The following is a 56,591-nucleotide window of genomic DNA, read 5'->3' as shown; positions in this document are numbered from 1 at the left end:
GCTCTGCGCCGACCCGGACCACCCCCAGCTGCCGTACCTGCGCGAGGCGGGCGTGCGCGTCGAACAGGCCGCGCCCACCGCGTCGGAGCTGGTGGACGCCTGCGCCGGCGGCCGCACGGTCCTGGTCGTCGCCACCGCCGAGGGCGACCGTCCCCTCACCGACGGCCTGGCCCGCCTCGCAGGCTCGGGCCGCGTCGCCATGCCGGAGCTCGAACTCCTGCCCGCCTCGTACGACCTGCCGGGCGCGCGCCTGCTCGACCTGGTCCAGGTGATGGACCGGATCCGCGCCGAGTGCCCGTGGTCCTCCCGGCAGACCCACGAGGGACTGGTGAAGTACGCGCTGGAGGAGGCGTACGAACTGGTGGAGGCGATCGAGGAGGGCGACCGGCAGGAGCTGCGCGAGGAGCTCGGCGACGTCCTGCTCCAGGTCGTCTTCCACGCGCGCATCGCCGAGGAGGCCTCCGGCGAGCCCGGCGACGAGCCCTTCTCCATCGACGATGTGGCGGGCGGCATCGTCGAGAAGCTCATCCACCGCCACCCGCACGTCTTCGGCGACGCGTCGGCGCGGACCCCGGAGGACGTCAAGGCGCACTGGCAGCGCACGAAGGCGGTCGAGAAGCAGCAGCGCACGTCGATCACCGAGGGCATCCCGCTGGGCCAGCCCGCCCTGGCCCTCGCCGCGAAACTGGCCTCCCGCGCACGCACGGCCGGCCTCGACGTGCCGGTGCCGGCGGGGGAGGGCGTGGGGTACGAACTCCTCGCGCTGGCCCTGCGGGCGGAGTCCCGGGGCGTGGACCCGGAGTCGGCCCTCCGCGCCGCGGCCCGCGCCTACCGCGACGCGATCCGCGCGGCGGAGGGGGCGGGGGCGGCTTAGGCCTGTCCGGTGGACGGGGGGCGGTCCTGAACTCCTCGCGCCGGCCCTGAGGGCGGAGTCCCGGGACGGTTTAGGCCCGTCCGGTGGACCGGGGAGCGGGCCGGCGGGGTCCGGCTCGCCCGCACCAGAAGCCCTCCGCCGCCCCTCTCATGCGCTCTGATCCGCCGGGCAGGCCCGGCGGGGCCGGCGGTGTGCGGGGTGGGGCGCGGCGGGGGATACCGTCGACGGCATGCACGACCAGCCGTCGGCCGCCGCGCCCCGCCCCGCCGAAGACGTCCCCGCGCCCCCGGCGTCCCCGCAGCCCGAGCTCTTCAGCTGGGAGTTCGCCACCGACCCCTACCCGGCGTACGCCTGGCTGCGCGAGAACTCTCCCGTGCACCGGACCACGCTGCCGAGCGGCGTGGACGCCTGGCTGGTCACCCGGTACGCGGACGCCCGGCAGGCCCTCGCCGACCAGCGGCTCAGCAAGAACCCGGCCCACCACGACGAGCCCGCCCACGCCAAGGGCAAGACCGGTATCCCCGGCGAGCGCAAGGCCGAGCTGATGACGCATCTGCTCAACATCGACCCGCCGGACCACACGCGGCTGCGCCGGCTCGTCTCCAAGGCGTTCACCCCGCGCCGGGTCGCCGAATTCGCGCCACGCGTCCAGGAGCTGACCGACCGGCTCATCGACGCGATCGTCGAGGGGCGGAGCGGCGACGGGGAGGGCGGCGCCGACCTCATCCACGAGTTCGCCTTCCCCCTGCCCATCTACGCCATCTGCGACCTGCTCGGCGTCCCCCGCGAGGACCAGGACGACTTCCGCGACTGGGCGGGCATGATGATCCGGCACGGGGGCGGGCCCCGGGGCGGTGTCGCCCGGTCGGTGAAGAAGATGCGCGGCTACCTCGCCGAACTCATCCACCGCAAGCGCCTCGACCCGGGCGACGACCTCATCTCCGGTCTCATCAAGGCCTCCGACCACGGCGAGCACCTCACCGAGAACGAGGCCGCCGCGATGGCGTTCATCCTTCTCTTCGCCGGCTTCGAGACCACCGTCAACCTCATCGGCAACGGCGTGTACGCCCTGCTCACCCACCCCGAGCAGCGCGAGCGGCTGCAACGGGCGCTGGCGGCGGGCGACACCGCGCTCCTGGAGACGGGGATCGAGGAACTCCTGCGCTTCGACGGGCCGGTCGAGCTCGCCACCTGGCGGTTCGCCACCGAGGCGCTCAGCATCGGCGGCCAGGACATCGCCGCGGGCGACCCCGTCCTCGTCGTGCTCGCCGCCGCCGACCGCGACCCGGCCCGCTTCGAGGCCCCCGACACCCTCGACCTTTCCCGCAGTGACAATCCGCACCTCGGATATGGGCACGGGATCCACTACTGCCTCGGCGCCCCGCTCGCCCGCCTGGAGGGCCGCACCGCCCTCGCGACGCTGCTCAGACGCCTTCCCGACCTGCAACTCGCGGTGGATCCCGCCGATTTGCGGTGGCGTGGCGGACTGATCATGCGGGGACTGCGCACGCTGCCGGTGAAGTTCACAGACGCACAGGAAACGGCGCGCGGCTGACGGACCATCACGACTGTGATGTTCACGTGATCTCCGCTGCATCGACTTGTGACAAGCGTTCGACTGCGGCTACGTTCACGTCGACTTGGGCACCCCGGTGCCCGGTCGTCGCCGCAGTCTCCTGAAAGGCAACCGCATGCTCTCCGGTCAAGGTCGTCACCGACGCCCCCGCCAGGCCCCGGCTCTCATCGTCGCGGCAGGCGTCACCGGATCAGCCATCGCCATCCCCCTGCTCGCCGCCACCAGCGCGAGCGCCGCCTCCACCACCACCTGGGACAAGCTCGCCCAGTGCGAGAGCGGTGGCGCGTGGAGCGCCGACCCGGGCAACGGTTATTACGGAGGACTCCAGCTCTCCCAGGAGACATGGGAGAGCTACGGCGGCCTCGACTACGCGCCCAGCGCCGACCAGGCCTCCAAGTCCCAGCAGATAGCCGTCGCCGAGAAGGTCCTCGACGCCAAGGGCACCGCCGCCTGGCCGAGCTGCGCCCCGATCGCCGGTCTCACCGACGGCGGCGCGGCGGCCGACGTGGACCCGGGCGCCCCCATCACCCCGGAACCCTCCGATCCGTCCGGTTCGACCGGCGCCGAGGGCTCCAAGGACTCGAAGGAATCCAAGGACTCCGGGGACGCCAAGGGGTCGAAGGACGGCGCGGAGAAGGGTGACGCGTCCGGCGAACCCGCGGACTCCGCCGAGCCGTCCGACGACGCGTCGACGGACCCGGCGGACGCCTCGGGCGACACGCCCGGGAAGGGCGCCGGCTCGCGAGAGAAGAATCACGACGAGTCCGGCGAAAAGGACGGCAAGAAGGACGGCAGGGGCGGGAAGGGCGACGCCGACGGCAAGGGCGGCACGGACGGCTCCGGCAAGTCCGGGACCGGGGACGGCACTTCGCCCGACCCTGAGGACGCCACCGCCCCCTCCGAGGGCTCCGACGGCTCCTCCGGCCGCCACCGCGGCGACCGCGCCGACGAGAGCGGGGGTGCAGGCGGGCGTCCCGGACGGCACGCCTCGCGCGGCGACGAGCGCACCGGCGCGGTCGCCGACGGGACGTACACGGTGCGCTCCGGGGACAACCTCTCGCTCATCGCGGACGACCTCGACGTCGACGGCGGCTGGCACGAGCTCTACGCCGAGAACAAGAAGACCGTCGGCGCCGACCCGGACCTCATTCTCCCCGGTCAGAGCCTCGATCTGGGCGAAAAGTAACGGTAGTTGACGATGCGTCTGCCGGGGCCTTCGCGGCGTATGTCCGCTTTGGCGCGAGTGAGACATGGGTCTCAGAAGCCCTGATCGTCTTTGAAATTGTGTGGAAGACGTGATTACCGTCGTCACCGCTCGCCACTGGTGAGCCCCGCCGGTCGGTACGCCGAATCCTGCCAACGGCCGGACGGGAACAGTCGTCGCTCAAGAGCGCCGTGGGCAGGAGCGGGGGACCCAAGGTTTGTGCCGGGTCCGTCCGTTGAGGGGGTGGGCAGCCGAGAGGCTGGGCGCCGCGCAACGGACGGGAACGGCTAGGGGTGAAGTCGCGCTCAAGGAGTGCGACCGGGCAACCACATCGGCCCGAACCCGACAGCTCACCTCGCAGGCGTCGGTGTAGGGGATCAACTCATGCTGCTTTCCAGCAAGGGCAAGCACCGCCGTCCGTCCAAGGCCACCCGCGTCGCCACGCTCGTCGGCGTGACCGGCGCCGCCGTCGCCGCCCCGCTGATGGCGGCCGGCTCGGCCTCCGCCGCCACCACCTCCGAGTGGGACGCCGTCGCCCAGTGCGAGTCCGGCGGCAACTGGTCCATCAACACCGGCAACGGCTACCAGGGCGGCCTGCAGTTCTCGCCGTCCACCTGGGCCGCGTACGGCGGCACCAAGTACGCGCCGACCGCCGACAAGGCCTCCAAGGCCCAGCAGATCGAGATCGGCGAGAAGGTCCTGGCGGGCCAGGGCAAGGGCGCCTGGCCGTCCTGCGGCGTCGGCCTCTCGGGCGCCTCGCCCAGCAGCGGCGGCGGCTCGCAGCAGCAGGCCCCGCAGCAGCAGGCTCCGCAGGAGAAGCCGCAGCCGCAGCGGACGCAGCAGCAGGCCGCTCCGCAGCACCAGCAGCAGGCCGCGCCGAAGCCGCAGCCCGCGCCGCAGACCGAGTCCAAGAAGACCGTCGAGACCCCGACCGGCAAGACGGTCAAGAAGGGCGACGGCGAGTACAAGGTCGAGACGGGCGACACCCTCTCCAAGATCGCCCAGGCGCACCACGTCAAGGGCGGCTGGCAGAAGGTCTACAAGCTGAACGGCGACATCATCGACGACGCCGACTTCATCTACCCGGGCCAGCAGCTCCACCTCGGCTGAGGCTGCTCCCCACCCGGCCGTGCCTCGGCGGACGCACGGCCGGCCCCCGTCCCCACGGGCTCCCCGCCCCGGTGCGCGTATCCCCCGTACGCACCGGGGCGGGGCCATGTCCGCCGCCGGAACCCCGCCATCCGGCCCTGCCGAGGCCGCCCCGCCTGTTCGCTACCAGCGAGTAGAAACGCGGCCCATCGTCCTGATTCCAGGGGATTTGGCCTCTTGTTCGTCCCACGGGACGGGCGGTCGGCTGGCTGAAGCCCCGGAGCCGGTTAGGCTCAGGAGACGCAGGGCCGAAACGGCCCGCGTCACTGTGTATACGCGTCACACTCCCAGAAGGAGATGCTCGTGCCGTCCATCGACGTCGTCGTAGCCCGGGAAATCCTGGACTCCCGAGGCAACCCCACGGTCGAGGTCGAGGTCGGCCTCGACGACGGCAGCACCGGTCGTGCCGCCGTTCCGTCCGGTGCCTCCACCGGTGCCTTCGAGGCCATCGAACTCCGCGACGGTGACCCCAACCGTTACCAGGGCAAGGGTGTCGAGAAGGCCGTCCTCGCCGTCATCGAGCAGATCGGCCCGGAGCTCGTCGGCTACGACGCCACCGAGCAGCGCCTGATCGACCAGGCCATGTTCGACCTGGACGCCACCGACAACAAGGGCTCGCTCGGCGCCAACGCCATCCTCGGCGTCTCGCTCGCCGTCGCCCACGCCGCCTCCGAGGCCAGCGACCTGCCGCTCTTCCGCTACCTCGGCGGACCCAACGCGCACCTGCTGCCCGTCCCGATGATGAACATCCTGAACGGCGGGTCGCACGCCGACTCGAACGTCGACATCCAGGAATTCATGATCGCCCCGATCGGCGCGGAGTCCTTCTCCGAGGCGCTGCGCTGGGGCACCGAGGTCTACCACACCCTCAAGAAGGTGCTGAAGGAGAAGGGCCTCTCCACCGGCCTCGGCGACGAGGGCGGCTTCGCCCCGAACCTGGACTCCAACCGCGCCGCGCTCGACCTCATCCTCGAGGCCATCAAGCAGGCCGGTTACGTCCCCGGCGAGCAGATCGCGCTCGCCCTGGACGTCGCCGCGTCCGAGTTCTACAAGGACGGCAGCTACGAGTTCGAGGGCAAGACCCGCTCGGCCGCCGAGATGACCGAGTACTACGAGGAGCTCGTCGCCTCGTACCCGCTCGTCTCCATCGAGGACCCGCTGTTCGAGGACGACTGGGCCGGCTGGAACGCCATCACCGAGAAGCTCGGCGACAAGGTGCAGCTCGTCGGCGACGACCTGTTCGTCACCAACCCCGAGCGCCTGGCCCGCGGCATCGAGGAGAACTCGGCCAACGCCCTGCTCGTCAAGGTCAACCAGATCGGCTCGCTGACCGAGACCCTGGACGCCGTCGAGATGGCCCAGCGCAGCGGCTTCAAGTGCATGATGTCGCACCGCTCCGGCGAGACCGAGGACGTCACCATCGCCGACCTCGCCGTCGCCACCAACTGCGGCCAGATCAAGACCGGCGCCCCGGCCCGCTCCGAGCGCGTCGCCAAGTACAACCAGCTGCTGCGCATCGAGGAGATCCTCGACGACGCCGCCGTCTACGCCGGCCGCAGCGCGTTCCCCCGCTTCCGCACCGCCGAGTGACGCCTCCCGGCACAGGCAGAGCGGCTCCCGCAGCCACGTAGTTACCTACGTCCCCGCACCCGGTCCCGTACCGTGTGCGGGGACGTACGTACGTATACGCGCTGCTCTGGGGAGACGGAACCATGGCCAAGGCCGGGACCAAGGACCGGTTCTCCACCGCGACCCGCCTGCGGCTGCTCGGCGAGCAGACCGCCGAGCGCGTCTACCGCTCCCAGACCAAGCGCCAGGCCCGCCGCTCCCGGCTCACCGGCCGCGCCGCCCTCCTCGCCCTCGTGCTCTGCTCGCTGGTCGTCGCGCTCGCGTACCCCATGCGGCAGTACGTCTCCCAGCGCGCGGAGATCGACGACCTGCGCCGCCAGAAGGCCGCGCACCGGGCGGACGTCGAGAAGCTGCGCGACGAGAAGGCGCGCTGGCAGGACGACGCGTACGCGGAGCAGCGCATCCGGGACCGCCTGCACTACGTGATGCCCGGCGAGACCGGCTTCACCGTGATCGACCCCGCGGCGGCGAAGAGCCGGCGCACGGACCAGGGGGCGGCCTCGCGCCCCTGGTACTCGAACGTCTGGGACGGCGTCGACAAGGCCGACCGACCCGACGACTGACCTCAGACGACTGACCTCAGCACGCCCCTCCGTAGCGAACCGATCGAAAGACAGGCATGGAAACCCCCCCGCCGACCACCGAACGCACCGAGCCGACCGACGCCGACGTCGAGGCCTTCAAGCAGCAGCTGGGCCGCCCGCCGCGCGGCCTGCGGGCCATCGCGCACCGCTGCCCCTGCGGGCAGCCGGACGTCGTCGAGACGGCGCCGCGCCTCCCGGACGGGACGCCCTTCCCGACGACGTACTACCTGACCTGCCCGCGCGCCGCGTCCGCCATCGGCACGCTGGAGGCCAACGGCGTGATGAAGGAGATGTCGGAGCGGCTCCGGACCGACCCGGAGCTGGCCGCCGCGTACCGCAAGGCGCACGAGGACTACCTCGCCCGCCGCGACGCCATCGAGGTCCTCGAGGGCTTTCCGAGCGCGGGCGGCATGCCGGACCGCGTGAAGTGTCTGCACGTCCTGGTCGGCCACTCGCTGGCCGCCGGGCCGGGCGTGAACCCGCTGGGCGACGAGGCCCTCGCGATGCTGCCCGAGTGGTGGGCCAAGGGCCCGTGCGTCACGCCGTGCGCCGCTTCCGGGGAGGCCGGGTGACCCGCGTCGCCGCCATCGACTGCGGCACCAACTCGATCCGCCTGCTCATCGCGGACGTCGACCCGGCCACCGGCGAACTGGTCGACCTGGACCGCCGGATGACGATCGTCCGGCTCGGCCAGGGCGTGGACAGGACGGGCCGCCTCGCCCCCGAGGCGCTGCGGCGGACCTTCGCGGCCTGCCACGAGTACGCCGCCCTCATCAAGGAGCACGGCGCCGAGCGGCTGCGCTTCGTCGCCACCTCCGCCTCCCGCGACGCGGAGAACCGCGACGAGTTCGTCCGGGGCGTCCTGGACATCCTGGGCGTCGAGCCGGAGGTCATCAGCGGCGACCAGGAGGCCGAGTTCTCCTTCACCGGCGCGACCAGGGAGCTGTCCGGCCGGGACGACGTCGCCGGCCCCTACCTGGTCGTGGACATCGGCGGCGGCTCCACGGAGTTCGTGGTCGGCACCGACGAGGTGCAGGCCGCCCGCTCGGTCGACGTGGGCTGCGTCCGCATGACCGAGCGGCATCTCGTGCGCGACGGCGTGATCACGGACCCGCCCGCGCCGGAGCAGCTGGACGCGATCCGCGCCGACATCGAGGCGGCGCTCGACCTCGCCGAGCGGACGGTGCCGCTCAAGGAGGCCCGCACCCTCGTGGGCCTGGCGGGTTCGGTGACGACCATCGCCGCCATCGCGCTCGGCCTCGACGCGTACGACTCGGCGGCCATCCACCACTCCCGGATCCCGTACGAGCAGGTCAGCGCGATCGTGGAGCGGCTGACGCACGCCACGCACGAGGAGCGCGCCGCGATTCCCGCGATGCACGAGGGCCGGGTCGACGTCATCGCGTCGGGCGCCCTCGTCCTGCTGGCGATCATGGACAGGGTCGGCGCGCGCGAGGTCGTGGTGAGCGAACACGACATCCTCGACGGCATCGCCTGGTCCATCGCCTGAGCGGGTCCGGTGGCGTCTGAGCGGTCGCCAGGGGGGTCCTTGGGCTCCCCGGCGACACTCCGTCGGGAAAGTTCGTGAAGTTCTTCACAAGGAAAACGGCCCTGATGGGCGAGGTTCGCGGGTGTTGTGCCCCCGTGCGGGGCTCCCGCGGGCTCCGGGGCCCGCGGCCGGTCCTCCTCGCGGGGGGCGGCGGGGCGGGGTGCGGGGGTGCGGTCCACTCTCTGCGGCGGGCTCGCGGCGCAGCTCACAAGGGGTGAACAACGACTCGTGAGGTGCGGTGGTTCCCCCGTGGCGCCATGACCTCTGTCACGTGGGCGGCGAAGTGTAGCAGAGGCCCTGCGCATCCTTGTGAAGGGGCGCACGAGCGACCCCCGCCCGGCAGGTGGATACTCGATGGCATGAGCACCACGGAGCGTCCCAGGATCCTCGTAGTAGGCGGTGGGTACGTAGGCCTGTACGCAGCTCGGCGCATTCTCAAGAAGATGCGCTTCGGAGAGGCGACCGTCACGGTCGTCGACCCCCGGTCGTACATGACCTACCAGCCCTTCCTCCCCGAAGCCGCCGCCGGCAACATCTCGCCCCGGCATGTCGTCGTACCGCTGCGACGCGTGCTGCCGAGGGCCGAGGTTCTCACCGGCCGGGTCACCACCATCGACCAGGACCGCAAGGTCGCCACGATCGCGCCGCTCGTCGGCGAGGCGTACGAGCTGCCTTTCGACTACCTGGTCATCGCGATGGGCGCGGTCTCCCGCACCTTCCCGATCCCCGGCCTCGCCGAGCAGGGCATCGGCATGAAGGGCATCGAGGAGGCCATCGGCCTGCGCAACCACGTCCTCGAGCAGCTCGACAAGGCTGACTCCACGACCGACGAGGAGGTCCGCCGCAAGGCGCTGACCTTCGTCTTCGTCGGCGGCGGCTTCGCGGGTGCGGAGACCGTCGGTGAGGTCGAGGACATGGCCCGCGACGCGGCCAAGTACTACAAGAACGTCAAGCGCGAGGACATGCGCTTCGTCCTCGTCGACGTCGCGGACAAGATCCTCCCCGAGGTCGGTCCCAAGCTCGGCCAGTACGGCAAGGAGCACCTCGAGGGCCGCGGTGTCGAGGTCTACCTCAAGACCGGCATGGACTCCTGCGTCGACGGCCACGTGGTCCTCAACAACGGCCTCGAGGTCGACTCCAACACCATCGTGTGGACCGCGGGCGTCAAGCCGAACCCGGCGCTCTCCCGCTTCGGTCTGCCGCTCGGCCCGCGCGGCCACGTGGACACCCAGACGACGCTCCAGGTGCAGGGCACGGACTACATCTGGGCCGCGGGCGACAACGCCCAGGTGCCGGACGTGGTCGGCCGCAAGGCCGGCAACGAGAACGCCTGGTGCCCGCCGAACGCCCAGCACGCGCTGCGGCAGGCGAAGGTCCTCGGCGACAACGTGATCTCCGGCATGCGGGGCTTCCCGCAGAAGGAGTACAGCCACGCCAACAAGGGTGCGGTCGCCGGTCTCGGCCTGCACAAGGGCGTCGCGATGATCGTCATGGGCAAGATGAAGATCAAGCTCAAGGGCCGTCTCGCCTGGTACATGCACCGCGGCTACCACGGCATGGCGATGCCGACGTTCAACCGCAAGATCCGCGTCCTCGCGGACTGGACCCTCGGCATGTTCCTCAAGCGCGAGGTCGTCTCCCTCGGCGCCATGGAGACGCCGCGCGAGGAGTTCTACGAGGCGGCCAAGCCCGCCCCGAAGCCCGCTGCCGCCGCCGAGCCGGCGCCCGAGGTGAAGACCGAGGAGAAGGCCAAGGCCTCCTGACCTCGCGTCACTGATCCACCCCGAAGGGGGCCGTCCGCCATCCGTGGTGCGGGCGGCCCCCTTCGGCGTGTCCGGGGGTGAGTAGATGTGGTGGGCATCTATTTTGCCGTTCCGTGACACCGCAACGGGACTGCGCCCGGGGGGCTTTGGTGTTTACGTGGTGTTGGACCGTCCCGGGACCCGCTTCCCCGAGCCCGACTCCGTTCGCGGCGGGGGAGGCCCATTCGGAGGTGTGCGTCATGCAGGACGCCGCACTGCGGCTGAAGAATCTCGCCGAGCAGCTCATCGGAGCTCCCCTGCCGGTGCGCATCCGCGCCTGGGACCGGTCGGAGGCGGGCCCGCCGGGCACCCCCGTCCTCGTCGTACGCAGCCGCAGGGCCCTGCGCCACCTGCTCTTCAAACCCGGCGAACTGGGCCTGGCCCGCGCCTGGGTCGCCGGTGACCTGGACGTCGACGGCGATCTGTACGAGGCGCTCGACCTGCTCGCGGAGTTCATCTGGGAGCGCGGCGAGGACGCCAGGAACCTGCGGGAGTCCCTGCGCGACCCGAAGTTCCGCGCCGCCGCCCGCTCACTGATCGCCCTCTCCGCCCCCTTCCTGCCGCCGGCCCCGCCACCGGAGGAGATGCGCAGACGCGGCCGGCTCCACCGGCACACCAAGGGCAGCGACCGGCAGGCCATCAGCCACCACTACGACGTCGGCAACGACTTCTACGAGCTGGTCCTCGGCCCCTCGATGGTCTACTCGTGCGCGTACTGGGAGTCGCCCGACGCCACTCTGGAGAACGCCCAGCGCGACAAGCTCGAACTCGTCGCCCGCAAGCTCGGCCTGCGGCCCGGCATGCGCCTGCTCGACGTCGGCTGCGGCTGGGGCTCCATGGCGATCCACGCGGCCCGCGAGCACGGCGTGAGCGTCGTCGGCGTCACGCTCTCGCAGGAACAGGCCGCCTACGCCAGGAAGCGGATCGCCGAGGAGGGGCTGACCGACCGGATCGAGATCCGCGTCCAGGACTACCGCGACGTGCGCGACGGCCCCTACGACGCCATCAGCTCCATCGGCATGGCCGAACACGTCGGCGCCGAGCGCTACCTGGAGTACGCGAGCGACCTGTACGCCCTCCTCAAGCCCGGCGGGCGGCTCCTCAACCACCAGATCGCGCGGCGCCCGCAGGACGACGAGTCGGCGTACAGCGTGGACGAGTTCATCGACGCGTACGTCTTCCCCGACGGCGAACTGGCGCCGGTCGGCACCACCGTTCAGCTCCTGGAACGCGCCGGCTTCGAGGTGCGCGACCTGGAGTCCATCCGCGAGCACTACGCCCTCACGCTGCGCCGCTGGGTCGCGAACCTGGAGGCGCACTGGGAGCAGGGGCAGCGGCTCACCTCGCCGGGCCGGGCCCGCATCTGGCGGCTCTACATGGCCGCCTCCGCGCTGGCCTTCGAACGCAACCGGATCGGCGTCAACCAGGTCCTCGCCGTGAAGACCCCGGAGGCGGGCGCCTCGGGACTGCCGCTGCGCTCCAGGGACTGGCGGTAGCCGGCCGGTCCGGCGTGTGGATTCAGCCCGTCCGGCGTTTGAGGACGAGCCGCGGAGCGGCGACACGCGGGCACCCGAAGGGCCCTGGACAAGTCTCCTCGTCCAGGGCCCTTGCACGGTCTCCCTCTCGCGGGAGCGCTACTCGCTCTTGATGGCCTGCAGCGGGTTGAGCCGCGCCGCGCTGCGGGCCGGCCACATCGCCGCGAGGACGCCGACCAGGGCCGCGATCCCCAGGAAGACCGCGATGCGGCCGTACGGGATCTCCATCGCGTACGTCGACACGGAGTCGGCGATGCTGTTGCCCGCGGCCCAGCCGATGAAGAGGCCGAGCACGATGCCGAGCACCGCGCCGAACAGCGAGATGATGACCGACTCGAGGCGGACCATCTGCTTGACACTGGCCCGGTCGAGGCCGATCGCCCGCAACATGCCGATCTCGTGCTTCCGCTCGAAGACCGACATGGCCAGGGTGTTGATGACACCGAGCACCGCGATGAGGATGGCCATCGCCAGCAGGCCGTACAGCATGTTGAGGACCAGGTTGATGCCGCCCGCGATCGCGTTGCTGATCGCGTCCTTGTCCTGCACGGTGATGGCCGGGTTGTCGCCCAGGGCGTCGATGATGGCGTCCTCGGCCTTGTCGGAGGTGCCGTCCTTCATCTTCACGAGGACCTGCTTGTCGACGACCTTGTCCAGGTGCGGGTCGACGACGGAGACCGGGGCGAAGAGCCCGTTGAGCATCTCGTTGCCCTTGTAGACGCCGGCGACCTTCAGGCGGACCGTCTTGCCGTCGTCGTCGAACTTCAGCGGGAAGGTGTCGCCCGCCTTCAGCCCCTTGTCCTTGGCGGTGTCCTCGTCGACGAGCGCGCCGCCGCTCTTGAGACCGGCCAGCGAGCCGCTGGTGAAGTCCAGGCCGACCAGCCGGCCGAAGGTCTCGGGGTCGACGCCGGTGACGGTGGACCAGCTGCCGTCGGCCTCGCCGTACGCGGTGCGCATCGGGCTGGTCGCCTCGACGCCGGGGACCTTGTCGAGCTTTCCGCGGACCTCGGGGGTCAGCGGCTGGAAGTTCGCCATCGAGACGCTGTAGTCGGCCTTCATGGATCCGGCGGCCATCTTGTTGATGGCGCTGCCCATGGAGGTCGCGATGACCGTCATGCCCGTGATGAGGGTGAGGCCGATCATCAGGGCGGCGGCGGTGGAGGCCGTGCGGCGCGGGTTGCGCACCGAGTTGAGGCGGGACAGCTTGCCGGTGACGCCGAACGGCTTCAGGAGCGGGGCCGCCGCGGCGATGAACGGGCGGGACAGCAGCGGCGTCAGGACGATGACGCCGACGAGGATGACGCCCGCGCCCCCGGCCATCACGTAGTTGTCGTCCATGAAGAGCAGGAGCACGCCGAGGGCGACGATGATCGAACCGATGGTGTTGCGGACGACCAGGCCGCGCACCGTCGGCGTGGCGTGCACGCTGTTCATGGCGGCGACCGGCGGGATCCTGGCGGCGCGGCGGCCCGGCAGCCAGGCGGCCAGCATGGTCACGACCACACCGATCAGGAGGGCGGCGACCACGGTCGTCGGGGCGATGACCAGCGGCCCGTCGGGCAGCGAGGCACCGCCGGAGTTCATCAGGGCCTCCAGGCCCACGGCGACGCCGATGCCGAGCGCGAAGCCCGCGACGGCGGCGACCAGGCCCACGAGGAACGCCTCGATCAGCACGGAGCGCGTCACCTGACGGCGCGAGGCGCCCACGGCCCGCATGAGGGCGAGCTCCTTGGTGCGCTGGGCGACCAGCATGGTGAAGGTGTTGGCGATGATGAAGATGCCGACGAAGAGCGCGATGCCGGCGAAGATCAGCAGGACCTGGCTCATGGAGCTGGTCTGCGTCTCGATCATGTCGTCCTGCTCGGACTTGAGCTCGCCGCCCGTCTTCGTCGAGGAGTCCTTCGGCAGGATCTTCTCGACCGAGTCCTTCAGGGCCGCCTCGGAGGTGCCCGCGGCCGCCTTCACGTCGATCTCGTCGTAACCGGTCTTGTTGAGCGCCTTGAACGCGGTCTTGTTGTCGAAGACCGCCAGGCTGCCGCCCGCGACCACGCTGCCGTCGTCGGTGTCGAAGATGCCGCTGACCTTCGCGGTCCGCACCGGCCCGTCGGTGGAGTAGCGGACGGTGTCGCCCACCTTGTAGCCGGTGCGCCCGGCGGTACGGCTGTCCAGGGCGATGTCACCGGCCGACTTGGGCGGGGCGCCCTCGGTGAAGTCGTAGCGCGGGTCCTTGCCGTCCTTGCCCGGGTAGAAATTGGTGCCGGTGGTGCCCCACTCGCCGCCGACCAGCTTGCCGTTCTTGTCGGCGAGCGCGGTGAAGCCGGAGACGGAACCGGTGACGGAGTCCGCGCCGGGCAGCCGTCCGGTCTTCTTCAGGAGGGAGTCGGTGAGCCGGGAGTGCCGCTCGCCGTCCTCGGACCCGCCGCCGTCCGACAGGATGGCGACGGAGACGTGGTCGAAGCTCTTCGCCGACTTGTTCTTGTAGGCGTTGCCGAACGTGTCGGTGAAGACCAGCGTGCCGGAGACGAAGGCGACACCGAGCATGACGGCGAGCACGGTCATCAACAGCCTGGCCTTGTGCGTGAGCACGTTGCGCAGGGCGGTACGGAACATGGGTGTGAGTCCAGGGTGAGGTGAGGGGGGAAATGCCCCGCAGGGGCTTTTTTCCCAGGGGCGCGGGGAACTGCGCGCTCAGCCACGAAGGGCCCGCAGTCCCGGAGGGGAGCTCGGCCGAGAGGGCGGACGGGACGCCGCTCAAGGCCGGGCGGCCATCAGCTCGTACGGCCCTTGGCGTCGAAGTGCTTCATCCGGTCGAGCACGCCGTCGGCGGTCGGACGGTGCATCTCGTCGACGACGCGGCCGTCGGCGAGGAAGATCACGCGGTCCGCGTACGAGGCGGCGACCGGGTCGTGGGTGACCATCACGACGGTCTGCCCGAGGTCGCGCACCGAGTTGCGCAGGAAGCCGAGGACCTCGGCGCCGGAGCGCGAGTCGAGGTTTCCGGTCGGCTCGTCACCGAAGATGATCTCCGGCTGGGAGGCGAGCGCGCGGGCCACGGCGACGCGCTGCTGCTGGCCGCCGGAGAGCTCGGTCGGACGGTGCTTGAGGCGCCCGGAGAGCCCCACCATCTCGATGACCTGCTCCAGCCACGCCTGGTCGGGCTTGCGGCCCGCGATGTCCATCGGCAGCGTGATGTTCTCCAGCGCCGTCAGCGTCGGCAGCAGGTTGAAGGCCTGGAAGATGAAGCCGATCTTGTCCCGGCGGAGCTTGGTGAGCTGCTTGTCCTTGAGCGTGGACAGCTCGGTCTCGCCGATGCGCACGGAGCCGGAGCTGAAGCTGTCCAGGCCCGCGACGCAGTGCATCAGCGTGGACTTGCCGGAGCCCGAGGGGCCCATGATCGCGGTGAACTCGCCCTGTCCGAAGTCGACGGAGACCCGGTCCAGGGCGACCACCTGGGTCTCGCCCTGTCCATACACCTTGGAGAGTTCCGTGGCGCGCGCCGCCACGGCGGTGGTGCGGGCGGCGAAGGGGGTGGTGGTCACGGGAGGGTGCTCCTGTTCGGTACGACGAGTGGGGACGTACTCCATCGTCCTGGCCGATCAGCGCCCTGGAGTCACCCGCTGATCCGGTTCGGGGGGCCCTCTCCAGTCGGACTTGAGGGCGGCCTGTCATACCTGGGGATGACAGGCGTCCCTGATGCGGAAAGAGGGTGAAAGCGGGGACGGGGCCGTCAGGGCGGCTAAATTCCGTCATTCCGTGCAGAGGCCCACGAGACCGGCCGAGCCCGGGGAAAGGCCTCCGGCAAGTACCGATGGACCGTGCCGCGGTCTGATGCACCCTCAGACGTCAATAAAATAAGACAACATCGGGCTGGCCTTCCGCTGTTCGGGGGACGCCTCCCGATAGGGTCGAAGCCTCGATGCGGAGCCCATGGCCTGCCCGGATGGTGGAATGCAGACACGGCGAGCTTAAACCTCGCTGCCCCTCGGGGGCGTGCCGGTTCGAGTCCGGCTCCGGGCACTTCCGCTGCGTTCCCCCTGTGCTGTTCCTGTGCGCTCCTTGTGTTCCCGTACGACTGGTGAGTCCTTGATCACGACGTACGCGGCCGGCGGGACGGGCCTGATGGCGCCTCAGTTCGAGCGCCGCGCCATGACGTTGGCCGCACCGGCCCGGGACTAGGGCAGCCGCACCGTGTTGAAGCGGGCCGCGGTGTGCAGGTCGGCCTCGATCGCCGCCGCGGTCTCGCGCAGCGCGGGCAGCAGGGCGTCACGGGTCCGGGCCACCGGGCCCGCGCCCGCGTGCTGCGCCACGTTCAGCGCCGCGACCACCTCACCCCGTGCGTCCCTGACCGGCACGGCGACCGAACGCAGCCCCTCCTCCAGCTCCTGGTCGGCGGTGGCGTGCCCGTCGGCGGCGACCCGGTCGAGGATCCGGGCCAGCTCCGCCGGATCCGTGACGGTCCGCGCCGTGAGGGCCCGGGGCGGCGCGGACCGCAGGACCCGGGCGCGCTCCTGGGCAGGGAGCCCGGCGAGCAGCACCCTGCCCATGGCGGTGGCGTACGCCGGGAAGCGGGTGCCGACGGTGATGTGCACGCTCATGACGCGCACCGTCGCCGCCCGCGCCACGTACAGGATGTCCGTCCCGTCCAGGACCGTGACCGACGCCGACTGGTGCACGCGGTCCGTCAGGTCGCGCAGGTGCGGCTCGGCCAGCTCGGCGAAGGTGAGCCGGGACAGGGCGGCGTGGCCCAACTCCAGGATGCGGGGGAGCGGGCGGTACAGGCGGCCGTCGTGCGCCGCGTACCCGGCCTGCTCCAGGGTGTGCAGGCAGCGCCGCGCGGTGGCCCTCGGCAGCCCCGTCGCCGCCGCGAGCGCGGTGAGCGGCAGCCCCTCGCCCCGGGCCTCGCCCAGCGCGCACAGCACCGCGAGGCCGCGGGCCAGCGACTGCAGGAACCCGGGCCCCAGATCGGCTTTGGCGGCCAGGGCGTCGGCGGCGGTGCCCAGAAGACCGGCCCCGGAGGCGGCTCCGGGCGCCCCGGGCCCGTCCGGGGCCGGTTCCGTGTCCGCGAGGCCCGCCAGGTGGTCCGCCTCCGCGCGCAGGCGCGGCAGCATCGCCTCGGCGAGGCCGGCCGCCGTGTGCCTGCTGGTGTGGCTCACCGCCGACAGGGCGTACCTGACCCGTCCCGAGCCGTCGCGCACCGGGACCGCCACCGCGATCAGCCCCGGCTCGATCAGCTGGTCGTCCAGCGCCCAGCCCGTCTCGCGGGCACGCGCAACGCGGGCCGCGAGGTCCGGCAGCTCCGCGGGCGCGGGGCCCGGCGGCAGCGCGGGAAAGGCCTCCTCGGCGGGCCCGGCGGCGACGCGCGCCCGCCACGCCGCCCACCGCTCGCCGTCCCACGCGTCCGCGAACAGCGCGCCCGGCGCGCACCGCTCGGGCGGCAGCAGGTCCCCGATGCGGAAGGCCACCGACATCGCGCGGCGCCGCGCGGCCTGGGTCACGAACCGCACCCCGTCGCCGTCGGGCACGGCGAGGGAGACCGACTCGTCGAGCTCGTCGGCGAGCCGGGCGGTGCGCGCCGCCACCTCGCCGGTCAGGCCGCTGGCCGCGAGGTAGGCGTTGCCCAGCTCCATGACGCGGGGCGTGAGGTGCAGCTCCTGTCCGCGCACGCGGAGGTGGCCGAGGCGGGCGAGGGTCGCCACCACCCGGTCGACCGTCGAGCGGGCCAGGCCCGTGGCGCGCACGAGGTCGCTCGCGCGCATCCGCCCCGGCTCCGCACGGGCGAGGGTCCGCAGCACGGCGAGGCCGCGCTCCAGGGGGCGTACGGACTCTTCGGGCATGCGCCGCTCCTCGTACCTGTGCTCAAGGTGCTCGTGGCAGCCGAAATCGGGTGCCGCACGACCGTTGACAGCGCACCGGCGCGGCCGGAGACTCCCGTCAGCACATTATGAACGAAAGTTCACCAGGCGAACAAGTGCGGTCGTGAGGTGCGCGCGGTGCGCGGGGTGGACACGGGGAGGGGATCGAACGATGCGTACCACCGTCGGGATCATCGGGGCCGGGCCGGCCGGGCTGCTCCTCGCCCGCCTGCTGCACACCGCGGGGATCGATTCCGTCGTCCTGGAGAGCCGCGACCGCGCCTACGTGGAGCAGCGCCAGCGCGCCGGAATCCTGGAGCAGGGCACCGTCGACGTGCTGCGCGAGGCGGGGGCCGGGGCCCGCATGGACCGCGAGGGCCTGCCGCACGACGGCATCGAGCTGCGCTTCGACCGCCGCAGGCACCGCGTCGACTTCCCCGCGCTGACCGGCGGCAAATCCGTCATGGTCTACGCGCAGACCGAGGTCTGCAAGGACCTCATCGCCCTCCAGCTCGAGGCGGGCGGACCGCTGCTGTTCGGGGCCGAGGCGCTGGAGGTGACGGACGCCGACACCCAGAGCCCCCGCATCCGCTTCCGGCGCGAAGGACGCGACGGCCGCGGCGCACGCGAGGAGATCCTGACGTGCGAGTACGTGGTGGGCTGCGACGGCTCCTGGGGCGTGGCCCGCAAGGCGGTGCCCCAGCGGCTCTCCCGGACCTTCGAGTGCACCTTCCCCTACGGCTGGCTCGGCATCCTCGCCGACGTGCCGCCCTCCCACGACGAGCTGGTCTACGCCCGCCACGACCGCGGCTTCGCGCTCCTGTCCATGCGCTCGCCGACCGTCACGCGCGCGTACCTGCAGGTTCCGGCCGGCACCGAGGCACGGGACTGGACCCACGGCCAGATCTGGGACGAGCTCGACCGCCGCCTGGAGACCGACGACCCGGCCTGGACGCTGCGGCGCGGGCCCGTCACCGCCACCTCCGTCACGCCCATGCGCGCCTTCGTCCACGAGCCCATGCGGCACGGCCGGCTCTTCCTCGCCGGGGACGCCGCGCACATCGTCCCGCCGACCGGCGCGAAGGGCCTCAACCTCGCCGTCGGCGACGTCGTCACCTTCGCCCGCGCGCTGATCCGCCTTCGCGACAAGGGCGACGCAAGCCACCTCGACGCGTACTCCGAGACCTGTCTGCGCCGAGTCTGGCAGGCCGAGCGCTTCTCCTGCGCGATGACGTCCCTGCTCCACCGCGCCCCCGACGCCACCCCCTTCGACGACCGCGTCCAACTCGCCCGGCTCGACCGGATCACCACCGCGCGCTCCGCCGAGGAAGACCTCGCGGAGGCCTACACCGGATTCCCCCTGGACCGGGCCCCGGACCAGCGGGCCCCAGAAGGAAGAGTCCTGTGAACCCACCGACCCCACCGGCCCCCGCCGGGGAGCGCACCTTCCGGTCCGTCGCGCCCGTCATCGCTCTGTGCTGGCTCGTCATCTTCTTCGACGGCATGGACGTCAACATCTACGGCGCCGTGCTGCCGCACCTCGTCGACGACCCCGACCTCGGCTTCAGCGCCTCCCTCGCCGGCACCATCGGCTCCTGGACCACCTTCGGCATGCTCGTCGGCGCCCTCGGCTGCGGCACCCTCACCGACTGGGCGGGCCGCAGGCCGATGGTGGCGGGCAGCGTCGTCCTCTTTTCGCTGGGCTCCGCGCTGTGCGCGCTCGCGCCGAGCGCCGCCGTCTTCGGCGCGGGCCGGTTCGTCTCCGGGCTCGGGCTCGGCGGGCTCATGCCGATCGGGCTGGCGATCGTCAGCGAGTTCGCGCCGCCGCGCAGGGCCGCGCTCGCCACCGGCCTCATGATGACCTCGTACCACGCGGGCGGCATGGCGGCGACGGGCCTCGGGCTCGCGCTCGGCCCCGACCACGGCTGGCGCGCCGTCTTCTGGACCGGTGTCGTCCCCGCCGTCGTCGTCGTGCCGCTGGTGTGGAAGTGGCTGCCCGAGTCGCCGGGCGTCCTGCTCGCCAAGGGGCGCGCCGAGGAGGCGGCGGCGGTCGCCGGCCGCTACCGGCTGCCCGTCCCGACCCCCGCCGACGCGCCAGGGACCGGGGCGAAGGGGAGCTTCACCGCCGTCGCCGGGCTCTTCACCCCCGGGCGGCGCCTGGCGACCCCGCTCCTGTGGCTCGCCTCCTTCGCCGGACTGCTCCTGGTGTACGGCGTCTCCACCTGGCTGCCCCAGCTCATGCGGGCCATGGGCTACTCGCTCTCCTCCTCCGTCACCTTCCTCATGGTGATCAACGCGGGCGGCATCGTCGGTCTGCTGGTCGCCGGGCGCACCGCCGACCGTTTCGGGCCGTTCAAGGTCTCCGCGATCTGGTTCCTGCTCACCGCGTGCGGCGCCTTCCTGCTCAAGGCCCAGCTGCCCCTCGGCGTCGCCTACGCCGTCGTCTTCGTGACCGGCGTCTGGCTCTTCTCCGCGCAGGTCATGGTGTACGCGGCCGCTCCCTCCCTCTACCGGCCCGCGCAGCGCGCCACGGGGCTCGGCTGGGTCACCGGCGTCGGGCGCACCGGGGCGGTGGTGGGGCCGTGGCTGGGCGGGGCGGTGGTCGAGGACGGCGACGCCTCGCTCGGTTTCACGACCTTCGCGGCGGCCGCGGTGCTGGGCGCCGTCGCCATCTCCCTGGTGGCACTCGTGCGGGGGAACGGTTCCGATCCGGGAACAGTACGGGCGATGCCGGGCGTTCTCGGTCACAGAGAGGGAAAGATCCTCCCCAAGCACTAGGCCCATCCTTTTGCCTACGCATTACTCTTGAGGCAAAGCCACACACGGTGGCCCATGGAGGAGTGAAATGAGGAGCAGTAACCCGGTCTTCTCGCGACGGGGGTTCAGCCGCGACAACGGCTACGCCGGCTTCGGCGCGCAGCCGCAGGCCGGGGGACCCGCAGCCGCGACCCAGACCCAGCAGGGCAACCCGTACGCGCAGGGCAATCCCTACGCCACCAATCCGTACGCCCAGCAGGACCTGCAGCACGGAGCGCCCCAGGCGCCCGTGACGGCCGCGGGCCGCATGACGATGGACGACGTCGTCATGCGCACCGCCACCACGCTCGGCACGCTCGTGGTCACGGCCGCGCTCGCCTGGGCGCTGCTGCCGGTCGACGACGCCAACATCAGCAAGTCGTACGGCATCGCGATCGGCGCCGGCCTCATCGCGATGGTGCTCGGCCTGGTCCAGGCGTTCAAGCGCAAGGCGTCGCCCGCGCTGATCCTGACCTACGCCGCGCTCGAGGGCGTCTTCCTCGGCGTCGTCTCCAGCGTCGTCGACAACCGCATCGCGAGCGGCGCGGCCATGCAGGCCGTGCTCGGCACGATGGCCGTCTTCATCGGCGTCCTCGTGGCGTACAAGGCGGGCTGGATCCGCGTCAACCGCCGCTTCTACGGCTTCGTGATGGCCGCGGCGATGGGCTTCCTGCTGCTGACCGCGGTGAACCTGCTGTTCATGGTCTTCGGCGGCGGTGACGGCCTCGGCTTCCGCAGCGGTGGCCTCGGCATCGTCTTCGGCATCGTCGGCATCCTGCTCGGCGCGTGCTTCCTCGCCCTGGACTTCAAGCAGGTCGAGGACGGCATCGCCTACGGCGCCCCGAAGGAAGAGGCCTGGCTCGCCGCGTTCGGTCTGACGATGACGCTCGTCTGGATCTACATGGAGTTCCTGCGCCTGATCGCGATCTTCTCGGGCAACGACTGACCGGGACCGGGGCAGTGACCCCGGGACCACCGAAGGGCCCGCGGACCGGAGACGGTCCGCGGGCCCTTCGCCGTTGGGTGTGTGGTCTCCCGGGGGGGACCGGGGACCGGGGGTCGGGGGTGCCTGGTCAGAGCAGTTTGCGGGCGGCCCGCCTGAGGTCGTACTCGTGGATGATCGCCTTCGCGTGGCCGTACGCGAGGTTGTGTTCGGCGCGGAGCCAGCTGACCTTCTCCTCGAAACGGAAGAGAGAGGGGCCTTCGTCCACGGCGCGGAGCCAGTCGGACACTTCACGACCGGTGCATTGGGGGATTCGGGCGAGCAGGTTGCGGTGGGTCTCCTCGGAGAAGACTTGGGACATCGGCGCCTCCGGACGCGTCGCGATGTGTTCCGTCCTTCACGCCACCGTGCCTGAGCGCCGGGGCGTTGGCAACAGTCCCGGAAAGGCGCATAAGGTCGCGGGGTGCTCGATACGACGCCTTTGACTGCCGCAGTGGACCATTTCGCCGACCGTCTGCGGGCCGCGCCGCAGAGCCGCCTGCAGCGCGGGGCGGCGACCGAAGCGCTCGCTCTGGCCAGGGAGTTGGCGCTGCGCGCGCAGCGCATCGAGGAACCGGAGGCGGAGCCGCGGGAGATGCCGGACGCGGGGATGTTCGCCGCGGCCGACCAGATCACCGTCGCGGGGCGAGATCTCGCCCTTGTGCTGACGGACCCCGGGGAGCTGGCGCGGGCGCTGGAGCTGGTGGCCGAGGCGCAGAAGCGGGCCGGGGTCTAGGACGGGTGCCGGGCGCCGGCTCCCGGCCGCCCGTGGGCGTCCGGGCCGGTGCGGGGCCGGGGGCGGCCCGTCAGACCGACGCGATGACGCGGTCGGCCAGGATGTAGACGTTCTCGGTGCCGCACTCGAAGGTGAGCGCGTACGCGCCGAAGATGCCGGAGCCGCCGAGCAGGAACGGGGTGCGGCCCTCGCGCAGCGCGGCCGCGAGGAGCTCCGCGGTCTCGCGGTGGCCGGGCGTCATGCACAGCGTCGTACCGTCCGCGAAGACGTACACGTCCAGGGTGCCCAGCGGGCCGGGGCGGACGTCGGCGAGGGCGGTGCGGGCCTCGGCCAGCTCCTCCAGACAGGCGACCGTGCGCTCGTGGTCGCCGTGGGCGTCCTGGTCGGGGGAGACCGGCGACTGCACCGGCACGAAGTCCGGGTGCGAGGGGTGCCGGCGGCGGGCGGCCGCCAACTCGGGGGAGTCCCCGGCGAATTCGTCGGTGCCCGCCTGGTCGGCGAAGGGTTCGGTGACCGGCTCCAGGCTGTCCGACTCCAGACCCGCGAAGTCGGCCTGGCGCGGCAGGAAGAGCTCGTCGGCGATGCCCTCGGGCAGGCCGGGCAGCCCGCTGAGGAGGCCGGGTCCTTCCGCGCCCTCGCGGGCCTCCTGGGCGGCCCAGAAGGCACGGGCCTCGGCCAGTTCGCGCTCGCGCTCCTCGGCGAGGGCCTCGGTCACGGCCGCGCGTATCTCGTCGGTGTCCACCGTGGTGCGGGCGCCCGGCACCAGGGGGTGCGGGGCGCTCGTGGCACGGCTGTCGGCCAGTTCGGTGTGCAGGGCTGTGATCTCGGCGAGCTGCTTCCGCAGGCCGTGCACCGCGTGCAGGGCAGCGGCGCCCACGGCCGTGGCAGCGGCCGTGGAGAGCAGCAGGGCAAGAGGCAATGCGCTCACTGACGTACTCCCGGTTTCAAGTCGACCCCCGACTTCCTACATCAGCTTGAAGCCTGCACGATCCACCTGTCAGTGCATTACGTCACGAATTGGACAGGTCTTTGGACCCGGGGTTTATCCCCGGATCAGCTCTGAGCTGGGCATATATGTCTCCCCCAGGAGATAGGTCACATCCTGGGGGAGATTGGGTCACGAAGTGATGCAGGGACGGAGCGTCATCACCGCGAACCGAGTGTCAGCGTTTTCGGGACGCTCGGGGCGTCAGGGGGTGCGGTGGCCCGTCCCGCCGGTGGTCAGCTGAGGCGCTCGATGACCATCGCCATGCCCTGCCCGCCGCCGACGCACATCGTCTCCAGGCCGAACTGCTTGTCGTGGAACTGCAGGGAATTGATGAGCGTGCCGGTGATGCGGGCGCCCGTCATGCCGAAGGGGTGGCCGACGGCAATGGCGCCGCCGTTGACGTTGAGCTTCTCGATCGGGATGTCCAGGTCGCGGTAGGAGGGGATCACCTGGGCCGCGAACGCCTCGTTGATCTCGAAGAGGTCGATGTCGCCGACGGTCAGACCGGCCCGCTTCAGCGCCTGCTTGCTCGCCTCGACCGGGCCGAGGCCCATGATCTCGGGGGAGAGGCCGGTGACGCCGGTGGAGACGATGCGGGCCAGCGGGGTCAGGCCGAGCTCGCGGGCCTTGGTGTCGCTCATGATGACCAGGGCGGCGGCGCCGTCGTTGAGCGGGCAGCAGTTGCCCGCGGTCACCAGGCCGTCGGGGCGGAAGACCGGCTTCAGGCCCTGGACGCCCTCGTACGTGACGCCGGCACGCGGGCCGTCGTCCTTGCCGACCACGGTGCCGTCGGGGGTGGTGACCGGGGTGATCTCCCGCTCCCAGAAGCCGTTCTTGATCGCTTCCTCGGCGAGGTTCTGCGAGCGGACGCCGAACTCGTCCATGTCCTTGCGGGTGACGCCCTTGGCGCGCGCGAGGTTCTCCGCGGTCTGGCCCATCGCGATGTACGCGTCCGGGATCAGGCCGTCCTCGCGCGGGTCGTGCCAGGTGCTGCCCTCGGTCTCGGCGACGGCGGCGGTACGGGCCTCGGCCTCGGCGAAGAGGGGGTTGTGGGTGTCGGGCAGACCGTCGGAGGTGCCCTTCACGCTCCGCGAGACCATCTCCACGCCCGCCGAGATGAACACGTCGCCCTCACCCGCCTTGATGGCGTGCAGGGCCATGCGGGAGGTCTGCAGGGAGGACGAGCAGTACCGGGTGATCGTGCAGCCGGGGAGGTGGTCCATCCCCATCTGCACGGCCACGATGCGGCCGAGGTTGTGCCCCTGCTCGCCGCCGGGCAGCCCGCAGCCGAGCATCAGGTCGTCGATGTCCCTGGGGTCGAGCCCGGGGACCTTGGCGAGGGCGGCCTCGATGATCGTGGCGGTCAGGTCGTCCGGCCGCAGATCCTTCAGCGACCCCTTGAAGGCGCGGCCGATCGGGGAACGGGCGGCGGAGACGATCACGGCTTCGGGCATCACGGACTCCTGGCGGGGGCGCCCTGGGCAGGGCGGCGGCTGGGCGGACTCCTTGGGAAGTTACCTGCACGTAGGGGTGAGCGTCATCGGGTGGGGGCTGTGACGCGGGACGCATTTCTAAGCGACCGCTCAGGCCGCGGGGCCCGGAATGGAAGGGTGCGGCCCGGCGGGGGCTTGTCGCGCAGTTCCCCGCGCCCCTTTGGCGGCACCTGCGGCGCGGGACGAGGTGGACGACCCAGGGGCGCGGGGAACTGCGCGACAAACCACGGCGGACCCGCGGACGAAGGGTGGGCGTTAGTGGGGGAGGGGGGTGGGTTCGGGGGTGTGGATGCGGCGGCGGCGACGGCGCTTGAGAAGGGCCCACGGCCCCCGGGGCCCCGTGGGCATCGCAGCCGTGACCTCCGTACCCCCCTCGGCCGCCGCCTGCGCCGCCGCCCTGGCCACCGGCAGGAAGCCCTCGCGCCGCGAGACGTCGGGCCGCTCCTCCTCCGGCCAGAGGCCAAGCGCCGCGCACAGCGTGGGAAGGACCGCCATCGCTGCCGTCGCGTACCCCTCCGCGGAGGGGTGGTAGTTGTCGGGACCGAACAGCTCCCGCGGATTCGCCGCGAACTCGGGGCCGAGCAGGTCACCGAGCGACACCGTCCGGCCGCCCTGCTCCACCACGCCGATCGTCTGCGCCGCCGCCAGCTGCCGCGAGACGCGCCGGGCCAGCCACCGCAGCGGCTGGTAGACGTTCTCGACCGTGCCCAGGTCGGGACAGGTGCCGACCACCACCTCCGCCCCCGCCGTACGGAGTCTGCGGACCGCCGCGGAGAGGTGGCGCACCGAGCGGGTCGGCGGCATCCGGTGCGTCACGTCGTTCGCGCCGATCATGATCACGCAGACGTCCGGCACCCACGCGGGGTCCGAGAGGATCAGCGTCACCTGCCGGTCGAGGTCGTCCGACTGGGCGCCGGGCAGCGCCACGTTCCGCAGGTCGACGGGGCGCTCGGCGACCGCGGCGAGACCGGAGGCGAGCAGCGCCCCCGGCGTCTGCCTGGCCCGGTGCACGCCCTGCCCCGCCGCGGTGGAGTCCCCGAGCATCGCGAACCGCAGCGGCGCGAAGCCGGCGCTGCGGGCCGCGCTCTCGGCGTACGCCCCGCCGTAGCGGCCGTCCGCGCGCGGCGGATCCGCGTGCCCGCCGTTGCCCACGTTCCGCTTCGCCAGCTGTACCTCGGCGAGCACCACGCCCACCGTGGCGGCCCCGAGCAGCCCGATGCCTCCTCCGCCGTACGCCGCGCCCGCGGCGATCCGCCGTGCCACCCTCGCCCTCGACATGCCCTGCAGCCACCTCCTCGTGCCGTACCGCCGCATACGGCCGTACATCCACTCATTGCCCCGTAAGCACGGTCGGCCAATCGCAACCGGAGGTGAACGGATGAGCCGGACCCTTAGGCTGACCGCACCAATTCGTCGCACTACATCGCAGCCCGGAGACAACGGTGCAATTCCACGACTCGATGATCAGTCTCGTCGGCAACACCCCGCTGGTGAGGCTCAACAACGTGACCGCGGGGATCCAGGCGACCGTCCTGGCCAAGGTCGAGTACTTCAACCCCGGCGGATCCGTGAAGGACCGCATCGCGCTGCGCATGATCGAGGCGGCCGAGCAGAGCGGGGAGCTGAAGCCCGGCGGGACGATCGTCGAGCCGACGTCCGGGAACACCGGGGTCGGGCTCGCCATCGTGGCCCAGCAGAAGGGTTACAAGTGCATCTTCGTCTGCCCGGACAAGGTGTCCCTCGACAAGATCAACGTGCTGCGCGCGTACGGCGCCGACGTGGTCGTCTGCCCGACCGCCGTCGACCCCGAGCACCCGGACTCGTACTACAACGTCTCCGACCGGCTCGTGCGCGAGACGCCCGGCGCCTGGAAGCCCGACCAGTACAGCAACCCCAACAATCCGCTCTCGCACTACCACTCCACGGGCCCCGAGCTCTGGGAGCAGACGGAGGGGAAGATCACCCATTTCGTCGCGGGCATCGGGACCGGCGGCACGATCTCCGGGACGGGCAACTACCTGAAGGAGGTCTCCGGCGGCGCGGTGACCGTCGTCGGCGCCGACCCCGAGGGGTCCGTGTACTCGGGCGGCTCCGGGCGGCCCTACCTCGTCGAGGGCGTCGGTGAGGACTTCTGGCCGACCGCGTACGACCGGAACGTGACCGACGAGATCGTCGCGGTCTCCGACAAGGACTCCTTCCAGATGACCCGGCGCCTGGCCAAGGAGGAGGGGCTGCTCGTCGGCGGCTCCTGCGGCATGGCCGTCGTGGCGGCGCTGCGGGTGGCGGAGCGGCTCGGCCCCGACGACGTCGTGGTCGTCCTGCTGCCCGACTCGGGCCGCGGCTACATGAGCAAGATCTTCAGCGACGAGTGGATGAACGACTACGGCTTCCTGGAGCAGGCCGGCGACCACCCGCGCGTCGGTGACGTGCTGCGCCGCAAGGAGGGCGGCGAGCTGCCCTCGCTGGTGCACATGCACCCCGAGGAGACGGTCGGCGAGGCCATCGACGTGCTCCGCGAGTACGGGGTCTCGCAGATGCCGATCGTGAAGCCGGGCGCGGGCCACCCCGACGTGATGGCCGCGGAGGTCATCGGCTCGGTCGTCGAACGCGAGCTGCTCGACGCCCTGTTCACGCAGCGCGCCTCGCTCTCCGACCCGCTGGAGAAGCACATGTCGGCGCCGCTGCCGCAGGTCGGCTCCGGTGAGCCGGTGGCCGACCTGATGTCGGTGCTCGGCGGGGCGGACGCGGCGATCGTGCTGGTCGAGGGCAAGCCGACGGGTGTGGTGAGCCGGCAGGACCTCCTCGCGTTCCTCGCGGCGCAGCAGGGGCAGTAAGCGGGCCGTCTCTGACCTGGTACGCGGGTGTCATGTGCGCGCAGCACCCGCTTAACACGGGTCCGGCACAGTGGTGTTCGTCGGCGTCAGGAGATCCGGAGCGGCTCCCGGATCTCCTCGGACGCCGAGGCGTGGCCCGGCCCTGACCCGGCTGCGCCTCCCCCGCGGAGACCGCCGTCGTCCCGCCCCCCGGGAGCCCCGGGGGTGCGGCGGTCTCCGCGGTGACGCCGCGTCCTTCCCCCCTCTCTCGCCGCTTTCGGCTTCCGGGCACGTCGTGGCCGGTCGCGCAGTTCCCCGCGCCCCTCAGGCGGCACCTTCGGCGCGGGACGAGGTGGACCACTCAGGGGCGCGGGGAACTGCGCGAGCAACCACGGCGGGCCCGCAGGCGGTCTGCGCGACGAGCCCCCACCGGACCCGGAGGCCCGGGGCTACGGGGCGGCGGCCCGGGCGGGGTCGGCTGTCCAGCTGCCGAGCAGGGACAGCCGTTCCGCGCTTTCCGAGCCCGGCTCCGGGGTGTAGACGACGAGGAGCTGCTCGGAATCGCCGGGCAGCGTCAGCGTCTCGTAGGGCAGGACCAGTTCACCCACGACCGGATGGTTCATCCGCTTCACGCCGTGGGTCTTCTCCTTGACCTGGTGGTCCGCCCACAGCCGGCGGAAGTCCTCGCTCTTGACGGACAACTCGCCGACCAGCGCGCACAGTTCGCTGTCCGAGGGGCAGCGCGCCGCGTCCAGGCGCAGATACGCGACGGTCTCCGATGCCACCGCCTCCCACTCGGGGTAGCAGTCGCGGGCCGGCCCCTCCAGGAAGACCTGGCGGGGGATGTTGCGCTCGGCGGGCGTCAGGCGCGAGAAGCCGTTGAGGGCGTCGGCCAGGGCGTTCCAGGCGAGGACGTCCATGCGGCGGCCGAAGATGAACGCCGGGGCCCGGTCGATCGTGTCGAGCAGCAACTGCAGCCCGGGGCGGACCTTCTGCGAGGCGGTCCGCGCCCGGCGGGGCCGCGGCACCGGCCGGGCCACCGTGCGCAGATAGGCGTGCTCGGTCTCGTCCAGGCGCAGCACGCGGGCGATGGAGTCCAGTACGGCGTCGGAGACCGAGGGGCCGCGGCCCTGTTCGAGGCGGATGTAGTAGTCCACGCTGACGCCCGCCAGTTGCGCCACCTCCTCGCGGCGCAGGCCGGGCACGCGCCGCCGCCCGTACGCGGTGAGGCCCACGTCCGCGGGCTGTATGCGGGCGCGCCGTGAGCGCAGGAAGTCTCCGAGGTCGCCGTCCATGCCGTCGATCCTAGGCGGCCTTCCGCGCGTGAGCCTGGTACTGCCAGACCCAGGAAAAGGAGAGCCCTGGGTGGCGCGGCGCGGGGTGCGCAGAGTGGTGTCCGCCGCCGGGGAGCACCCCGGGGCGGCACAGACCCCACTGATCGCACCAGGAGTTCAGCCATGTCGTACGAGAACCTGCAGGACCGCACCGCCCTCGTCACCGGCGCCGCCAGCGGCATCGGGGAGGCCACCGCCCGGCTGCTCGCCGCCCGGGGCGCGCGGGTCGTCCTGCTCGCCCGGCGCGCGGAGCGGCTCGACGAGCTGGCCGCGAAGATCGTGGCGGACGGCGGCCGGGCGCTCGCCGTCACCGCCGACGTCACCGACCAGGCGTCGGTGGACGCCGCCGTGGAGCGGGTGCACGCGGCGTACGGGCGGGTCGACCTGGTGGTGAACTCGGCGGGCGTGATGCTGCCGAACCCGGTCACCGCGTACCGCACCGACGAGTGGCAGCGGATGCTGGACACCAATGTGGCGGGCGCGCTGCGGATCATCGGCGCCTTCACGCCGGACCTGATCGCGGCGGCCGCCGACGGCGGGACGGCGGATCTGGTCAACATCTCGTCGGTCGGCGCGCACATCGCGTTCCCCAACTACGCGGTGTACGGCGCGACGAAGGCCGCGCTGACGTACCTGTCGGAGTCGCTGCGCACCGAGTTCGGCCCCCGGGACGTGCGCGTCACCAACGTCGAGCCCGGCCTCACCGAGACGGAGCTGCGCGGCCACATCGACAACGAGGAGCTGAGCGGGCAGCTCGACGGCATGTTCGGCGCGATCGGGTCGCTGGCGGTGGACGACGTCGCCGACCTCATCGCGTACGCGACGAGCCGGCCGCGCCACGTCAACCTGCGTCAGCTGATCGTGCTGCCCACGCGCCAGGCGTGAGCCGGTACGGCGTCCGGCGTCAGTCGTCCCACTCCGACCTGGACTCGCGCTCCGCGCGGCGCCGCCCGAGGGGCACGCCGCGCAGGGAGTGCACCGCGTTCACGCCGAAGATGCCGGCCCAGGAGACGAAGAGTCCCGTCAGGCCGGCGTTGCCCACGGCGATCGCGGAGAGCGGGATGGCGAGGACCAGCGAGACCACGCCGAACCCGAAGCGCTCGCCCCACGAGTCGACCGGGCTGCCGGGGGAGCGGGCGCCGCGGGCGACGACCATCTGCTGCTCGGCGAGGTGGCGGCGCATGCGGCGGTCGATCGTGCCGTCCAGGCGCTGCTCGATCTTCCCCAGGAACGAGTCGACCAAGGCGGAGTCGTACTCTTCGCCGAGCTCTCTGCGGGCGTGCAGAGTGGCGTCGAGTTCCTTCTTGAGTTCGGCGTCACGGGCTTCCATAGCCGTCCACGTTACGGCGCGGGGGCCTCGGTCGCGGTGGGGCTAACCCCCCTTTCCGGCCTGGGCCGGGCCCCCGGCGCCCGCGGATCGCGCCGGGCCAGCGCCCAGTACAGCCCCGCGGGCACCACGAGCCCCACGATCCAGGAGATGTCGGCGCCGCCCAGCGGATCGACCAGCGGGCCGGTGTAGAAGTGCGTGACGAGGAACGGCAGCTGGGCGAGGAGCCCGGCGCCGTAGACGACGAGCGCGTCCCAGCGCCAGGCGCCGTAGCGGCCGTGCGGGTCGAAGAGGGCGGGGATGTCGTACCGCTCGCGGGAGATCAGGTAGTAGTCGACCAGGTTGATGGCCGACCAGGGCGTGAAGAAGGTCAGCAGGAACAGCAGGAAGTCCTTGAAGGACGCCAGGAAGCTGTCCTTGCCGAGCAGCGCGACCGCCGTGCCCGCCACCATGATCACGGCGATGTACGCGGCCCGCCCGCGCGCCCCGAGCACCTTCTGGCCGCGGAAGCCGCTGATGCCGGTGACCATCGACATGAAGCCGCCGTAGGTGTTGAGCACGTTGATGGTGAGCTTGCCGAGCGCGATGACGAAGTAGAGGAAGGAGGCGACCAGGCCGGTCCCGCCGAGGCCGACGACGTAGCCGACCTGGTCGGCGAGGAAGGCGTCGCCCGCGCTCGCCGCGACGAGCACCCCGAAGGTCATCGACCACTGCGAGCCGATCGCCGAGCCCGACAGGGTCCACCAGAAGGTGGCCTTCGCCGATGTGGTGCGCGGCAGGTAGCGCGAGTAGTCCGCGACGTACGGGCCGAAGGCCAGCTGCCAGGAGGCCGACAGGGAGACGGCGAGCAGGAACATCGGCAGGTCGAAGCGGGCGTCCCCGAAGAGCGCACCGACGTCCACGCGGTCGACGAGCCGGATGCCGAGGTAGACGAAGGCGAGCGCGCAGACCACGCTGGCCACCCGGCCGAGCGCGTGGATGACGCGGTAGCCGACCGTCGCCATGACCGCCGTGACGGCGGCGAAGAGGACGATGCCGGTGGTGTCGTCGGTGTGCGTGAGCTCCGCGGTGGCCTGCCCGGCGAGGACGCTGCCGCTCGCGAAGAACCCGACGTACATGAGGATGACGAGGAGCAGCGGGACGACCGCGCCCTTCACGCCGAACTGGGCCCGCGACTGGATCATCTGCGGCAGGCCGAGCCCGGGGCCCTGCGCCGAGTGCAGGGCCATCACCGCGCCGCCCAGGAGATTGCCGAGGACGAGACCGACGAGGGACCACACCACGTCGCCGCCGAAGACGACGGCGAGGGCGCCCGTGACGACCGCGGTGATCTGCAGATTGGCGCCGAGCCAGAGCGTGAACTGGCTGAACGCCGTACCGTGCCGTTCGTCGTCCGGGACGACGTCGATGGAGCGCCGCTCCACCAGGTCTTCAGCTGCCATGACGCGCTTCCCCCAACGGATCGGTGTGGTGGCCTCTTGGAGCCCCTTGCCCGGCTGTATATGGTCATGCAGAGTTCTTGGTGTCTGAATAAGTTGTCAATAGGCGGTGGCGGTTCCGGCGTAAATGGACGCCGGAACGGCCGCGGGTACGGACATTCTGAGGGGGACGGCATGAGCGACAGCCCTGCCGCGCGACTGCAAGTGCTCTTCGAGGGCCACCGGCTCACGCCCACCCAGCGGCGCATCGCGCACTGCATGGTGCGCAGGGCGGCCGACGCGCCGTTCCTCTCCAGCGTGGAGCTTGCCGAACTCGCCGGCGTCAGCCAGCCCTCGGTCACCCGGTTCGCCGTCGCCCTCGGCTTCGACGGCTACCCGGCGCTGCGCAGACACCTGCGGGACGTCTCCCCCGCCGAGAGCTCGGGGACGACGGCCGCCAACGAGTACCAGCAGGCCGTCGAAGCCGAGATCGAGAACCTCCGCCACCTCGCGGAGGTCCTCGCGGACCCCGCCCCCGTCGAGCGCGCGGGCCGCCTCCTCGCCGCCTCGCGCCCGCTGCCCGTCCTCGGCCTGCGGGCCGCCGCGTCCCAGGCGTACGGCTTCTCCTACTTCGCCGCCAAGGTCCACCCCGACGTGCGCCTCCTCGACGAGGGCGGCACGATGCTCGTCGACCGCATCGACGCGGCGGTCCGGGCCGGCGCGACGTCGCTGCTCTGCTTCGCCCTGCCCCGCCACCCGCGCGAGGTGGTGGACGCGCTCGCCCACGCGCAGGCGGCGGGCCTGACGGTGGTCACCGTCGCCGACTCCGCCTTCGCCCCGGTCGCCGCCCACTCCGACCTCCTCCTGCCCGCCGCGGTCGGCACCGGCCTCGCCTTCGACACGGCGTGCGCGCCGATGCTGCTCGGCCGGGTCCTCCTCGAGGCCATGTGCGACGGCCTGCCGGACGCGCAGGCGCGGCTGGAGGAGTTCGACGCGGGGGCGGCGGCGCGGGGGCTGTTCGTGGAGTAGGACCCGTACGAGTGATCCTCCGGGGAACTCTGCCTCGGTCCACTCGCGCGCCGTACGCTCGAAGCATGAATGCGGCAGACGATCACGACCGCCTCAGGCACTTGATCGACCGACTCCCCCCGGCGGCGGCCGAGCGCCTCCTGGTGCTCGTCAAGTCGGACCCGGAGCTGGCCCACTTCGCCGAGGAGGACACGCTGCCCCCAGTGGGCGAGCGGCCCGGCTTCGCGGCCTTCGCGGGCATGGGACGGTCCGGACACGCGGACACGGCGCGGCGGCACCGCGAACTCCTCGCGGAGTGGAGTGACGAGAACCGTTGAAGAGCCACCTCCTGGACACCGGGGTCCTTTACGCGGCCGCCGATGAGGACGACGACCACGCCCGCTGCGTGGCTCATGTCAGCTCGCTGCGCGGCCGGCTGCTGGCACCAGCGCCGGTGGTCGTCGAGACGGCCCAGCTCATCGAGAGGCGCCTCGGCCCCGAGTATGAAGCCGTCTTCCTCGATCTGTTCGCCGTAGGGACGCTGGAGAGCGTCGATCTCGAGGCGCAGGACTTCGTGCGGATCGCCGCCCTCATCCGCAAATACGCCGACTTCCCCCTCGGCACCGTCGACGCCTCCGTCGTCGCCGTGGCCGAGCGGCTGCGCCTCACCGAGGTCGCCACCCTCGACCACCGCCACTTCTCCGCGGTCCGCCCCGAGCACGTGGACGCCTTCACGCTCCTGCCCGCAGGGCGCTGACCGCCGGGGCCCGGCAGGGGGTGCGCTACGCCTCGGGCACCGAGAAGCGGAAGAGCTTTCCCGACCAGGCTGCGTACAGGTCGTCGCCGACGATCTGCGCCGACCAGCGTCCGGAGCCGCCCGTGGCGCGGTAATGCCAGACCTTTTCGCCGGTCTCGGCGTGGAAGGCGTACAGGCCCTTCGTGCCCGCGGCGAAGAAGAGTCCCCGCGCGGCGCCGATGAGGGCGAGGTCGCCGAGGCCCGACCCCGCCGTCCAGCGTTCCGCGCCGGTCCTGGCGTCGAGCCCGTGCAGCACCTTCTTGTCCAGGTGGCAGACGGTCGCTCCGGCGCGCGCGAAGCCGCGGTTGCCGCGGGCGCCGGTCCGCACCGACCACAGGGTCTTTCCCGACGCCGGGTCGAACGCGGCGAGCAGGCCGCGCGTCGAACCGCTGAAACCGGTGCTCGGATAGCAGAACAGCGTGCCGTCGAGCAGGCTCAGGGACCCCTCGTAGCCGAGGATCTCACTGTTCGTCGGGGGCAGCCGGGTCGGCTCGCTCCACCGTGTCCGGCCGCTTTCGGGGTCGAGGGCGAGCAGTCTCATGCGGGCGTCGATGCCGTAGAGCACCTTGCTCTTCTCCGGCGGGTGGAGGGTGACGAGGTCCTTCGCCCACACGCGTTCGCCCGTCTTCCGGTCGAGTGCGCGGTAGCCCTTGAGCATCGCGGCCGGATTGGTCTTCGACGCGTCGCCCCAGGCGAGGAGCGTGCCCGCCCGGGTGGCGCCGATGACCACGCTGACCTCCTCCTTGTCCCGGGAGGTCCACCGCGCCTCACCGCTGGACGCCTCCAGGGCCCGGAAGTGCCCGCCGCTCGTGACCAGGACCAACTCGCCGTCCGAGAAGTTGAGTTGGGGCGCGTCGTCCCCGGTCGGCACGTCCCACTTCTTCTTGCCTGAGCGGCCGTCGAACGCGTACACCTTGCCGTCGGTACGCACCGTGTAGACGCGCTTGTCGTCGGCGAGCGCGTCGGTGTTCTGGCCGCCGAGATCCTTCCACAGGAGCTTGCCGGAGCTCCGGTCGAAGCAGGCGCCGGAGGCCTTCTCGGTGCACAGCAGCGTGGACCGGGTCACCGACCTCAGGTACATGCCGGGCTGCGGAAGCGGTTTGCTCCAGGCGAGTTCGGGGGTGGCCGGCGTGCCCCCGCCGTCCTCGCCGCGCGAGAGCAGGAACCAGGCGGTGCCGCCAGCCGCCGCGGTCACGGCGAGCGCGCCGCCGCCGGCCAGCAGCCGGCGGCGGCTGAGCAGCGGGCCGCGCAGTGCGCCGGCCAGCGTGCGCTGGTCCTCGGTCACCCGCAGCTCGACCGCGCCCAGCCAGCCCGCGGTGGTCTCCGGACGCAGCCAGGCCTGCAGCTGTTCGACGGTGGGGCGGCGGGCGGGGTCCTTGTCGAGGCAGGCGGTGACGATGCCGAGCAGGCCGTGCGGGACGCCGGTCAGCTGCGGCTCCTCGTAGGCGGCCCGGTAGAGCAGGGCGTGGACCGCGCCGGTGCCGAACGGCGGCACCCCGGTGGCGGCGAAGGCGAGCACGGCCCCGAAGGCGAACACGTCGCTCGCGGGCGTCAGTTCGCCCCCTCTCGACTGCTCGGGCGACATGAAGCCGGGCGACCCCGCGACCTGCCCCTCGGCGGTGAGGACCGTCCCGTCGACGGCGCGGCTGATGCCGAAGTCGATGACCCGGGGGCCGTCGAGGGTGAGCAGGATGTTGGACGGCTTCAGGTCGCGGTGGATGAGCCCGGCGCGGTGGATCGCGGCCAGCGCCTCGGCGAGGCCGCCGCCGAGCACGCGCAGGGTGGCCTCGGGCATGGGTCCGTGGGAGGCCAGGGCGTCGGCGAGGGAGGGGCCGGGGATGTACGCGGTGGCCAGCCACGGCTGCGGCCCCTCGGGGTCGGCGTCGACGACCGGCGCGGTGAAGGCGCCGGAGACCGCGCGGGCGGCGTCGACCTCGGCCCTGAAGCGGCGGCGGAAGCCGGGGTCGGCGGCCAGTTCGGGGCGCACGACCTTGACGGCCACCGCGCGCCCGCTGCGCGACGCGGCGAGGTGGACGCGGCCCATGCCGCCCGCGCCGAGCTCCCGGATCACCCGGTAGGGGCCGATGTACGAGGCCGGGGAGGGGGCGGCGGAGGGGGTGGCCGAGGGAGCCTGCGGGGCCGGCGCGGGCGCGGGCCCGGACGGGTGCGGCCCGGCGGATGGCGGCACGGGCGGGGTGGGCGCGGGCCCGGACGGGTGCGGCCCGGCGGGGGCCGGCGCGGAGGGCGGCACGGGAGGGATGGGCGGCGTCGTCACGGTGTGTCGCTCCGGAAGGCGTGGAGGGTGGTCTCGGATGCGGCGAAGAGCGTGCTGCCGGAGATCTGCAGCAGCCAGCCGGTCTTGCCGCCGGCGCCGCTCCCGGTCTTGCCGCCGGACGGCTGGTGCGCCCAGAGCGGTTTTCCGTCGGAGACGCGCAGGACGATGAAGCCCGGCACGTCGCCGGTGGCCCAGGTGGCGATGGCCAGCACGGAGGAGGAGACGGCGGGCCCGTCGTCCAGCGCGCCGCCGGTGGTCGCCAGCTGCACGGGGCTCGCCGTGTGCCACACCTGCTTGCCGCCGTCCATATCCAGGGCGAAGACGGTGCCCGCGCTGTCGTGGAGGTAGGCACGGCCGCCGTGCACCCCGGCCGTGCCGATGTTGGTCGTCTCGTTGACGGCCGTCCACAGCTTCCTGCCGTCGGTGACGCGGAAGGCCTGCACCTTGGTGCTGGTGACGAGGAGGGTCTTGCCGTCGCAGGACAGGCGCGGGTAGGCACCGGCTCTGACGACGCCACGGACCTTCCACCGTTCGGCGCCCGAGCGCAGGTCGAGGCCGTGGAGCGTGCCGTTGTCCTGGAGGAAGCAGCGGCTGCCGTCCGCGTACGCCTGGAAGTCGCTGCCGTCGACCTTCCGCGACCACAGCACCTCACCCGAGCCGATGTCGACCGCGAGCACCTTGTACCCCTTGTCGCTGCTGGTGCCGACGACCGCGACCGGGCCGGCGACGGCCAGGACGCTCTCGACGAAGCCGGCGAACCCGCCGTCGGCGCCCTGCTCGGTGACCGCGTGCGTGAACTTCTGCTTCCCCGCCGCGTCGACGCCCAGCAGATGGCCGTGATCGCCGTTCCAGGCGGCGGCGAACAGCGTCGGCCCGTGCACACCCAGCCACTTCGGGCCGCCCGAGGCGCCGGAGGGCAACCGCAGCGACCCCGCCCAGCGCTTCTTCCCGGAACCGGTGTCGTAGGCGGTGGCGCGTCGCTGCTCCCAGTGCACCACCACGTCGCCGAGGAGCTGGAGCCGCGCGCTCGACAGCTTCTTCAGCGGGACCGACCACCGCGGCTTGGGACCGGCCGGGACCTTCACCGCGGGCCGGCCCGTGGTGCCCGCGCCGCCACCGCCGCGGGCCGGGGCCTCGCGGGGCTCGGACCGCCACCCGGCCAGCGCAGCGGCCCCGCCGCCCGCCACGACGGTGGTGCCGGCCGCGGCGATCCACAGGAACCTGCGGCGGCTCGGCCCCTGGGCGGCGGTGGCGGCGAACGGGTCGACGGAGGGCGCGAGGGGCGCCAGGGGCACGGGCGGCGCGGAGACCAGGAGGGCGGCGTGCGCCTGCCGTCGCGCGAGGTCCTCCCGCAGGCCCGGCGTGAGCAGCGCGGCGGGATCGGTGTCCCCCAGCGCGGCCAGGACCGAGGCGGCGGACGGCCTGCGGGCGGGGTCCTTGTCCAGGCAGGCGCCGATCAGCGGCCACAACTCCGGTGGGGTGCCGTCCAGTCGGGGCGCGTGGTGGACGGCCCGGTAGAGGATCTCGGCCGTCCCTCCCGTACCGAAGGGGCCGTGCCCGGTGGCCGCGAAGACCAGGACGCAGCCCAGCGAGAAGATGTCGGCGGGCGGCCCCGCCTCACGGCTCGACACGATCTGCTCGGGCGCCATGAACCCGGGCGTCCCCATCACCGCGTCGGTCCGGGTCACCTGCGTGGCGTCCACCGCGCTGCTGATGCCGAAGTCGATGACGCGGGGCCCGTCCTCGGTGATGAGTACGTTGCCGGGCTTGAGGTCGCGGTGGACGATGCCGGCGTCGTGGACGGCGGGCAGCGCCTCCGCGAGACCGGCGGCCAGGGCCCGCAGGCCGGCCTCGGACAGCACACCGAAGTCGCGCACGACGTCGTGCAGGGACGGCGCGGGGACGTAGGCGGTGGCCAGCCAGGGCTGCGGGGCGTCGGCGTCGGCGTCGAGCACCGGTGGGGTGAAGAAGCCGCTCACGCGGCGGGCGGCCGCGGCCTCGCGCCGGAAGCGCCCGCGGAAGTTCGGCGTTTCGGCGTACTCGGGCCGGATCACCTTCAGCGCCACCAGCCGCGACCCCGGCGACCTGGCCAGGAACACCCGGCCCATGCCGCCCTCGCCGAGGAGCTGGAAGACCTCGTAGGGGCCGATACGGGCGGGGCTCTGCTGCTGGGGTCCGGGGGCCGATGGCTGCGGGACCTCGGTCAGCGGCCGGGTCGGGGTGGCGGGCGGCTGCGGCACGGTGGTGTGCGATGCCTGTGCGGCCGCGGGGGGCGTGGCCCGTGGGTCGCCGTCTCCGGGGGGATGGGTGTGCACGTCGTCGCCGAGGGGGTCAGCTGAGGGAGCCGAGCACGTCACGGGCGGCGGTGACGACGGCGTCGTCGGCCTGCTTCCGGGTGGGGTCGGAGTTCTGCGGGTTGTAGGTGAACTCCACGGTGAGCGCGGCGTTGCCGTCCCTGACGACCACCTCTGCCTGGGCCAGCGAGCCCTGTTGGGCGTCGACGGTGTCGACGACGAGGGCCTCCTGGCCGAGCCCGCTCACCGGCCGGGAACCCTCCACCTTGCGTATGCCCTTGAGGTCGCTGAGAGCGGTCCGCTTCTTCATGTCGTACTGGCCCTTCACGCTGGCGCCGACGGTGAGGCTCACCGACAGACTCTGGAAGGCGCCGCCCTGGGTGGACTCCCATCTCGGCATCCTGGTCATCATCGTCGCCAGGTCAGCCTCGCCCTTGTCCATCGCGTTGGGCGTGCACGTGCCGCCGGGCATGATCTTCTCGACGGTCGACGCCTTGAGCAGGTCGCAGCCGTCGGGCACCTTGCTGTACGCCTTGCCCTCCGCCGGCTCCTCGTCCGCGGGCCCCTTCGGCTCGGCGACGCCACCGGGTACGCCGGGATGCTTGCCCGACGCGGTGTCCTTGTCGTCGTCCCCCGTCGCGACGACGACCACACCGACGATGACGGCCACGGCGAGCGCGGCGGCGCCTCCGATCAGCCAGGCGCGCGAACGGCCGCTCCCGGGGCCCGAGTTGCCGGGTCCGCCGGTGCCGCCGGGCGGTACCGGCTGCGACCAGGCCGAGCCCGCGCCCGGCGCCTGCGGCGGGACGGGCGGCGGGGCCTGGCCGGGCATCGGGGGCGGCGCCTGGCCGGGGCCCTGGTACGCATCGCCGAAGCCCTGCCGGGGGTCCACCTGCGGGTTCTCACTCACGGAGCAGCTCGCTTTCCTACGGTTCACACCCTCGGGACCGGCAGGAACCCGTCCCGGGGCAGGCCGGAACGGAGATCGACCAGGCCCGGACACGACGTGCCGAACCCTCTCGGGAGAGACTGCAATGCCGATGAAATTCTGCTGAATCAGAGAACGCGGCCGCCGCGGGGAAAACGGGGAACCGCGGAAAGTGCGGAGACCACGGGGGAGTTCGCAGTGAGAACGAACAGCACGGACGGAACGAACAGCACGGACGGAACGAACAGCACGGACGGAACGGATGGAACGGGCGGAGCGAACAGCACGAGCGCGCAGGATGCGGAGGTCCCTCAAGGCGCCGAGGGGCCGCTGCGCCTCACCCTGCTCGGTCCGGTCGCCGCCCACCGCGGTGAGGTGCCGCTCGACCTCGGGCCGGTGCGGCGGCAGGCGGTCCTCGCCGCCCTGATCCTGCGGGCGGAGACGCTCGTCACCCACCAGCAACTCCTGGACGACGTCTGGGGACTCGAACCACCGGGCACGGGCCGCCGCGTCCTGCCCAGCTACGTCTACCCCCTGCGCAAGGCGCTGGACGCGCCCGGCACAGGGCCCGCCGCGTCCGTGATCCGCGGCGAACGCGGCGGCTACCGCTTCGTGCCCGGCGAAATCAGCACCGACGTCGGCGAGTTGGCCGAGCGGACCCGTGCGGTGCGCGGCGCGCGGACCGCGGGCGACCTCGGTGCCGCCCTCGACGGCTGTACGCGGGCGCTGCGCCTGTTCCGCGGGGAGCCGCTGGCCGGTCTGCCCGGCCCGCTGGCCGACGCCGAACGGCAGCGCCTCGGCCGGCGGCGGCGCACCCTGCACCAGGAGCGGGTGGAGTGCCTGGTGCTCCTCGGCCGGTACGCGGAGGCCCTGGACGAGCTGCTCGCCGCCCCCATGGCGCAACCGCACGACGAACCGCTCGCCGCCCTGCGCATGCGCGCGCTGTACGGCGCCGGCCGCCAGGCCGAAGCGCTCGCCGCCTACCAGGAGACCCGGGACCGGCTCCGCGACGAACTGGGCGTGGAGCCCGGCGAGGAGCTGCGCCGCGTGCACCAGGGCGTGCTGCGCCGCGACGACCACCTGCTGCTCGGCACGGACCCACCGCCGGGCACCGCCGCCACGGGCGCACCACTCCCGGAGCCCGCACCGGCGGCCGCCCCCACCCGGCCGCCGGAGAGCGCCCCCTCCCGCCCCCGCCGCAACGAACTCCCCGGCGACACCGCCTGGCTCGTCGGCCGGGAGCGCGAACTCGCCCTGCTCACCGAGCCGCTGCCCGCCGGCCCCGGCTCAGGTTCCAGCTCCGGCCCGGGCTCCGTATCCGTGGTCGCCGTCGACGGCACGGCAGGTGTCGGCAAGACCGCGCTGCTGGTCCGCGCCGCCTGGACCGTGCAGGACCGGTTCCCGGACGGCTGTCTCTTCGTGGACCTGCACACGCACGGCGCCCCGCACGAGAGCCTGCGCCCGCAGCGCGCCCTGCACCAGCTGCTCCGTTCCGTCGCCGGCGCCGACGGTGAACTCCCCGACGAGCTCGACGAATTGGTCGCCGCGTGGCGGGCGGCCACCAGTTCCCTGCGGCTGCTGCTCGTCGTGGACGACGCCCGTGGTGCCGATCAGGTGCGCCCCCTGCTGCCCGCGGGTCCGGGCAGTCTGGTCCTCGTGGCCGGCCGCCACCGGCTGCCCGGCCTCGACGCCGACCGGCGGCTGACCGTGGAGCCGCTGGAGACCGGCGACGCGGTCGCGCTGCTCACGCGGCTCCTCGGGGAGGCGCGTGCCGGGCAGGAACCGGAGGCCGCGCAGGAACTCGCCCGCCGTTGCGGCGGCCTGCCGCTGGCGCTGCGGATCGCCGGGGCCCGGCTGCAGAACCGGCCGTCCTGGACGGTGGCCCACCTGGTCGGCCGGATGTCGGGCGACGAACGCAGGCTGGGCGAGCTGCGGGCGGAGGACCGCAGCGTGGAAGCCGCCTTCCGGATCTCCTACGACCTGCTCGCCCCCGAACTGCGGCGCGGCTTCCGGGCGTTGGGCCAGTCCCCGACCGCCGAGTTCGACGGTCTCACCCCCGCCGTCATGCTGGGCCGCCCGCTCCAGGACGCCGAGGACATCCTGGAGCGGCTGGTCGACGCGAGCCTGCTGCAGCAGCCGCGGCCCGGCCGTTACCGGCTGCACGATCTCGTGCGCGACCACACGCGCCGGCTCTCCGCCGCCGTGCCCGGCGAGGCCGCGGCGGACCGCGGCGCCGTGCTGCACCTCTACACGGCCGCCGGGCGCATCGCCAGCGACTGGGGCCCCGAGGGGTACCCGACAGGCCCCGACGTCTCCGACGCGCCCTTCGCCGACTGGCGGGAGGCCGACGCGTGGCTGGAGGCCGCCGGGGGCCAGCTGCTCGACGTGGTCGCCTTCGCGGCGGCCACCGGGCAGCGCGACCACGCCTGCTGGATCGCCGAGTCGCTGGTCGACCCGCTGGTGCGCCAGGGCCGTTTCCACGAGTGCCGCTCCGCCCTGGAGATCGCGCTGCCCGGCGCCGACCTCGCGGAGGACCGGCGGATGCCCTCGTCCCTGCGCAACTGCCTGGCCATCGCGGACATCTACCAGGGGCGCTTCCAGCAGGCGCACGCCTGGTGCGCCGACGCGCTGAGCATCGCCCGCCCCCGGGGCGACCTGCGCGAGCAGGCCCGGGCGATCGCCGTGATGGGGGCCGCGGAGCGTGCGATGGGCCGCCTCCCGGAGGCGGCCGCCCACCTCACTGAGGTCATGGGGCTCGCGTCCCGGCTCGACGACGACTGGCTGGCCGGGATGTCGAGCTGCCAGCTCGGCGCGCTGCACGACCAGGAGGGCCGGCACGAGAAGGCGCTCACGTTCTACGCCACCTCGCTCACCTTCGCCGAGAAGATCGGCCGCCCCCGAATGATCAGCAAGACCCTGTGCTTCACCGCGGAGGCCCACCTGGCACTCGGCCGGCACACCGAGGTCAAGGACCTGGCGCGGCGCGCGGCGGAGCTGGCCGAGGAGGTCGGCGACCTGCAACTGCGCGCGACGAGCCTGTCGTTGCTCGGTGCCGCCGAACACGGCCGCGGCGACCTGCCCTCGGCCATCACCCTCCAGCAGGAGGCCCTTGCCACGCTCACCGAGCACACCAGCAGGCCGCTGGAGATGGAGGTCCGGCGCAGGCTCGGGCGCACCTACGAGGCGGCGGGCGACCCGGCCGAGGCCGAGCGGCAGTACCGCATCGCCCGGTCCCTCGCGGGCCCGGCGTAGCGGCGCCGCTTCTCACGCTCTCCTCAGATTCCGGCGTTAGCCTCCTGCGCCGAAGAGGCACGGCGGGAGGCGTGGAGGCGAGATGGGACGCGGTGGTCAGGGGCTGGTGCGGGTGCCGGTGGTCGTACGGGCCGGAGCGGCGCCCCTGTGGTGGCTCGGGGTGGCGGCCGCGGGCATCGGCGCGCTGCCGCCCGGCCTCACCGGGCGCCGTATCGGAGTACTGGCGGGGGCGGCGCTCCTCATCGTCACCGCCGCCGCCGTCGCGTACTCCCGCATCCGGCGCTACGACGCGCTCGCCCGTGAGGCCGTGCGGGCCGGCAAGTACGACGTGCTGCAGAGCCGGTCGGTGACCGTGCGCAACTGGCGGCGCGGGCACCGGTGGTGGCTGGCCGGCGCCTTCCTCGTCGCGCTCGGCAGTGCCTTCCTGGTGCCGGCGGCGGGCGGCGCGGTGCTTGCGGGCGCGGGGGCCGGACTGTGGCTGAAGGCCGCCCGGCTCGGACGGCGCGAGCAGGACGGTGACGTGCTGCTGTGGGTACGGGTGGACTGGCTCGACCACCGCGCGGGCGCCCCCGCGGGCAAGTCCGTCAAGGGGTACCGCACAACGGGCCCAGCAGCAGGCGACGCCGCACCCGGCGGCGCCCGACGCCGCCCCGCGCTGACGACCGCCTAGCGACGCCGCCGCCCGGTCCCCCGCCGCAGGTGCCGCCAAGGGGCGCGGGGAACTGCGCGACCAGCCACAACGCCCCCGCAGCCGCATCCACCACGGCAGCCCCCTCGGCGAAGCGCCCCGTCCCGACGGTGGCGGGTCCGCGGGCCGCAGGTACCGCCAAGGGGCGCGGGGAACTGCGCGACCAGCCACAGCACCCCCGCAGCCGCACCCACCACAGCAGCCCCCTCGACGAAGCGCCCCGCCACCACGGGTCCGCGGGCCGCAGGTGCCGCCAAGGGGCGCGGGGAACTGCGCGCCCAGCCACAGCGCCCCCGCAGACACTCCACCACAGCAGGTCCCTCGGCGCCCGACGGTCGGCCGGGCGGGGCCCGGCCCCCCGGGTCACAGCTGCCGCAACGCGTCCCGCTCCGCACCCCCACCCGCCTCCGCCACGATCGCATCGAGCGTCTGCGGCTCGCGGACCACGGCGAAGCGCACCGTTCCGCCCTGCGCGGAGAACCCGTAAATGCCGGGCCTGGCCAGGCTGTTGTACGAGTAGTGGTGGGCGAAATAGTAGGCGCCGGTGTCCAGCGCGGCCACGTGATCGCCCTGTTCGAGCAGGGGCAGCGGACGGTTCTCGGCGAGCAGGTCCCCCGCGAAGCAGGCGGGGCCCGCGATGTCCTGCCCGACGGCGGGACCACTCTTGGGGCACCCCTCGGCGTCGTACGCGGCGATCCGCAGCGGCCACGACGCGGGCATGTAGACGGTCCGGGTCGCCACCTGCACGCCCGCGTGCGTCACGGCGATGGGCCTGCCGCCCGCGTGCTTGGCGTACTCGACGCGGGCGAGCACCGTCCCGTGCTTGGCGAGGAGCGAGCGGCCGAACTCGGTGACCAGGCCGTACCGCCCGTCGAGCAGTCCGGGCACGCGGGCCTTGAGGCGGCGCGCGTACTGGGCGTGGGTCGGGGTCTCCTCCTCCGAGCCGAAGTTGACCGGCAGGCCGCCGCCGATGTCGATGGTGTCGATCTGCCGCCGCCCGGCGCGGTCGTTGATCTCCTCGGCCAGTTCGTACGTGGCCGCGACGCCCCGCACCATCATCTCCAGGGGCATGCCCTGCGATCCGGAGTGCGCGTGCAGCCGGGTCAGCCACGGCCGCTCCAGGCAGGCCCGCACCACCCACTCCCTGGCGTCCTCGTCGCGCAGCGCCACCCCGAACTTGGAGGTGGCCGTCGCCGTCGACAGGGCGCTGATCGCGCCGCCGCCGATCTGCGGGTTGACGCGGATGCCGATGGGGGATTCGGTCGGCGCCGACCGGGTGAGGGCGTCGATGCGGGCCAGCTCCTGGGGGTTGTCCGCGTTCACGGCGATGCCGAGCGCGAGGGCCTCGCGCAGTTCCGCCGGGGTCTTGGCGGGCGAGTCGAGGACGGTCTCGGCGGGCGGCACCCCGGCGGCCCTGGCCAGGGTCAGCTCGCCGGGGCTCGCCACCTCGGCGCCGATCCCGGCCGAGCGCAGCAGCCGCAGGACGGGGACGAGGGGCGTGGCCTTGACCGCGAAGGCGTGCAGGACGGGGGTGCCGGGCGGGGTGACGGCCTCGAAGGCGGCGCGCAGGGCGGCGGCGCTCGCGCGGATGCCGGCGACGTCGAGCAGGCCCGCGACGGGGGCGGCGGGCCCGACGACGCCCTGCTCGACGGCGGCGCGGACGGCCTGGTCGCGGCGGGCGGCGGCGCCGGTGGGGAGGACCTGGGTCGGCTGGGTGTCGTCCCGTGTCCGCTGGTCGTCGTCCTCGTCGTGAGCCATGTGATCCAGCCAATCACCCGGGGCGCGGCCCCGCTGGCGTACTCGCGCATTCGTTCGCTATTGACTAGCCCTATTCAGAACCCCAGGATGTGAATAACAAGGTCACAGCAACGAGGTCACAGCTTCGAGGAGGCAACGCCATGTCAGGACCCCGCCCCGTACGGGCCCCGCGCGGTACGGAACTGAGTGCCCTGGGATGGCAGCAGGAAGCCGCCCTGCGGATGCTGCAGAACAACCTCGACCCCGAGGTCGCCGAGCACCCCGACAAGCTCGTCGTCTACGGCGGCACCGGCAAGGCGGCCCGTGACTGGCGCTCCTTCGACGCGATGGTGCGCACCCTGCGCACCCTCAAGCAGGACGAGACGATGCTCGTCCAGTCCGGCCGCCCGGTCGGCGTCATGCAGACCCACGAGTGGGCCCCGCGCGTCCTGATCGCCAACTCCAACCTGGTGGGCGACTGGGCGAACTGGGAGGAGTTCCGCCGCCTGGAGCAGCTCGGCCTCACCATGTACGGCCAGATGACGGCCGGTTCGTGGATCTACATCGGCACGCAGGGCATCCTCCAGGGCACGTACGAGACGTTCGCCGCCGTCGCCGCCAAGAAGTTCAACGGCACGCTCGCCGGCACCATCACCCTCACCGCGGGACTCGGCGGCATGGGCGGCGCCCAGCCGCTCGCCGTCACCATGAACGACGGCGTCGCGATCTGCATCGACTGCGACCCGCGCGCCATCGAGCGCCGCATCGAGCACAAGTACCTGGACGTGAAGGCCGACGACCTCGCCCACGCCCTCCAGCTCGCCGTCGAGGCCAGGGACGCCCGCCGCCCGCTCTCCATCGGCCTGCTCGGCAACGCCGCCGACCTGCTCCCGCAGATGCTCGCCGAGGGCGCTCCGATCGACATCGTGACGGACCAGACCTCCGCCCACGACCCCCTCTCCTACCTTCCCTCCGGCGTCGGCTTCGACGAGATGCAGTCGTACGCGGCGAAGGACCCGGCGGGCTTCACCACCCGCGCCCGCGAGTCGATGGCCCGGCACGTCGAGGCCATGGTCGGCTTCATGGACGCGGGCGCCGAGGTCTTCGACTACGGCAACTCCATCCGCGGCGAGGCCCAACTCGCCGGTTACGGCCGGGCGTTCGACTTCCCCGGCTTCGTCCCCGCGTACATCCGGCCGCTCTTCTGCGAGGGCAAGGGCCCGTTCCGCTGGGCGGCGCTCTCGGGCGAGGCCTCCGACATCCACAAGACGGACAAGGCGCTCCTCGAACTCTTCCCGGAGAACGAGTCGCTGCACCGCTGGATCAAGATGGCCGGTGACCGCGTCCACTTCCAGGGCCTGCCCGCCCGCATCTGCTGGCTCGGCTACGGCGAACGCGACAAGGCGGGCGAGCGCTTCAACGACATGGTGGCCTCCGGCGAACTCCAGGCCCCCCTCGCCATCGGCCGCGACCACCTGGACTGCGGCTCGGTGGCCTCCCCGTACCGCGAGACCGAGGCCATGCTCGACGGCTCCGACGCCATCGCCGACTGGCCGCTGCTCAACGCCATGGTCAACGTCGCCTCCGGCGCCAGCTGGGTCTCCCTGCACCACGGCGGCGGCGTCGGCATGGGCCGCTCCATCCACGCGGGCCAGGTCTCGGTCGCCGACGGCACGAAGCTCGCCGGCGAGAAGATCCGCCGCGTCCTCACCAACGACCCCGGCATGGGTGTCATCCGGCACGTCGACGCGGGATACGACATCGCCGAGTCCGTGGCGGACGACAAGGGCGTACGGGTTCCCATGCGGGAGGGTGAGGGCGCGTGACGCGCACCGGGGACGCCACCCCCGCGGCGTCCGCCCCCTCCTTCCAGGAGATGTGGCGGGACCTGGCACCCATCGGACGGGACACCGGCACCCGCGGCTACCGGCGCTACGCCTGGACGGGCGCCGACGCCGACTGCCGCGCCTGGTTCAAGGCACAGGCCGACACGCGCGGACTCCGCTACGAGCTGGACCGCAACGGCAACCAGTGGGCGTGGCTCGGCGACCCGAGCCGCGGGGACGCCGTCGTCACCGGCTCCCACCTGGACTCCGTCCCCGACGGGGGCGCCTTCGACGGCCCCCTCGGCGTCGTCTCCGCCTTCGCCGCCCTCGACGAGCTGCGCGCCCGCGGGGCGGCGCCGGTCCGGCCCGTCGGCCTGGTCAACTTCGGTGACGAGGAGGGCGCCCGCTTCGGCCTGGCCTGCGTCGGCTCCCGGCTCACCGCCGGACAGCTGACCGTCGAGGCCGCGCACAAGCTGCGCGACGGCGACGGCGTGACGCTGCCGCGGGCCATGGAGGCCGCCGGATACGACCCGTACGGCATCGGCCCAGACCCCGAACGGCTCGCCCGCATCGGCGCGTTCGTGGAGCTGCACGTCGAACAGGGCCGCGCCCTGGACCTCACCGGCGACCCCGTCGGCATCGCGTCCGCCATCTGGCCGCACGGCCGCTGGCGCTTCGACTTCCGCGGCGAGGCCAACCACGCGGGCACCACCCGGCTCGCCGACCGCCGCGACCCGATGCTGACCTACGCGGAGACGGTCCTCGCCGCCCGCCGCGAGGCCGAACTCGCGGGCGCCGTCGCCACCTTCGGCAAGATCTCCGTCGAGCCGAACGGCGTCAACGCCATCCCGTCCCTCGTCCGCGGCTGGCTGGACTCGCGGGCGGCCGACCAGGCCACCCTCGACACGGTCGTCACGGGCATCGAGAAGGCGGCCCGCGAGTACGCGGAACGGCATGGCATCGACCTGGACGTGGTCCGGGAGTCCTTCACGCCGGTCGTCGAGTTCCAGGACGCCCTCCGCGACGAGCTGGGCGCCATCCTCGGGGCCCGCACGGAGAAGAGCCTCCCCGTCCTCGGCACGGGCGCCGGACACGACGCGGGTATTTTGTCCGGCGCGATCCCCACCGCCATGCTGTTCGTACGCAACCCCACGGGCGTCTCGCACTCCCCGGCCGAGTACGCCGCCGAGGACGACTGCCTCGCCGGGGTGACGGCACTCGCCGACGTACTGGAAGGGCTGGCGTGCAGGTGACGACGGAGCGGACGGACACCTACTGGCTGGAGCACGCCTGGCTCGGCACACACGTCGAGCCGGGCGTGGCCGTGGAGGTGACCGGCGAGCGGATCACGACGGTCCGCACGGACGTCGCGGCGCCCCCGCCGGGCGCCACGGTGCTGCGCGGCCTGACCGTCCCCGGCCTCGCCAACGCCCACAGCCACGCCTTCCACCGCGCGCTGCGCGGCACCGTCCAGGTCGGCTCCGGCACGTTCTGGACCTGGCGCGAGGTCATGTACTCGGTGGCGGACCGCCTCACGCCCGAGACGTACCACGCGCTCGCCCGCGCGGTGTACGCGGAGATGGCGCTGGCCGGCATCACGACCGTGGGGGAGTTCCACTACCTCCACCACGGCCCCGGCGGCACCCCGTACGCCGACCCGAACGCGATGGGCGAGGCGCTGATCCAGGCCGCGGCCGACGCGGGCGTGCGCATCACCCTGCTCGACACGGCGTACGTCGCCTCCGGCCTGCTCGACGAGGCGCGCGGCACGCCGCCCGACCGCCACCAGCTGCGCTTCTCCGACGGCACGACGCAGCAGTGGGCGGAGCGCGTCTCGGCCCTCAAGGACCGCCCGCACGCCCGGATCGGCGCGGCGATCCACTCCGTGCGGGCGGTCCCGGCACGGCAGCTGGGCACGGTGGCCCGATGGGCGGCGGACCGCGCGGCCCCGCTCCACGTCCACCTCTCCGAACAGCCCGCCGAGAACGAGGCGTGCCTGGCCGTCCACGGCCGCACCCCGACGCGGCTCCTCGCCGACCACGGGGTGCTCGGCGCGCGCACGACCGGCGTGCACAACACCCACCTCACCGACGAGGACATCGCGCTCCTCGGCTCCACGGCGACGGGCACCTGCATGTGCCCGACGACCGAACGCGACCTGGCCGACGGCATCGGCCCCGCGGTCGCCCTCCAGCGCGCGGGCAGCCCGCTCTCGCTGGGCAGCGACAGCCACGCGGTGATCGACCTCCTCGAAGAGGCGCGGGCGATGGAGCTGAACGAACGGCTCCGCTCCCGCACGCGCGGCCACTGGACGGCGGCGGCGCTGCTGCGCGCGGCGAGCGCCGACGGCCACGCCGCGCTCGGCTGGCCGGAGGCGGGCGTACTGGAGCCCGGCGCGCTCGCCGACCTCACGACCATCGCCCTGGACTCGGTCCGCACGGCGGGCCCGGTGCCGCGCCTGGCCGCCGAGTCGGCGGTGTTCGCGGCGACGGCGGCGGATGTCCGGCACACGGTGGTGGGAGGCCGCCATGTCGTACGGGACGGGGCGCACGCGCTGGTCCCCGACGTCCCGTCGGCGCTGACGGAGGCGATCGAGGCGCTCAGAGACTGAACCGCCCCACCCGCCCCACGTGCCCGGCGGAGCCGAGGTCGTCGGGAAGGGGCGGGACCGGGGAGAGAACCGCCGGAGGCACGACGCCCGCCCCACCGACCCACAGAGGACCCCATGACCACCACCCTCATCACCAACATCGCCGGCCTCGTCACGAACGACCCCGCCCAGGGCGACGGTTCCCCCTTGGGCCTCATGACGGACGCCGCCGTCGTCCTGGACGGCGAGACCATCGCCTGGGTGGGCCCCGCCGCGAAGGCCCCCGCGGCGGACGAGGTCCACGACGCGCGGGGCCGGGCCGCCCTCCCCGGCTTCGTGGACTCCCACTCCCACCTCGTCTTCGCGGGCGACCGCACCCAGGAGTTCAACGCCCGCATGTCGGGCCGGGCGTACGAGGCGGGAGGCATCCGTACGACGGTCGCGGCGACCCGGGCCGCCACGGACGAGGCACTGGAGGCGAACCTCACCCGCTACCTCGACGAGGCGCTCCGCCAGGGCACGACGACGTTCGAGACGAAGTCGGGCTACGGCCTGAACACCAGGGACGAGTCCCGCGCCCTGCGCATCGCGGCCCGCCACACCGATGAGGTCACGTTCCTCGGCGCGCACATCGTCTCCCCGGACTACGCGGAGGACCCGGCGGCCTACGTGGAGCTGGTGACGGGCCCCATGCTGGACGCCTGCGCGCCCCACGCCCGCTGGATCGACGTGTTCTGCGAGAAGGGTGCCTTCGACGGCGACCAGGCCCGCGCGATCCTGACGGCCGGCAAGGCGAAGGGCCTGCACCCCCGCATCCACGCCAACCAGCTCTCGTACGGCCCCGGCGTCCAGCTGGCGGTGGAACTGGACGCCGCCTCCGCCGACCACTGCACGCACCTCACCGACGCCGACGTCGACGCCCTCGCCCAGGGCGACACGGTGGCGACCCTGCTGCCCGGCGCGGAGTTCTCCACCCGCGCCGAGTGGCCCGACGCCCGCCGCCTCCTGGACGCGGGCGCGACGGTCGCCCTCTCCACGGACTGCAACCCCGGCTCGTCCTTCACCTCCTCGGTCCCCTTCTGCATCGCCCTGGCGGTACGGGACATGGGCATGACCCCCGACGAGGCGGTCTGGTCGGCCACGGCGGGCGGCGCGGCGGCCCTGCGCCGCACGGACGTCGGCGTGATCCGCGAGGGCGCGCGGGCGGACCTGGCCCTCCTGGACGCCCCGAGCCACGTCCACCTGGCGTACCGCCCGGGGGTGCCGCTGGTCCGCGAGGTGTGGCAGCGCGGCAGCCGCCGGGGTTAAAGCGGATGGGTGATTGCCCGCCGGTGGCCTCTCTCGTTGAGCGATCGCAGGAGCGTTCCGCTCCGGCACGACGAGACGCGAGAAGAGGAGAACGTTGTGCGTCGAATGAGTATGGCTCTGGCCCTGGCGGTGGCCGCCGGGGGACTCGGCCTGTCGGCGGCGACCGCCCAGGCCGCACCCGCTTCCCCGCTCCAGGGCCCTCCGTTCCCCTACGCGGACTGCCTCAAGGCGACCGCGGACAAGGGTGAGAGCCCGGCACACGGCAAGTGGCACTGCGACCAGCTGGTCCGCAAGGGCTGGGTCAAGCCGCCGACCCGCTGACCACCGCACCGGGGGCCACCTTCACGGGTGGCCCCTGCCGGCCCGCCCCGGCGGTACGGCATCGTGGCCCCATGAAGACCATCGGCCTCATCGGCGGCATGAGCTGGGAGTCCAGCGCCGAGTACTACCGGCTGCTCAACGAACTCGTACGGGAGCGGCTCGGCGGGCTGCACTCCGCGCGCTGCGTGCTGTACTCCGTCGACTTCGCGGAGATCGAGCGGCTCCAGGTCGCGGGGGAGTGGGAGCGGGCGGGGCACCTGCTCGCCGACGCCGCCAAGAAGGTCGAGGCCGCCGGCGCCGACCTCGTCCTCATCTGCACCAACACCATGCACAAGGTCGCCGACGAGGTGGGGGACGCGATCTCGGTGCCGCTCCTGCACCTGGGGGACGCCACCGCCGAGGCGGTCCTGCGGGCGGGCGTGCGCCGGGTCGGGCTGCTCGGGACCGCGTTCACCATGGAGCAGGACTTCTACCGGGAGCGCCTCGGCGCCCACGGCCTCGACGTGCTCGTGCCGGACGCGGCGGGGCGCGCAGTGGTGCACCGCGTCATCTACGAGGAGTTGTGCCTCGGGGTCGTACGGGAGGAGTCGCGCGCCGCCTACCGGGAGGTGATCGCGGAGCTCGTGCGCGAGGGCGCGCAGGGCGTGATCCTCGGCTGCACGGAGATCGAGCTGCTGATCGGCCCGGCGGACAGCCCGGTGCCGGTCTTCCCGACGACCCGGCTGCACGCCGAGGCCGCGGTCCAGGCGGCGCTGGGGGCGCGGGACCGGACGTGCGGGGCGGGGTGGGTGTAGCGGCGCGGGGGAGGGGCAGGGGAACGACTGTGGGGCCCGCCTTCTTCAGAAGGCGGGCCCCACACGGCCGTTCGGGAACAGCGCGGCGGACGGGCGCCGGCTCACTCCTCGACCGTCAGTCCCTTGCGGAGCTTGACGAGGGTGCGCGAGAGCAGGCGGGAGACGTGCATCTGGGAGATGCCGAGCTCCTCGCCGATCTCGGACTGCGTCATGTTGGCGACGAAGCGCAGGGAGAGGATCTTCCGGTCGCGCGGCGGCAGTTCGGCGATCAGCGGCTTCAGCGACTCGACGTACTCGATGCCTTCGAGGCCGTGGTCCTCGTAGCCGATGCGGTCCGCGAGGGCACCCTCGGAGTCGTCCTCCTCGGGCTGCGCGTCCAGGGAGCTGGCCGTGTAGGCGTTGGACGCGGCCATCCCCTCGACGACCTCGTCCTTGGAGATGCCCAGGCGCTCGGCGAGCTCGCCCACCGTAGGGGCGCGATCGAACTGCTGGGCGAGTTCGTCGCCCGCCTTGGCGAGGTCCAGTCGGAGCTCCTGCAGGCGGCGCGGGACCCGCACCGACCAGCTGGTGTCGCGGAAGAAGCGCTTGATCTCACCGACGATCGTCGGCATCGCGAAGGTGGGGAACTCGACGCCGCGGCTGAGTTCGAAGCGGTCGATCGCCTTGATCAGGCCGATCGTGCCGACCTGGATGATGTCCTCCATCGGCTCGCTGCGGGAGCGGAACCGGGAGGCCGCGAACTTCACCAGGGCGAGGTTGAGCTCGACCAGGGTGTTGCGGACGTAAGCGTGTTCGTGGGTGCCTTCCTCGAGCGACTCGAGGCGCTCGAAGAGGGTCTTGGACAGGGCCCGCGCGTCCAGCGGCCCCACCTGGTCGTACGGCGGGATCTCGGGGAGCTCGGAGAGGTCGTGGATGTCTTCCACGGTGTCCGGGGCCGAGAGGGGGGCGTCCGCGGCGGTCGGGGCCTCGTGGGAGGGGCCCGGGAGCGCGGTCGCGGAGCGTTGCGGCGGGAGTGTCGACGTCGCCTGGTCAGTATGCGATTCGTCGAGCCGGGGTGACATGGTGTCCTCCATCGTTCTCGGCATATGGCTGCCGATGCCAATACGTGCACTGCGGTGTGCGGCGCCTCCAAAGCCGTCCGTGTCGATTGCTGTCTCTACTACCCCTACCCGCTTCCGCACTGGAGTCGCAAGTGCGTTCTGCGGTGAAATGTCCGATTCCGGGGGGATGTTCGGGTACCCCGAACGGTGGCGAGGGCGTAATGTTCAGGGGCGTCATCAACAGCCACGACGGTCGGAAGAGAGTGACGATGGACCGCGGGACGGTCGGCAGCGCGCACAGGGGCCGGCTTCTGGTCGAAGTGCGAAAGACGGGCACGAGCGCCGTGGTGACCCCGGCGGGTGAGCTGGATCACCACACCGCCGATGTACTGCGCGAGCCCCTGGAGAAGTGCCTGGAAGAGGGCTATGCGCGGCTGGTCGTGGACTGCTCGCGCCTGGAGTTCTGTGACTCGACGGGGCTCAATGTGCTCCTCGGGGCCCGGCTCAAGGCCGAGGCGGCCGGGGGTGGGGTGCATCTGGCGGGAATGCTGCCGGTGGTGGCCCGGGTCTTCGAGATCACCGGCGCGGAGGCCGTCTTCACGGTCCACGAGTCGCTCGAAGAGGCCCTCGGTGAGTGAGTCCGTGAAGGTCACACGCGAAAGTTACGCTTCAGTTGTCCCTGTGTGATCATGGCGTTACCTGCGTCTCACGGACCGTGCCGAACAAGTGGGTGTTCTCACGGTTCGTCCGGGCAGGAGAGACCTGGATCCGTCGACAACGGACTTCACGTCAACAGTCAGAACGGCAAGCAGCCGATGTTCCCTACTCGCCCAGAGTTCTCTACATCTCCAGAGTCCTCAGTCCTCTTGTCGGTGAGGTGAAGCGCTGATGAGCACCACCCGGCCTTACTCGCCGGGCGACCGCGGCCCGGAGTCCGAGGCCGCAGTCGCGGACGCTCCCGCGGACCAGGTCTCCGGAACGCCTGTGGGCCGGCAGGTCCGCAGACTGAGCCTGAACGGGGCGAGCGGCATCGTCCCGCTGGCCCGGGACTACACCCGCCAGGCGCTCCACGCGTGGGGATGGCTGCCCGCGGAGGGCGCCGACCGGCGCGCCGCCGCCGAGGACGTGCTCCTCGTCGTCTCCGAGCTGGTCACCAACGCCTGCCTGCACGCCGAGGGGCCCGACGAGCTCTGGCTCTCCTGCGACGGCAAGGTGCTGCGCATCGAGGTCTCGGACCGGGGCACGGGGCAGCCCACGCCCCGCACCCCGCACCGCGCCGGGCGGCCCGGCGGACACGGGATGTTCATCGTGCAGCGGCTCTGCCTGGACTGGGGCGTCGTCCGCAGCCCCGGTGTCACGGGCAAGAGGGTATGGGCGGAGCTGGGAGCCCCCGCCTAGGGCCGCCCCGGCTCCGGGCGGACAGGCCTTGTGCCGCCGCCGTTACCCACGGTTCGCATGCGCGCCGGATCACCACGGATCCGGCGCGTCTTTTGTCTTCCCTCGGCAAGGTCCCGGGCGTACCTTGAGCGCCCAATCTGATGTGCCGTCAGTAACACGGGCAACTCCGCACCGCGGCACGCCACGACCGGCATGAGGGGACAACGAGGTGTCGCACACGAAGAAATCGGCCGCGCTCGCGCTCGCCGCCGCCCTGGCCGGCGGCTCAGCGGTGCTGCTGGCCGCCCCCGCCGCGCAGGCCACCGTCCAGGACGTCAACTACCAGTGCAAGACGCCCATCGGGAACAAGGGCGCCGTCTCGCCGATCGACATCAAGAGCGTCAAGAGCGGCAGCGGCTACAAGCTCACCATGTCCTTCCAGAAAGGCGTCTCCTCCAGCCCTGTCGAGCTCGGCAAGGGCGCGATGAAGCCAAGTGCCGTGATCAAGGTGGGCGGGGCCGACAGCGGCACCGTACCGGTCTCCGGCGCGCCGAACTCGGCGGCGATCCCGGCCAACACCCCCATCAAGATCAGTGACTTGTCGGGGACGTACACGCCGAAGAAGAGCGGCAAGGTCACCTTCACCGCCGGGGTCCTCACCATCAAGGCGCTGGGCACGACCACCACGTGCACGCCGTCCAACAACCCCAAGCCGTCCCTCGAACTGGACGTCAAAGGCTCCGGCGGCGCGACCGGCGGCACCGGTGCGAGCGGCGGCTCCGGCACCTCGGGCACCTCGGACGGCGCCCCCTCCGGCGGCGGCGAGCTGCCGCAGACCGGCCCCGCCGACTCCGCCGTCGCGCTCGGCACCCTCGGCGGCACCGTGCTGCTCGCCGGCGCGGCCGGCACGCTCTGGCTCACCCGCAGGAACCAGGCGGCGCGCTCCCGGTAGCGCACGGGACCCGCAGCAGGATCACGCACGGAGATCACGTACGGAGATCAGGAGCCGCCGATGCCGCCGAAGCCGCCGATGACGTCCTGCGCACGCGCCGCACTGTGCGCCGCCGCCCTGGCCGTGGCGGCCGCGGCCCCCGCGCACGCGGACGGCGGCGGCACCGCGCGGTGGACCGTCGCGCCGGCGGCGGGCGGCGGCACCCGGCCGGTGAAGGACGGGCGGCCCGCCTTCTACGCGGAGGGCACGCCGGGCACGGTGCTCCAGGACACCCTGTCCCTCACCAACCCGGGACCGAAGCCCCGCACGGTCTCCCTGCGCGGCGCGGACGCCGGCAACACCGGCACCGGAGCGGTCTCCCTCACCCCTGCCAAGGGCAGGCCGAAGGAGACCGGGGCGTGGATCACCTTCGCGAAGCGGCGGGTCGAGATCCCGCCGCGCACCCGCGCCGACGTGCCCTTCACCATCACCGTCCCGGCCGGCGCGCTGCCCGGCGACCACCCCGGCGCGATCGTCGCGAGCGGTGGCGGCCGCACGGCGGGCGTACGGGTCCACCTGCGGGTCGGCGGACCGACGCTCTCGGCGCTCACCGTCGAGCGCGTCAAGGTCGACGCCGGCGCCGGACGCATCACGTACGACCTGGTCAACCGCGGCAACACCGTGCTCACCCCGCGGCTCGCCGTGCACGCCGAGGGCGTCTTCGGCGCGCTGCTCGACCGTCCGGCGCGCACGCTTTCCGTCGAGCTGCTGCCAGGCCGCCGCGTCTCCCTGACCGAGCCGTGGCGGGACGCCCCGGCGCTCGACGCCGTCGAGGTCGAGCTCACGGCCACGGGAGCCGACGGCGCCCGCGACACCGCCACCGCCTCCGCCCGCCTCGTGCCGTGGGGCGCGGTGGCGGGGGCCGCCGTGCTGCTGCTCGGCGCCGCGGCCGGAGCGGTCCATCTCGTACGCGGACGGGGGCGGCGCCCCGAGGAACCGGAGCCGGAGGCCGAACAGGACAACGGCGCGCGGGAGTTGGCCCGGGCGGGGACGGGAGAGGAACTGTGAACGCGAAGACCAGGACCGGCCCGGCGACCGGTGCCGCACTCGCCGTCATCGCCGTATTGGCCGTGCTCGGCCTCGCCCTGCTGCCCTCGGGCCCGGCGGCGGCAGCCGACGCCGGACCCACCGTGAAACTCTCCAAGACCCAGGCGGGCAAAGGGGGTTCCGTCATCGTCAAGGGCGCGGGGTGGCGGTCCGACGCCCTCCTGATGATGCTGGTCTGCGGCCGGGCGGAACCGGGCAGGGGCGTCATCGGCGGCACCAACTCCTGCGCCAACGCCGAGGGCCGTGCCGTCACCACGGACAAGGACGGCGCCTTCCGCAAGAAGCTGCCGGTGGCCGAACCGCCCGCGCCCTGCCCCTGCGTCGTCCACGTCGCCACGGTCACGGGGGAGAAGCAGCAGGTCGACACGGTCCTGAAGGTCGCGGGCCACCCCGTCAAGGCGCTGCCCGAGCAGGCCGGCGGCGGCCGGCTCTCCGTCCTGACCGACACCTCGCTCAAGGGCTCGGGCACCCTCCTGACCTGGTTCGGCGCCCCGCCGCAGCGCAAGCTGGACTTCACCGTCGGCAACGTCGGGACCGCGCCCGTCAAGGACCCGGTCTTCCGGATCGGCACCGCCCACGGCGTGTTCGCCCCGCAGTGGGAGGAGCAGCAGTGGCGCGGCACCATCGCGCCCGGCAAGAAGGCGCGGATCAGCCTGCCGGTGGAGCTCTCCGCGGGCG

Annotated in this window: 47 protein-coding genes, 1 tRNA gene and 1 riboswitch (2 of these 49 cut by a window edge); of the genes, 33 read left to right on the top strand and 15 right to left on the bottom strand. The window is 72.7% G+C overall.

The window, feature by feature from the left end; all coding sequences use genetic code 11:
• The 10 genes from ACZ7DY_RS25950 to ACZ7DY_RS25905 form a co-directional block, all read left to right on the top strand.
• Nucleotides 1-874 carry the 3' portion of a nucleoside triphosphate pyrophosphohydrolase gene (locus tag ACZ7DY_RS25950; protein ID WP_471138906.1) on the top strand. Its footprint begins 143 nt before the window's first position, so the window shows 874 of its 1,017 coding nt (coding positions 144-1,017); its start codon lies beyond the left edge, outside the window; its stop codon occupies nucleotides 872-874.
• Nucleotides 875-1,103: 229 nt separating this feature from the next.
• Entirely contained in the window at nucleotides 1,104-2,429 is a 1,326-nt protein-coding gene (locus ACZ7DY_RS25945; protein ID WP_471138904.1) for a cytochrome P450 family protein, read from the top strand.
• 136 nt (nucleotides 2,430-2,565) lie between these two features.
• Nucleotides 2,566-3,636, top strand: a complete 1,071-nt coding sequence (locus ACZ7DY_RS25940; protein ID WP_471138902.1) for a transglycosylase family protein — start codon at nucleotides 2,566-2,568, stop codon at nucleotides 3,634-3,636.
• 195 nt (nucleotides 3,637-3,831) lie between these two features.
• A riboswitch (cyclic di-AMP (ydaO/yuaA leader) is annotated at nucleotides 3,832-4,034 on the top strand.
• 4 nt (nucleotides 4,035-4,038) lie between these two features.
• A complete protein-coding gene (locus tag ACZ7DY_RS25935; RefSeq protein WP_471138901.1) occupies nucleotides 4,039-4,764 on the top strand; it encodes a transglycosylase family protein in 726 nt (241 codons plus the stop codon).
• A 336-nt stretch (nucleotides 4,765-5,100) separates the two neighbouring features.
• Nucleotides 5,101-6,393, top strand: a complete 1,293-nt coding sequence (gene eno / locus ACZ7DY_RS25930; protein ID WP_471138900.1) for a phosphopyruvate hydratase — start codon at nucleotides 5,101-5,103, stop codon at nucleotides 6,391-6,393.
• A gap of 122 nt (nucleotides 6,394-6,515) precedes the next feature.
• On the top strand, nucleotides 6,516-6,995 hold the full coding sequence (locus tag ACZ7DY_RS25925) for an FtsB family cell division protein (RefSeq protein WP_471138898.1): 480 nt from the start codon (nucleotides 6,516-6,518) through the stop codon (nucleotides 6,993-6,995).
• Nucleotides 6,996-7,051: 56 nt separating this feature from the next.
• On the top strand, nucleotides 7,052-7,588 hold the full coding sequence (locus ACZ7DY_RS25920; protein WP_471138895.1) for a DUF501 domain-containing protein: 537 nt from the start codon (nucleotides 7,052-7,054) through the stop codon (nucleotides 7,586-7,588).
• Complete coding sequence (locus tag ACZ7DY_RS25915; protein WP_471138892.1) at nucleotides 7,585-8,526, top strand: Ppx/GppA phosphatase family protein; 942 nt, start codon at nucleotides 7,585-7,587, stop codon at nucleotides 8,524-8,526. Before ACZ7DY_RS25920 ends, ACZ7DY_RS25915 begins: the two co-directional genes overlap by 4 nt.
• A gap of 398 nt (nucleotides 8,527-8,924) precedes the next feature.
• Nucleotides 8,925-10,328, top strand: coding sequence for an NAD(P)/FAD-dependent oxidoreductase (locus ACZ7DY_RS25910; RefSeq protein ID WP_471138890.1), 1,404 nt, complete (start codon nucleotides 8,925-8,927; stop codon nucleotides 10,326-10,328).
• A 239-nt stretch (nucleotides 10,329-10,567) separates the two neighbouring features.
• Entirely contained in the window at nucleotides 10,568-11,863 is a 1,296-nt protein-coding gene (locus ACZ7DY_RS25905) for a class I SAM-dependent methyltransferase (RefSeq protein ID WP_471138887.1), read from the top strand.
• A 138-nt stretch (nucleotides 11,864-12,001) separates the two neighbouring features.
• Here ACZ7DY_RS25905 and ACZ7DY_RS25900 read toward each other — a convergent pair whose 3' ends face one another.
• Nucleotides 12,002-14,512 (bottom strand): ABC transporter permease, encoded by a 2,511-nt coding sequence (locus tag ACZ7DY_RS25900; protein WP_471138884.1) that lies wholly within the window; start codon nucleotides 14,510-14,512, stop codon nucleotides 12,002-12,004.
• 158 nt (nucleotides 14,513-14,670) lie between these two features.
• Nucleotides 14,671-15,441: an ABC transporter ATP-binding protein gene (locus tag ACZ7DY_RS25895; RefSeq protein ID WP_471138881.1), complete on the bottom strand. Its 771-nt coding sequence runs from the start codon at nucleotides 15,439-15,441 to the stop codon at nucleotides 14,671-14,673.
• A gap of 395 nt (nucleotides 15,442-15,836) precedes the next feature.
• Here ACZ7DY_RS25895 and ACZ7DY_RS25890 point away from each other — a divergent pair.
• A tRNA-Leu gene (locus ACZ7DY_RS25890) sits at nucleotides 15,837-15,919 on the top strand.
• A gap of 155 nt (nucleotides 15,920-16,074) precedes the next feature.
• On the opposite strand, the gene ACZ7DY_RS25885 is transcribed toward ACZ7DY_RS25890, so the two are convergent.
• A complete protein-coding gene (locus tag ACZ7DY_RS25885; protein ID WP_471138880.1) occupies nucleotides 16,075-17,736 on the bottom strand; it encodes an IclR family transcriptional regulator domain-containing protein in 1,662 nt (553 codons plus the stop codon).
• Between the two features lie 190 nt (nucleotides 17,737-17,926).
• Here ACZ7DY_RS25885 and ACZ7DY_RS25880 point away from each other — a divergent pair, with 190 nt between their 5' ends.
• The 3 genes from ACZ7DY_RS25880 (at nucleotide 17,927) to ACZ7DY_RS25870 (ending at nucleotide 21,496) form a co-directional block, all read left to right on the top strand.
• The gene (locus ACZ7DY_RS25880; RefSeq protein WP_471138877.1) at nucleotides 17,927-19,162 is read left to right on the top strand and encodes a 4-hydroxybenzoate 3-monooxygenase; all 1,236 of its coding nucleotides are present in this window, start codon (nucleotides 17,927-17,929) and stop codon (nucleotides 19,160-19,162) included.
• Nucleotides 19,159-20,532, top strand: coding sequence for an MFS transporter (locus tag ACZ7DY_RS25875; protein ID WP_471138875.1), 1,374 nt, complete (start codon nucleotides 19,159-19,161; stop codon nucleotides 20,530-20,532). Before ACZ7DY_RS25880 ends, ACZ7DY_RS25875 begins: the two co-directional genes overlap by 4 nt.
• Before the next feature lie 67 nt (nucleotides 20,533-20,599).
• The gene (locus ACZ7DY_RS25870; protein ID WP_471138872.1) at nucleotides 20,600-21,496 is read left to right on the top strand and encodes a Bax inhibitor-1/YccA family protein; all 897 of its coding nucleotides are present in this window, start codon (nucleotides 20,600-20,602) and stop codon (nucleotides 21,494-21,496) included.
• A gap of 127 nt (nucleotides 21,497-21,623) precedes the next feature.
• On the opposite strand, the gene ACZ7DY_RS25865 is transcribed toward ACZ7DY_RS25870, so the two are convergent.
• Entirely contained in the window at nucleotides 21,624-21,854 is a 231-nt protein-coding gene (locus ACZ7DY_RS25865) for a DUF4287 domain-containing protein (protein WP_355807324.1), read from the bottom strand.
• A gap of 102 nt (nucleotides 21,855-21,956) precedes the next feature.
• On the opposite strand from ACZ7DY_RS25865, the gene ACZ7DY_RS25860 reads away from it, so the two are divergent.
• Nucleotides 21,957-22,268 (top strand): hypothetical protein, encoded by a 312-nt coding sequence (locus tag ACZ7DY_RS25860; RefSeq protein WP_471138869.1) that lies wholly within the window; start codon nucleotides 21,957-21,959, stop codon nucleotides 22,266-22,268.
• Nucleotides 22,269-22,338: 70 nt separating this feature from the next.
• Here the strand turns inward: ACZ7DY_RS25860 and ACZ7DY_RS25855 are convergent, their stop codons facing one another.
• The 3 genes from ACZ7DY_RS25855 to ACZ7DY_RS25845 form a co-directional block, all read right to left on the bottom strand.
• On the bottom strand, nucleotides 22,339-23,196 hold the full coding sequence (locus ACZ7DY_RS25855; RefSeq protein WP_471138866.1) for a hypothetical protein: 858 nt from the start codon (nucleotides 23,194-23,196) through the stop codon (nucleotides 22,339-22,341).
• Nucleotides 23,197-23,489: 293 nt separating this feature from the next.
• Nucleotides 23,490-24,710 (bottom strand): acetyl-CoA C-acetyltransferase, encoded by a 1,221-nt coding sequence (locus ACZ7DY_RS25850; protein ID WP_471138864.1) that lies wholly within the window; start codon nucleotides 24,708-24,710, stop codon nucleotides 23,490-23,492.
• 294 nt (nucleotides 24,711-25,004) lie between these two features.
• Complete coding sequence (locus ACZ7DY_RS25845; protein WP_471138861.1) at nucleotides 25,005-26,027, bottom strand: SGNH/GDSL hydrolase family protein; 1,023 nt, start codon at nucleotides 26,025-26,027, stop codon at nucleotides 25,005-25,007.
• A gap of 164 nt (nucleotides 26,028-26,191) precedes the next feature.
• Here ACZ7DY_RS25845 and ACZ7DY_RS25840 point away from each other — a divergent pair, with 164 nt between their 5' ends.
• Entirely contained in the window at nucleotides 26,192-27,583 is a 1,392-nt protein-coding gene (locus tag ACZ7DY_RS25840) for a cystathionine beta-synthase (RefSeq protein ID WP_471138859.1), read from the top strand.
• Nucleotides 27,584-28,011: 428 nt separating this feature from the next.
• On the opposite strand, the gene ACZ7DY_RS25835 is transcribed toward ACZ7DY_RS25840, so the two are convergent.
• Complete coding sequence (locus ACZ7DY_RS25835; protein WP_471138856.1) at nucleotides 28,012-28,857, bottom strand: helix-turn-helix transcriptional regulator; 846 nt, start codon at nucleotides 28,855-28,857, stop codon at nucleotides 28,012-28,014.
• A 162-nt stretch (nucleotides 28,858-29,019) separates the two neighbouring features.
• Here ACZ7DY_RS25835 and ACZ7DY_RS25830 point away from each other — a divergent pair, with 162 nt between their 5' ends.
• On the top strand, nucleotides 29,020-29,781 hold the full coding sequence (locus ACZ7DY_RS25830) for an SDR family oxidoreductase (protein ID WP_471138854.1): 762 nt from the start codon (nucleotides 29,020-29,022) through the stop codon (nucleotides 29,779-29,781).
• Nucleotides 29,782-29,800: 19 nt separating this feature from the next.
• On the opposite strand, the gene ACZ7DY_RS25825 is transcribed toward ACZ7DY_RS25830, so the two are convergent.
• Together ACZ7DY_RS25825 and ACZ7DY_RS25820 are read right to left on the bottom strand one after the other, a co-directional pair.
• Complete coding sequence (locus tag ACZ7DY_RS25825; protein WP_471138851.1) at nucleotides 29,801-30,226, bottom strand: hypothetical protein; 426 nt, start codon at nucleotides 30,224-30,226, stop codon at nucleotides 29,801-29,803.
• An 11-nt stretch (nucleotides 30,227-30,237) separates the two neighbouring features.
• Entirely contained in the window at nucleotides 30,238-31,665 is a 1,428-nt protein-coding gene (locus tag ACZ7DY_RS25820; protein WP_471138849.1) for a purine-cytosine permease family protein, read from the bottom strand.
• A gap of 171 nt (nucleotides 31,666-31,836) precedes the next feature.
• Here ACZ7DY_RS25820 and ACZ7DY_RS25815 point away from each other — a divergent pair, with 171 nt between their 5' ends.
• From ACZ7DY_RS25815 to ACZ7DY_RS25805, 3 genes are all read left to right on the top strand, one after another.
• Nucleotides 31,837-32,670, top strand: coding sequence for a MurR/RpiR family transcriptional regulator (locus tag ACZ7DY_RS25815; RefSeq protein WP_471138847.1), 834 nt, complete (start codon nucleotides 31,837-31,839; stop codon nucleotides 32,668-32,670).
• A gap of 65 nt (nucleotides 32,671-32,735) precedes the next feature.
• Complete coding sequence (locus ACZ7DY_RS25810; protein ID WP_471138844.1) at nucleotides 32,736-32,987, top strand: hypothetical protein; 252 nt, start codon at nucleotides 32,736-32,738, stop codon at nucleotides 32,985-32,987.
• Nucleotides 32,984-33,406, top strand: coding sequence for a type II toxin-antitoxin system VapC family toxin (locus ACZ7DY_RS25805; protein ID WP_471138839.1), 423 nt, complete (start codon nucleotides 32,984-32,986; stop codon nucleotides 33,404-33,406). The genes ACZ7DY_RS25810 and ACZ7DY_RS25805 overlap by 4 nt, the downstream gene beginning before the upstream one ends.
• 25 nt (nucleotides 33,407-33,431) lie before the next feature.
• Here ACZ7DY_RS25805 and ACZ7DY_RS25800 read toward each other — a convergent pair whose 3' ends face one another.
• The 3 genes from ACZ7DY_RS25800 to ACZ7DY_RS25790 form a co-directional block, all read right to left on the bottom strand.
• Nucleotides 33,432-35,720 (bottom strand): outer membrane protein assembly factor BamB family protein, encoded by a 2,289-nt coding sequence (locus ACZ7DY_RS25800; protein ID WP_471138837.1) that lies wholly within the window; start codon nucleotides 35,718-35,720, stop codon nucleotides 33,432-33,434.
• A complete protein-coding gene (locus tag ACZ7DY_RS25795; RefSeq protein ID WP_471138835.1) occupies nucleotides 35,717-37,960 on the bottom strand; it encodes a protein kinase domain-containing protein in 2,244 nt (747 codons plus the stop codon). Before ACZ7DY_RS25795 ends, ACZ7DY_RS25800 begins: the two co-directional genes overlap by 4 nt.
• A gap of 91 nt (nucleotides 37,961-38,051) precedes the next feature.
• Nucleotides 38,052-38,924 (bottom strand): hypothetical protein, encoded by an 873-nt coding sequence (locus ACZ7DY_RS25790; RefSeq protein WP_471138832.1) that lies wholly within the window; start codon nucleotides 38,922-38,924, stop codon nucleotides 38,052-38,054.
• A 216-nt stretch (nucleotides 38,925-39,140) separates the two neighbouring features.
• On the opposite strand from ACZ7DY_RS25790, the gene ACZ7DY_RS25785 reads away from it, so the two are divergent.
• Complete coding sequence (locus ACZ7DY_RS25785; protein WP_471138829.1) at nucleotides 39,141-42,194, top strand: AfsR/SARP family transcriptional regulator; 3,054 nt, start codon at nucleotides 39,141-39,143, stop codon at nucleotides 42,192-42,194.
• A gap of 82 nt (nucleotides 42,195-42,276) precedes the next feature.
• Nucleotides 42,277-42,864: a hypothetical protein gene (locus tag ACZ7DY_RS25780; RefSeq protein WP_471138827.1), complete on the top strand. Its 588-nt coding sequence runs from the start codon at nucleotides 42,277-42,279 to the stop codon at nucleotides 42,862-42,864.
• A 381-nt stretch (nucleotides 42,865-43,245) separates the two neighbouring features.
• Here ACZ7DY_RS25780 and ACZ7DY_RS25775 read toward each other — a convergent pair whose 3' ends face one another.
• On the bottom strand, nucleotides 43,246-44,640 hold the full coding sequence (locus ACZ7DY_RS25775; protein ID WP_471138824.1) for a type III PLP-dependent enzyme domain-containing protein: 1,395 nt from the start codon (nucleotides 44,638-44,640) through the stop codon (nucleotides 43,246-43,248).
• Nucleotides 44,641-44,780: 140 nt separating this feature from the next.
• On the opposite strand from ACZ7DY_RS25775, the gene hutU reads away from it, so the two are divergent.
• From hutU to ACZ7DY_RS25745, 6 genes are all read left to right on the top strand, one after another.
• A complete protein-coding gene (hutU, locus tag ACZ7DY_RS25770; RefSeq protein WP_471138823.1) occupies nucleotides 44,781-46,445 on the top strand; it encodes a urocanate hydratase in 1,665 nt (554 codons plus the stop codon).
• A gap of 50 nt (nucleotides 46,446-46,495) precedes the next feature.
• Complete coding sequence (locus ACZ7DY_RS25765) at nucleotides 46,496-47,698, top strand: allantoate amidohydrolase (RefSeq protein ID WP_471139878.1); 1,203 nt, start codon at nucleotides 46,496-46,498, stop codon at nucleotides 47,696-47,698.
• A complete protein-coding gene (locus tag ACZ7DY_RS25760) occupies nucleotides 47,695-49,056 on the top strand; it encodes a formimidoylglutamate deiminase (protein ID WP_471139875.1) in 1,362 nt (453 codons plus the stop codon). The genes ACZ7DY_RS25765 and ACZ7DY_RS25760 overlap by 4 nt, the downstream gene beginning before the upstream one ends.
• Nucleotides 49,057-49,170: 114 nt before the next feature.
• A complete protein-coding gene (gene hutI / locus ACZ7DY_RS25755) occupies nucleotides 49,171-50,343 on the top strand; it encodes an imidazolonepropionase (protein ID WP_471138820.1) in 1,173 nt (390 codons plus the stop codon).
• 105 nt (nucleotides 50,344-50,448) lie between these two features.
• Complete coding sequence (locus tag ACZ7DY_RS25750; RefSeq protein WP_471138819.1) at nucleotides 50,449-50,664, top strand: hypothetical protein; 216 nt, start codon at nucleotides 50,449-50,451, stop codon at nucleotides 50,662-50,664.
• Between the two features lie 71 nt (nucleotides 50,665-50,735).
• Nucleotides 50,736-51,458 carry an aspartate/glutamate racemase family protein gene (locus ACZ7DY_RS25745; RefSeq protein ID WP_471138816.1) on the top strand — a complete coding sequence of 241 codons (723 nt, stop codon included), beginning with the start codon at nucleotides 50,736-50,738 and terminating at the stop codon, nucleotides 51,456-51,458.
• Between the two features lie 101 nt (nucleotides 51,459-51,559).
• Here ACZ7DY_RS25745 and ACZ7DY_RS25740 read toward each other — a convergent pair whose 3' ends face one another.
• Nucleotides 51,560-52,531: an RNA polymerase sigma factor SigF gene (locus tag ACZ7DY_RS25740; protein WP_471138813.1), complete on the bottom strand. Its 972-nt coding sequence runs from the start codon at nucleotides 52,529-52,531 to the stop codon at nucleotides 51,560-51,562.
• Nucleotides 52,532-52,767: 236 nt separating this feature from the next.
• Here ACZ7DY_RS25740 and ACZ7DY_RS25735 point away from each other — a divergent pair, with 236 nt between their 5' ends.
• The 5 genes from ACZ7DY_RS25735 to ACZ7DY_RS25715 all read left to right on the top strand — a co-directional run.
• Complete coding sequence (locus ACZ7DY_RS25735) at nucleotides 52,768-53,136, top strand: STAS domain-containing protein (RefSeq protein ID WP_471138810.1); 369 nt, start codon at nucleotides 52,768-52,770, stop codon at nucleotides 53,134-53,136.
• Nucleotides 53,137-53,386: 250 nt separating this feature from the next.
• Nucleotides 53,387-53,896, top strand: coding sequence for an ATP-binding protein (locus ACZ7DY_RS25730; RefSeq protein ID WP_471138807.1), 510 nt, complete (start codon nucleotides 53,387-53,389; stop codon nucleotides 53,894-53,896).
• A 208-nt stretch (nucleotides 53,897-54,104) separates the two neighbouring features.
• The gene (locus ACZ7DY_RS25725) at nucleotides 54,105-54,827 is read left to right on the top strand and encodes an LPXTG cell wall anchor domain-containing protein (RefSeq protein WP_471138805.1); all 723 of its coding nucleotides are present in this window, start codon (nucleotides 54,105-54,107) and stop codon (nucleotides 54,825-54,827) included.
• A 60-nt stretch (nucleotides 54,828-54,887) separates the two neighbouring features.
• Nucleotides 54,888-55,874 (top strand): COG1470 family protein, encoded by a 987-nt coding sequence (locus ACZ7DY_RS25720; RefSeq protein ID WP_471138802.1) that lies wholly within the window; start codon nucleotides 54,888-54,890, stop codon nucleotides 55,872-55,874.
• Nucleotides 55,871-56,591 carry the 5' portion of a hypothetical protein gene (locus tag ACZ7DY_RS25715; RefSeq protein WP_471138800.1) on the top strand. 467 nt of this gene lie beyond the right edge of the window, so 721 of the gene's 1,188 nt are visible here — the first part of the coding sequence; its start codon is at nucleotides 55,871-55,873; its stop codon lies beyond the right edge, outside the window. The genes ACZ7DY_RS25720 and ACZ7DY_RS25715 overlap by 4 nt, the downstream gene beginning before the upstream one ends.

The organism is Streptomyces sp. NPDC037013 (assembly GCF_055607265.1).
This window is presented reverse-complemented; position numbering and strand designations above follow the sequence as displayed.

Excerpts from the sequence above, each read along its gene's own strand:
- ACZ7DY_RS25850 (WP_471138864.1), bottom strand. The coding sequence starts at position 24,710 with ATGCCCGAAGCCGTGATCGTCTCCGCCGCCCGTTCCCCGATCGGCCGC.
- ACZ7DY_RS25845 (WP_471138861.1), bottom strand. The coding sequence starts at position 26,027 with ATGTCGAGGGCGAGGGTGGCACGGCGGATCGCCGCGGGCGCGGCGTAC.
- ACZ7DY_RS25910 (WP_471138890.1), top strand. The coding sequence starts at position 8,925 with ATGAGCACCACGGAGCGTCCCAGGATCCTCGTAGTAGGCGGTGGGTAC.
- ACZ7DY_RS25815 (WP_471138847.1), top strand. The coding sequence starts at position 31,837 with ATGAGCGACAGCCCTGCCGCGCGACTGCAAGTGCTCTTCGAGGGCCAC.
- ACZ7DY_RS25880 (WP_471138877.1), top strand. The coding sequence starts at position 17,927 with ATGCGTACCACCGTCGGGATCATCGGGGCCGGGCCGGCCGGGCTGCTC.
- ACZ7DY_RS25835 (WP_471138856.1), bottom strand. The coding sequence starts at position 28,857 with ATGGACGGCGACCTCGGAGACTTCCTGCGCTCACGGCGCGCCCGCATA.
- ACZ7DY_RS25745 (WP_471138816.1), top strand. The coding sequence starts at position 50,736 with ATGAAGACCATCGGCCTCATCGGCGGCATGAGCTGGGAGTCCAGCGCC.
- ACZ7DY_RS25920 (WP_471138895.1), top strand. The coding sequence starts at position 7,052 with ATGGAAACCCCCCCGCCGACCACCGAACGCACCGAGCCGACCGACGCC.
- ACZ7DY_RS25905 (WP_471138887.1), top strand. The coding sequence starts at position 10,568 with ATGCAGGACGCCGCACTGCGGCTGAAGAATCTCGCCGAGCAGCTCATC.
- ACZ7DY_RS25940 (WP_471138902.1), top strand. The coding sequence starts at position 2,566 with ATGCTCTCCGGTCAAGGTCGTCACCGACGCCCCCGCCAGGCCCCGGCT.
- ACZ7DY_RS25780 (WP_471138827.1), top strand. The coding sequence starts at position 42,277 with ATGGGACGCGGTGGTCAGGGGCTGGTGCGGGTGCCGGTGGTCGTACGG.
- ACZ7DY_RS25945 (WP_471138904.1), top strand. The coding sequence starts at position 1,104 with ATGCACGACCAGCCGTCGGCCGCCGCGCCCCGCCCCGCCGAAGACGTC.
- ACZ7DY_RS25830 (WP_471138854.1), top strand. The coding sequence starts at position 29,020 with ATGTCGTACGAGAACCTGCAGGACCGCACCGCCCTCGTCACCGGCGCC.
- ACZ7DY_RS25720 (WP_471138802.1), top strand. The coding sequence starts at position 54,888 with ATGCCGCCGAAGCCGCCGATGACGTCCTGCGCACGCGCCGCACTGTGC.
- ACZ7DY_RS25765 (WP_471139878.1), top strand. The coding sequence starts at position 46,496 with ATGTGGCGGGACCTGGCACCCATCGGACGGGACACCGGCACCCGCGGC.
- ACZ7DY_RS25935 (WP_471138901.1), top strand. The coding sequence starts at position 4,039 with ATGCTGCTTTCCAGCAAGGGCAAGCACCGCCGTCCGTCCAAGGCCACC.
- eno (WP_471138900.1), top strand. The coding sequence starts at position 5,101 with ATGCTCGTGCCGTCCATCGACGTCGTCGTAGCCCGGGAAATCCTGGAC.
- ACZ7DY_RS25775 (WP_471138824.1), bottom strand. The coding sequence starts at position 44,640 with ATGGCTCACGACGAGGACGACGACCAGCGGACACGGGACGACACCCAG.
- ACZ7DY_RS25740 (WP_471138813.1), bottom strand. The coding sequence starts at position 52,531 with ATGGAGGACACCATGTCACCCCGGCTCGACGAATCGCATACTGACCAG.
- ACZ7DY_RS25865 (WP_355807324.1), bottom strand. The coding sequence starts at position 21,854 with ATGTCCCAAGTCTTCTCCGAGGAGACCCACCGCAACCTGCTCGCCCGA.
- ACZ7DY_RS25825 (WP_471138851.1), bottom strand. The coding sequence starts at position 30,226 with ATGGAAGCCCGTGACGCCGAACTCAAGAAGGAACTCGACGCCACTCTG.
- ACZ7DY_RS25735 (WP_471138810.1), top strand. The coding sequence starts at position 52,768 with ATGGACCGCGGGACGGTCGGCAGCGCGCACAGGGGCCGGCTTCTGGTC.
- hutI (WP_471138820.1), top strand. The coding sequence starts at position 49,171 with ATGACCACCACCCTCATCACCAACATCGCCGGCCTCGTCACGAACGAC.
- ACZ7DY_RS25820 (WP_471138849.1), bottom strand. The coding sequence starts at position 31,665 with ATGGCAGCTGAAGACCTGGTGGAGCGGCGCTCCATCGACGTCGTCCCG.
- hutU (WP_471138823.1), top strand. The coding sequence starts at position 44,781 with ATGTCAGGACCCCGCCCCGTACGGGCCCCGCGCGGTACGGAACTGAGT.
- ACZ7DY_RS25925 (WP_471138898.1), top strand. The coding sequence starts at position 6,516 with ATGGCCAAGGCCGGGACCAAGGACCGGTTCTCCACCGCGACCCGCCTG.
- ACZ7DY_RS25810 (WP_471138844.1), top strand. The coding sequence starts at position 32,736 with ATGAATGCGGCAGACGATCACGACCGCCTCAGGCACTTGATCGACCGA.
- ACZ7DY_RS25900 (WP_471138884.1), bottom strand. The coding sequence starts at position 14,512 with ATGTTCCGTACCGCCCTGCGCAACGTGCTCACGCACAAGGCCAGGCTG.
- ACZ7DY_RS25870 (WP_471138872.1), top strand. The coding sequence starts at position 20,600 with ATGAGGAGCAGTAACCCGGTCTTCTCGCGACGGGGGTTCAGCCGCGAC.
- ACZ7DY_RS25750 (WP_471138819.1), top strand. The coding sequence starts at position 50,449 with ATGAGTATGGCTCTGGCCCTGGCGGTGGCCGCCGGGGGACTCGGCCTG.
- ACZ7DY_RS25730 (WP_471138807.1), top strand. The coding sequence starts at position 53,387 with ATGAGCACCACCCGGCCTTACTCGCCGGGCGACCGCGGCCCGGAGTCC.
- ACZ7DY_RS25885 (WP_471138880.1), bottom strand. The coding sequence starts at position 17,736 with ATGCCCGAAGAGTCCGTACGCCCCCTGGAGCGCGGCCTCGCCGTGCTG.